The 54,663-nt window shown below is 71.0% G+C and carries 54 protein-coding genes, 1 other RNA gene and 2 pseudogenes (2 of these 57 running past the window's edge); 27 read left to right on the top strand and 30 right to left on the bottom strand.

The genetic code is table 11. The annotated features are described in order from the left end of the window. Positions 1 to 259 carry the final stretch of a ScbR family autoregulator-binding transcription factor gene (locus ACF1B9_RS01085; protein ID WP_391742026.1) on the top strand. It extends 404 nt beyond the left edge of the window, so the window shows 259 of its 663 coding nt (coding positions 405–663); the start codon falls outside the window, past its left edge; it ends in the stop codon at positions 257 to 259. A gap of 15 nt (positions 260 to 274) precedes the next feature. Here ACF1B9_RS01085 and ACF1B9_RS01080 read toward each other — a convergent pair whose 3' ends face one another. Next, a complete protein-coding gene (locus ACF1B9_RS01080) occupies positions 275 to 1,087 on the bottom strand; it encodes a class I SAM-dependent methyltransferase (RefSeq protein WP_391742028.1) in 813 nt (270 codons plus the stop codon). A gap of 99 nt (positions 1,088 to 1,186) precedes the next feature. Further along, positions 1,187 to 2,107 carry a metallophosphoesterase family protein gene (locus tag ACF1B9_RS01075; protein WP_391742029.1) on the bottom strand — a complete coding sequence of 307 codons (921 nt, stop codon included), beginning with the start codon at positions 2,105 to 2,107 and terminating at the stop codon, positions 1,187 to 1,189. A gap of 392 nt (positions 2,108 to 2,499) precedes the next feature. On the opposite strand from ACF1B9_RS01075, the gene ACF1B9_RS01070 reads away from it, so the two are divergent. After that, positions 2,500 to 3,654: a glutathione-independent formaldehyde dehydrogenase gene (locus tag ACF1B9_RS01070; RefSeq protein ID WP_391742030.1), complete on the top strand. Its 1,155-nt coding sequence runs from the start codon at positions 2,500 to 2,502 to the stop codon at positions 3,652 to 3,654. 198 nt (positions 3,655 to 3,852) lie between these two features. On the opposite strand, the gene ACF1B9_RS01065 is transcribed toward ACF1B9_RS01070, so the two are convergent. The 3 genes from ACF1B9_RS01065 to ACF1B9_RS01055 all read right to left on the bottom strand — a co-directional run bounded on the left by ACF1B9_RS01065 (position 3,853) and on the right by ACF1B9_RS01055 (position 5,615). Beyond that, entirely contained in the window at positions 3,853 to 4,341 is a 489-nt protein-coding gene (locus tag ACF1B9_RS01065; protein ID WP_391742032.1) for an ester cyclase, read from the bottom strand. Positions 4,342 to 4,414: 73 nt separating this feature from the next. Beyond that, entirely contained in the window at positions 4,415 to 4,999 is a 585-nt protein-coding gene (locus tag ACF1B9_RS01060) for an ester cyclase (protein ID WP_391742033.1), read from the bottom strand. A 55-nt stretch (positions 5,000 to 5,054) separates the two neighbouring features. Further along, on the bottom strand, positions 5,055 to 5,615 hold the full coding sequence (locus tag ACF1B9_RS01055; protein WP_391742034.1) for an NADPH-dependent FMN reductase: 561 nt from the start codon (positions 5,613 to 5,615) through the stop codon (positions 5,055 to 5,057). A gap of 226 nt (positions 5,616 to 5,841) precedes the next feature. On the opposite strand from ACF1B9_RS01055, the gene ACF1B9_RS01050 reads away from it, so the two are divergent. Next, on the top strand, positions 5,842 to 6,315 hold the full coding sequence (locus ACF1B9_RS01050) for a MarR family winged helix-turn-helix transcriptional regulator (protein ID WP_391742035.1): 474 nt from the start codon (positions 5,842 to 5,844) through the stop codon (positions 6,313 to 6,315). 110 nt (positions 6,316 to 6,425) lie between these two features. Here the strand turns inward: ACF1B9_RS01050 and ACF1B9_RS01045 are convergent, their stop codons facing one another. The 5 genes from ACF1B9_RS01045 to ACF1B9_RS01025 form a co-directional block, all read right to left on the bottom strand. After that, entirely contained in the window at positions 6,426 to 7,289 is an 864-nt protein-coding gene (locus ACF1B9_RS01045) for a class I SAM-dependent methyltransferase (RefSeq protein WP_391795886.1), read from the bottom strand. Next, positions 7,286 to 8,188, bottom strand: a complete 903-nt coding sequence (locus ACF1B9_RS01040) for an aromatic prenyltransferase (RefSeq protein WP_391742037.1) — start codon at positions 8,186 to 8,188, stop codon at positions 7,286 to 7,288. Before ACF1B9_RS01040 ends, ACF1B9_RS01045 begins: the two co-directional genes overlap by 4 nt. 181 nt (positions 8,189 to 8,369) lie before the next feature. After that, positions 8,370 to 8,579 (bottom strand): GMC oxidoreductase, encoded by a 210-nt coding sequence (locus tag ACF1B9_RS01035; protein WP_391742284.1) that lies wholly within the window; start codon positions 8,577 to 8,579, stop codon positions 8,370 to 8,372. Beyond that, an RNA gene (gene rnpB / locus ACF1B9_RS01030) (RNase P RNA component class A) lies at positions 8,577 to 8,978 on the bottom strand. Before rnpB ends, ACF1B9_RS01035 begins: the two co-directional genes overlap by 3 nt. Before the next feature lie 53 nt (positions 8,979 to 9,031). Continuing rightward, positions 9,032 to 9,601 carry a Uma2 family endonuclease gene (locus ACF1B9_RS01025; RefSeq protein WP_391742286.1) on the bottom strand — a complete coding sequence of 190 codons (570 nt, stop codon included), beginning with the start codon at positions 9,599 to 9,601 and terminating at the stop codon, positions 9,032 to 9,034. 178 nt (positions 9,602 to 9,779) lie between these two features. Here ACF1B9_RS01025 and ACF1B9_RS01020 point away from each other — a divergent pair, with 178 nt between their 5' ends. Beyond that, positions 9,780 to 10,523, top strand: coding sequence for a MerR family transcriptional regulator (locus tag ACF1B9_RS01020; RefSeq protein WP_391742038.1), 744 nt, complete (start codon positions 9,780 to 9,782; stop codon positions 10,521 to 10,523). Continuing rightward, a complete protein-coding gene (locus ACF1B9_RS01015) occupies positions 10,520 to 11,383 on the top strand; it encodes a hypothetical protein (RefSeq protein ID WP_391742039.1) in 864 nt (287 codons plus the stop codon). Before ACF1B9_RS01020 ends, ACF1B9_RS01015 begins: the two co-directional genes overlap by 4 nt. Here the strand turns inward: ACF1B9_RS01015 and ACF1B9_RS01010 are convergent. Then, positions 11,328 to 12,770, bottom strand: coding sequence for an RNB domain-containing ribonuclease (locus tag ACF1B9_RS01010; RefSeq protein ID WP_391742040.1), 1,443 nt, complete (start codon positions 12,768 to 12,770; stop codon positions 11,328 to 11,330). The two genes, ACF1B9_RS01015 and ACF1B9_RS01010, sit on opposite strands and share 56 nt — an antisense overlap. Positions 12,771 to 12,905: 135 nt before the next feature. Here ACF1B9_RS01010 and yaaA point away from each other — a divergent pair, with 135 nt between their 5' ends. Both yaaA and eda read left to right on the top strand, forming a co-directional pair. After that, positions 12,906 to 13,706 (top strand): peroxide stress protein YaaA, encoded by an 801-nt coding sequence (gene yaaA / locus ACF1B9_RS01005; RefSeq protein ID WP_391742041.1) that lies wholly within the window; start codon positions 12,906 to 12,908, stop codon positions 13,704 to 13,706. A gap of 73 nt (positions 13,707 to 13,779) precedes the next feature. Next, entirely contained in the window at positions 13,780 to 14,400 is a 621-nt protein-coding gene (eda, locus tag ACF1B9_RS01000; RefSeq protein ID WP_391742043.1) for a bifunctional 4-hydroxy-2-oxoglutarate aldolase/2-dehydro-3-deoxy-phosphogluconate aldolase, read from the top strand. An 82-nt stretch (positions 14,401 to 14,482) separates the two neighbouring features. Here eda and ACF1B9_RS00995 read toward each other — a convergent pair whose 3' ends face one another. The 4 genes from ACF1B9_RS00995 to ACF1B9_RS00980 form a co-directional block, all read right to left on the bottom strand. After that, a complete protein-coding gene (locus tag ACF1B9_RS00995) occupies positions 14,483 to 15,772 on the bottom strand; it encodes a bifunctional RNase H/acid phosphatase (protein ID WP_391742044.1) in 1,290 nt (429 codons plus the stop codon). Next, positions 15,772 to 16,515: a C4-type zinc ribbon domain-containing protein gene (locus ACF1B9_RS00990; RefSeq protein WP_351079745.1), complete on the bottom strand. Its 744-nt coding sequence runs from the start codon at positions 16,513 to 16,515 to the stop codon at positions 15,772 to 15,774. The genes ACF1B9_RS00995 and ACF1B9_RS00990 overlap by 1 nt, the downstream gene beginning before the upstream one ends. Then, positions 16,512 to 17,354 carry a Nif3-like dinuclear metal center hexameric protein gene (locus tag ACF1B9_RS00985; protein WP_391742046.1) on the bottom strand — a complete coding sequence of 281 codons (843 nt, stop codon included), beginning with the start codon at positions 17,352 to 17,354 and terminating at the stop codon, positions 16,512 to 16,514. Before ACF1B9_RS00985 ends, ACF1B9_RS00990 begins: the two co-directional genes overlap by 4 nt. A 200-nt stretch (positions 17,355 to 17,554) precedes the next feature. Continuing rightward, positions 17,555 to 18,589, bottom strand: a complete 1,035-nt coding sequence (locus ACF1B9_RS00980) for an ABC transporter substrate-binding protein (RefSeq protein ID WP_391742047.1) — start codon at positions 18,587 to 18,589, stop codon at positions 17,555 to 17,557. 197 nt (positions 18,590 to 18,786) lie between these two features. Between ACF1B9_RS00980 and ACF1B9_RS00975 the strand changes: the two genes are divergently transcribed. Continuing rightward, positions 18,787 to 20,091 carry a hypothetical protein gene (locus tag ACF1B9_RS00975; protein ID WP_391742049.1) on the top strand — a complete coding sequence of 435 codons (1,305 nt, stop codon included), beginning with the start codon at positions 18,787 to 18,789 and terminating at the stop codon, positions 20,089 to 20,091. A gap of 374 nt (positions 20,092 to 20,465) precedes the next feature. Here the strand turns inward: ACF1B9_RS00975 and ACF1B9_RS00970 are convergent, their stop codons facing one another. The 3 genes from ACF1B9_RS00970 to ACF1B9_RS00960 form a co-directional block, all read right to left on the bottom strand. Beyond that, positions 20,466 to 21,407, bottom strand: a complete 942-nt coding sequence (locus ACF1B9_RS00970) for a 3-oxoacyl-ACP reductase (RefSeq protein ID WP_391742051.1) — start codon at positions 21,405 to 21,407, stop codon at positions 20,466 to 20,468. A 62-nt stretch (positions 21,408 to 21,469) separates the two neighbouring features. Further along, complete coding sequence (locus ACF1B9_RS00965) at positions 21,470 to 22,546, bottom strand: Zn-dependent alcohol dehydrogenase (protein ID WP_391742052.1); 1,077 nt, start codon at positions 22,544 to 22,546, stop codon at positions 21,470 to 21,472. Between the two features lie 43 nt (positions 22,547 to 22,589). Further along, positions 22,590 to 23,462: a MaoC/PaaZ C-terminal domain-containing protein gene (locus tag ACF1B9_RS00960; protein ID WP_391742053.1), complete on the bottom strand. Its 873-nt coding sequence runs from the start codon at positions 23,460 to 23,462 to the stop codon at positions 22,590 to 22,592. A gap of 277 nt (positions 23,463 to 23,739) precedes the next feature. On the opposite strand from ACF1B9_RS00960, the gene ACF1B9_RS00955 reads away from it, so the two are divergent. The 4 genes from ACF1B9_RS00955 to ACF1B9_RS00940 are packed head-to-tail and all read left to right on the top strand — an operon-like array spanning position 23,740 to position 27,291. Then, positions 23,740 to 24,690 carry an ABC transporter ATP-binding protein gene (locus ACF1B9_RS00955; RefSeq protein WP_391742055.1) on the top strand — a complete coding sequence of 317 codons (951 nt, stop codon included), beginning with the start codon at positions 23,740 to 23,742 and terminating at the stop codon, positions 24,688 to 24,690. Continuing rightward, positions 24,690 to 25,409 (top strand): ABC transporter permease, encoded by a 720-nt coding sequence (locus ACF1B9_RS00950; protein WP_391742056.1) that lies wholly within the window; start codon positions 24,690 to 24,692, stop codon positions 25,407 to 25,409. The genes ACF1B9_RS00955 and ACF1B9_RS00950 overlap by 1 nt, the downstream gene beginning before the upstream one ends. 11 nt (positions 25,410 to 25,420) lie before the next feature. Further along, the gene (locus tag ACF1B9_RS00945; RefSeq protein ID WP_391742057.1) at positions 25,421 to 26,653 is read left to right on the top strand and encodes a sensor histidine kinase; all 1,233 of its coding nucleotides are present in this window, start codon (positions 25,421 to 25,423) and stop codon (positions 26,651 to 26,653) included. 5 nt (positions 26,654 to 26,658) lie between these two features. After that, positions 26,659 to 27,291 (top strand): response regulator, encoded by a 633-nt coding sequence (locus ACF1B9_RS00940; RefSeq protein WP_391742288.1) that lies wholly within the window; start codon positions 26,659 to 26,661, stop codon positions 27,289 to 27,291. A 25-nt stretch (positions 27,292 to 27,316) separates the two neighbouring features. Here ACF1B9_RS00940 and ACF1B9_RS00935 read toward each other — a convergent pair. The 3 genes and pseudogenes from ACF1B9_RS00935 to ACF1B9_RS00925 all read right to left on the bottom strand — a co-directional run. Continuing rightward, positions 27,317 to 28,033, bottom strand: a pseudogene (locus ACF1B9_RS00935) (MFS transporter); the annotation flags it as partial. 99 nt (positions 28,034 to 28,132) lie between these two features. Further along, complete coding sequence (locus ACF1B9_RS00930; RefSeq protein WP_391742289.1) at positions 28,133 to 29,329, bottom strand: lipid-transfer protein; 1,197 nt, start codon at positions 29,327 to 29,329, stop codon at positions 28,133 to 28,135. Between the two features lie 72 nt (positions 29,330 to 29,401). Beyond that, a complete protein-coding gene (locus tag ACF1B9_RS00925; protein WP_391742059.1) occupies positions 29,402 to 31,579 on the bottom strand; it encodes an acyl-CoA dehydrogenase in 2,178 nt (725 codons plus the stop codon). Between the two features lie 366 nt (positions 31,580 to 31,945). On the opposite strand from ACF1B9_RS00925, the gene ACF1B9_RS00920 reads away from it, so the two are divergent. Beyond that, positions 31,946 to 33,760 carry an MFS transporter gene (locus ACF1B9_RS00920; protein WP_391742060.1) on the top strand — a complete coding sequence of 605 codons (1,815 nt, stop codon included), beginning with the start codon at positions 31,946 to 31,948 and terminating at the stop codon, positions 33,758 to 33,760. A 65-nt stretch (positions 33,761 to 33,825) separates the two neighbouring features. Here the strand turns inward: ACF1B9_RS00920 and pepE are convergent, their stop codons facing one another. Further along, the gene (gene pepE, locus ACF1B9_RS00915) at positions 33,826 to 34,554 is read right to left on the bottom strand and encodes a dipeptidase PepE (protein ID WP_391742290.1); all 729 of its coding nucleotides are present in this window, start codon (positions 34,552 to 34,554) and stop codon (positions 33,826 to 33,828) included. 98 nt (positions 34,555 to 34,652) lie between these two features. Then, positions 34,653 to 35,483: an IclR family transcriptional regulator gene (locus ACF1B9_RS00910; protein ID WP_351079736.1), complete on the bottom strand. Its 831-nt coding sequence runs from the start codon at positions 35,481 to 35,483 to the stop codon at positions 34,653 to 34,655. A gap of 172 nt (positions 35,484 to 35,655) precedes the next feature. Here ACF1B9_RS00910 and ACF1B9_RS00905 point away from each other — a divergent pair, with 172 nt between their 5' ends. The 9 genes from ACF1B9_RS00905 to ACF1B9_RS00865 all read left to right on the top strand — a co-directional run bounded on the left by ACF1B9_RS00905 (position 35,656) and on the right by ACF1B9_RS00865 (position 44,262). Next, positions 35,656 to 36,609: a DUF1177 domain-containing protein gene (locus ACF1B9_RS00905; protein ID WP_391742062.1), complete on the top strand. Its 954-nt coding sequence runs from the start codon at positions 35,656 to 35,658 to the stop codon at positions 36,607 to 36,609. Beyond that, complete coding sequence (locus ACF1B9_RS00900; RefSeq protein WP_391742063.1) at positions 36,609 to 37,997, top strand: cytosine permease; 1,389 nt, start codon at positions 36,609 to 36,611, stop codon at positions 37,995 to 37,997. Before ACF1B9_RS00905 ends, ACF1B9_RS00900 begins: the two co-directional genes overlap by 1 nt. Beyond that, on the top strand, positions 37,994 to 39,322 hold the full coding sequence (locus ACF1B9_RS00895; protein ID WP_391742064.1) for a M20/M25/M40 family metallo-hydrolase: 1,329 nt from the start codon (positions 37,994 to 37,996) through the stop codon (positions 39,320 to 39,322). The genes ACF1B9_RS00900 and ACF1B9_RS00895 overlap by 4 nt, the downstream gene beginning before the upstream one ends. A gap of 296 nt (positions 39,323 to 39,618) precedes the next feature. Next, positions 39,619 to 39,888 (top strand): type II toxin-antitoxin system Phd/YefM family antitoxin, encoded by a 270-nt coding sequence (locus tag ACF1B9_RS00890; RefSeq protein ID WP_391742065.1) that lies wholly within the window; start codon positions 39,619 to 39,621, stop codon positions 39,886 to 39,888. Beyond that, a complete protein-coding gene (locus ACF1B9_RS00885; RefSeq protein WP_391742066.1) occupies positions 39,878 to 40,336 on the top strand; it encodes a type II toxin-antitoxin system VapC family toxin in 459 nt (152 codons plus the stop codon). Before ACF1B9_RS00890 ends, ACF1B9_RS00885 begins: the two co-directional genes overlap by 11 nt. 201 nt (positions 40,337 to 40,537) lie before the next feature. Further along, complete coding sequence (locus ACF1B9_RS00880; RefSeq protein ID WP_391742291.1) at positions 40,538 to 41,125, top strand: class I SAM-dependent methyltransferase; 588 nt, start codon at positions 40,538 to 40,540, stop codon at positions 41,123 to 41,125. Between the two features lie 40 nt (positions 41,126 to 41,165). After that, positions 41,166 to 42,107: an N-acetylmuramoyl-L-alanine amidase gene (locus ACF1B9_RS00875; protein ID WP_391742067.1), complete on the top strand. Its 942-nt coding sequence runs from the start codon at positions 41,166 to 41,168 to the stop codon at positions 42,105 to 42,107. A gap of 190 nt (positions 42,108 to 42,297) precedes the next feature. Next, positions 42,298 to 43,134, top strand: coding sequence for a hypothetical protein (locus tag ACF1B9_RS00870; RefSeq protein ID WP_391742068.1), 837 nt, complete (start codon positions 42,298 to 42,300; stop codon positions 43,132 to 43,134). A 120-nt stretch (positions 43,135 to 43,254) separates the two neighbouring features. Beyond that, positions 43,255 to 44,262 (top strand): LLM class F420-dependent oxidoreductase, encoded by a 1,008-nt coding sequence (locus ACF1B9_RS00865; protein ID WP_391742069.1) that lies wholly within the window; start codon positions 43,255 to 43,257, stop codon positions 44,260 to 44,262. Between the two features lie 91 nt (positions 44,263 to 44,353). On the opposite strand, the gene ACF1B9_RS00860 is transcribed toward ACF1B9_RS00865, so the two are convergent. The 7 genes and pseudogenes from ACF1B9_RS00860 to ACF1B9_RS00830 all read right to left on the bottom strand — a co-directional run bounded on the left by ACF1B9_RS00860 (position 44,354) and on the right by ACF1B9_RS00830 (position 50,640). Further along, a complete protein-coding gene (locus ACF1B9_RS00860) occupies positions 44,354 to 44,956 on the bottom strand; it encodes a VOC family protein (protein WP_391742070.1) in 603 nt (200 codons plus the stop codon). After that, entirely contained in the window at positions 44,953 to 46,041 is a 1,089-nt protein-coding gene (locus ACF1B9_RS00855; protein WP_391742072.1) for a PHP domain-containing protein, read from the bottom strand. The genes ACF1B9_RS00860 and ACF1B9_RS00855 overlap by 4 nt, the downstream gene beginning before the upstream one ends. A gap of 114 nt (positions 46,042 to 46,155) precedes the next feature. Further along, positions 46,156 to 46,932, bottom strand: coding sequence for a maleylpyruvate isomerase family mycothiol-dependent enzyme (locus tag ACF1B9_RS00850; protein WP_391742074.1), 777 nt, complete (start codon positions 46,930 to 46,932; stop codon positions 46,156 to 46,158). Positions 46,933 to 46,973: 41 nt separating this feature from the next. Further along, positions 46,974 to 47,255, bottom strand: a pseudogene (locus tag ACF1B9_RS00845) (hypothetical protein); the annotation flags it as partial. 165 nt (positions 47,256 to 47,420) lie between these two features. Then, positions 47,421 to 48,494 (bottom strand): prenyltransferase, encoded by a 1,074-nt coding sequence (locus tag ACF1B9_RS00840; protein WP_391742075.1) that lies wholly within the window; start codon positions 48,492 to 48,494, stop codon positions 47,421 to 47,423. Further along, complete coding sequence (locus ACF1B9_RS00835) at positions 48,491 to 49,246, bottom strand: class I SAM-dependent methyltransferase (RefSeq protein WP_391742076.1); 756 nt, start codon at positions 49,244 to 49,246, stop codon at positions 48,491 to 48,493. Before ACF1B9_RS00835 ends, ACF1B9_RS00840 begins: the two co-directional genes overlap by 4 nt. Before the next feature lie 62 nt (positions 49,247 to 49,308). After that, positions 49,309 to 50,640 (bottom strand): glycosyltransferase family 4 protein, encoded by a 1,332-nt coding sequence (locus ACF1B9_RS00830; protein WP_391742077.1) that lies wholly within the window; start codon positions 50,638 to 50,640, stop codon positions 49,309 to 49,311. 230 nt (positions 50,641 to 50,870) lie between these two features. On the opposite strand from ACF1B9_RS00830, the gene ACF1B9_RS00825 reads away from it, so the two are divergent. From ACF1B9_RS00825 to ACF1B9_RS00805, 5 genes are all read left to right on the top strand, one after another. Beyond that, a complete protein-coding gene (locus ACF1B9_RS00825) occupies positions 50,871 to 51,500 on the top strand; it encodes a TetR family transcriptional regulator (protein WP_391742079.1) in 630 nt (209 codons plus the stop codon). A gap of 92 nt (positions 51,501 to 51,592) precedes the next feature. Then, positions 51,593 to 51,943, top strand: coding sequence for a DUF4190 domain-containing protein (locus ACF1B9_RS00820; RefSeq protein ID WP_391742081.1), 351 nt, complete (start codon positions 51,593 to 51,595; stop codon positions 51,941 to 51,943). 208 nt (positions 51,944 to 52,151) lie between these two features. Beyond that, positions 52,152 to 53,399 carry a substrate-binding domain-containing protein gene (locus ACF1B9_RS00815; RefSeq protein WP_391742083.1) on the top strand — a complete coding sequence of 416 codons (1,248 nt, stop codon included), beginning with the start codon at positions 52,152 to 52,154 and terminating at the stop codon, positions 53,397 to 53,399. A gap of 3 nt (positions 53,400 to 53,402) precedes the next feature. Then, the gene (locus ACF1B9_RS00810; protein ID WP_391742084.1) at positions 53,403 to 54,194 is read left to right on the top strand and encodes an ABC transporter ATP-binding protein; all 792 of its coding nucleotides are present in this window, start codon (positions 53,403 to 53,405) and stop codon (positions 54,192 to 54,194) included. Next, on the top strand, positions 54,191 to 54,663 hold the 5' portion of the coding sequence (locus tag ACF1B9_RS00805) for an ABC transporter ATP-binding protein (protein ID WP_391742085.1). It continues 271 nt past the right edge of the window; only the first 473 of its 744 coding nucleotides appear in the window; its start codon is at positions 54,191 to 54,193; its stop codon lies off the right edge, out of view. Before ACF1B9_RS00810 ends, ACF1B9_RS00805 begins: the two co-directional genes overlap by 4 nt.

Below are 54,663 nucleotides of genomic sequence, written 5' to 3'. Positions count from 1 at the left end.
GGGCGAGCTCCTGCCGCACGTCAACCCCCGCGAGACCGCCGAAATGCTGGCCGGCTCCTTCTCGGGCATTCAGGCGATGTCCCAAGCCCTCTGCAAGCGCGAGGACTTGGGCCGACGGATCTCGGTCCTGCTGCACTACGTGCTGCCGAGCATCTCGACCCCGGCGGTGCTGGCCACGCTCGACATGGCCGAGGACCGGGGCGAGCGTTTGATCAGCACCATGGGGTCGGTGCCCAGCCAGGCCGGCGCGCCGGGCTGACGGAGGGGAGCCGGGTCAGCGGGCGCGGGCGAGGAAGATGTCGGTGGCCTGGTGCACGTCGATGCCGCCGCCGTGCGCGTCGAGCAGCCGGCCGATCTCGTCCAGCGCCTGCGCCCGGCTCTCGGCGGGCAGCCCGCGATAGGCGGAGAGCGAGTCCAGATGGCGGAGGTACCGCTCGGTTCCGTACCGCAGATCCCGCCCGAACCGGACCGAACGCAGCTCGGTGAAGCGGCCGTCGCGGCGGCATTCCGCCTCCGGCCAGCGCCGGTCCCAGCTCCCCGGCTCACCGCCCAGGAGGTCACGGGCCAGGAATCGGTGCGGGGAACCCTTCACACCGTGGCGGGCACCGATGTCCGCCAGTGCGGCACGCAGGCCTGCGTCATGGATTCCGTGCGGACCGAAGATCAGCGCCGTCGCCCCGCCGGGCGCGAGAGCGGCGTGCACCAGGTCCCAGCGCCGCTCGCGGTCCAGCCAGTTCCAGGCCGAGGCGGCGAACAGCAACCCGTGGCGCCGACCGCCCGGTTGCCACTGCTCGAAGTCGCCGACCTCGATCCGGACGTTCGGATGTCCGGCGGTGTTGCGGCGCAGCACCTCGGCCATGCGTGCATCGGGTTCGACGCACACCAGTGGAACCCCCCGTGCGGCGAACGGCACCGTGGCCTTGCCGGTGCCCGCGCCGACCTCCACGGCCCCGCGGTCCCCCAGGTCCGCGTACGCGAGCACCTCGGCGGCCATCGACTCCGCGTATCCGGAGCGGCCGGCGTCGTACGCCTCGGCCACCTCGCCGAAGACCATCCTGCGGGTGTGACGGTGTTCTTCTGAGGTCACGGGGCCCCTCCGCTCGTCGATCGGCAGCCGGGTCACCCTACCCAGGAGACGTCCTCGGAAGCTGGAGGACGAGCTCGGGACGGAACGGAACGCGGAGTTCTACGGTTCGCCGGGCCCCCGGGAAGTCATGAAGTCATGGCCCACGGCCGGATCCGGCGCGGTGACGCCCTCGTCGTACGGGAGGATCCGCCGCAGCAGTCCCCTGGGATGGCCCCGTTGGCGCCACTCCCTGGGGTAGCCGATGGAGACCTCCTCGAAGCGCACCCCGTCGTACCAGGTCGTACGGGGGATGTGCAGATGTCCGTAGACCATGGCCGCCACATTGAAGCGCCGGTGCCAGTCGGCGGTGAGCTCGGTGCCGCACCACTGGGCGAACTCGGGATACGTCAGGACGTCCATCGGCCGGCGGACCAGGGGCCAGTGGCCGGCGACGACCAGCGGAATCTCCGGATCGTGTGCGGCCAGGCGCCGCTCCGTCTCCGCCACCCGCGCCCGGCACCAGGCATCACGGCTCGGGTACGGGTCGGGGTGCAGCAGGAACTCGTCGGTGCACACCACCCCCGTCCCCCGCGCATACGCCAGGGACTCCTCCTTGGTCGTCGTGCCCGGCGCCCGGAAGCTGTAGTCGTAGAGCACGAACACGGGCGCGACGGCCACCGGCCCCTCGGGACCGGGCCACAGCGGGTAGGGGTCCTCCGGAGTGGTCACGCCAAGGCCCCGGCACAACTCGACCAGATGCTCGTATCTTTCCTGGCCTCGCAGCTGCACGCGGTCGTGCTTGGTCGTCCACAGCTCATGGTTCCCCGGGGTCCAGATCACCTGCGCATAGCGGCCTGCGAGCAGCCGCAGTGCCCATGCGACGTCCTCGACCTGCTCCGCGACATCACCGGCGACGATGAGCCAGTCCTCGTCCGATTCCGGCCGCAGGGACTCGGTGATGGGACGGTTGTCCGTCACCCCGACGTGGAGGTCGCTCACCGCCAGCAGAGACCCGCGTCTTCCATCGGCACGATCGGTCATGGAGAACCTTTCCCTGGGAACGCCTGAACCAGATGGTGCCCCATGAGGCGGCCCGGCACAGCAACCCCTGTTCGGCTGTCGCGCCTGTGTCGCAGGTGATTCCCGCACGACAACGTGATCACCGCACTTTCCCGGGTTGACATGCAGTACCCCGGTGGGACGCTTGAAGGGGTTGCCCGGCAGGGCCGTACCTCCAGGCTGTGACCGGCGAGTCGACGGAACCAGGTCGGCCGGTGGCGACGCGCGGCTCACGGTGATTCTTCTCGCCGCCTCCGCTTCTTTCGATGAGGGTTTCTCCGAGAATTCATGCCGGTACCGCGCAGGTACAGAAATCACAGGCCATGAATCCCTTAGATCGAGATTCGGAACGCCGAAAAGAAGGAGAGTCACCCATGAAGGCGCTGGTGTACGACGGACCGCATTCGGTGAGCGTGAAGGACGTGCCGGACGCGAGGATCGAGCGGCCGACGGATGTGCTGGTGAAGATCACTTCCACGAACATCTGCGGGTCGGACCTCCACATGTACGAGGGGCGTACGGACATGGAGACGGGGCGTGTCCTGGGCCACGAGAACATGGGTGAGGTCGTCGAGGTCGGCGACGGTGTGGACCGGGTCAGGGTGGGGGACCTGGTCTGTCTTCCGTTCAACATCAGTTGCGGTTTCTGCCGCAACTGCGACAGGGGACTGACGGCGTTCTGTCTGACGACGCCCGTGGATCCCAAGATGGCCGGTGCCGCGTACGGCTTCGCGGGGATGGGCCCGTACAACGGTGGTCAGGCGGAGTTCCTGCGGGTTCCGTACGGCGACTCCAATTGTCTGGTGCTCCCGGAAGAGGCCCGGGAGAAGCAGACCGATTACGTGATGCTGTCCGACATCTTCCCGACCGGCTGGCACTGCACCGAACTCGCCGGTGTGCAGCCGGGTGAGACCGTCGTCATCTACGGTGCCGGCCCCGTCGGCCTGATGGCGGCGCTGTCGGCGAACCTCAAGAGTGCCGCGAAGGTGATGGTGGTGGACCGTCATCCTGACCGGCTGCGTCTGGCCGAGGAGATCGGCGCGATCCCCATCGACGACTCCAAGGCCTCACCGATCGACCAGGTCAACGAGCACACCAACGGGCTGGGCGCGGACCGCGGGTGCGAGTGCGTGGGCTACCAGGCTCACGACGCGCAGGGGCGCGAGCACCCGAATCTGACGCTGAACAACCTGGTGCACTCGGTGAAGTTCACCGGCAGCATCGGGGTCGTGGGTGTCTTCCTGCCCCATGATCCCGGCAGTCCGGACAAGCTGTACAAGGAGGACGGCGAGGTCGCCTTCGACTACGGCCTGTACTGGTTCAAGGGCCAGTCGATGGGCACGGGTCAGGCAAACGTCAAGGCCTACAACCGCCAGCTGTGCGCGTTGATCGAGCAGGGCAAGGCGAAGCCTTCGTGGATCGTCTCCCACGAGCTGCCGCTGGACCAGGCGCCCAGCGGCTACCAGCACTTCGACGCCCGGGACGACGGCTGGACCAAGGTCGTCCTCCACCCCGACGGCACCGGCTGAACGCGGCCCGGTCACCCTTCGGTCTGCCGCCCGAGGGCGACCGCGAAGGGGCTCGTCGTTCCACGACGAAGAATCCGTCCCGACCTGTCACAGGTCGGGACGGCAGACGAGTCGGGCTGTACGCCGGGTATTGGCCCTGCCTCCGGGCCTTTCCTGGCCCGGTGGGACCCCGGCTCGCTGGGCCTGATGGTGGAGCGGCTACGCCGCCAGCTCCTGGAGGAAGGCCGTGAAGTCTGCGTCGGACCAGTGCTCGATGATCTTCTGGTCCTCGACCCGGTCGACCGTGGTCGCGGTGAAGGACGCGTACCGCCCGGTCGGGGGGTGGTCGAGGAACTGTCCGGTGTGGTGTCCGCCCAGGAGCCAGCGGGTCGCCACCTTGTCGCCCTCGGCGAGCTGGTCGAACACCGTGATGGCGAGGTCGTCGAAGGCCGCGACCAGCTTGCTGTCGAACTCCAGCCAGGACTGCCGGTCGAAGCCCGGCACGTGCATCACGGCGTCCGGGTGGATGTAGCGGTCCCAGGTTGTCGGCAGGTCGCGCAGGCGATAGCTCTCGTAGAACTCCCTCACGATGTGCTTCGCCCTGTCGCCGCTCGCGACAGCGAAGGAGGGGCCGGCGGACGCGAGCGCCAGCGCGCCCCCGGAGAGTGTGCCGCCGACGAGCGCGCGTCGGCTGATGAGCTGCTTCATGTGTTGCCTCCTGGTCGGTTCTTCGAGTGTGTGCCGCGCCTGCCGCGCACAGGACCATGCCGATGACGAGCTGTCAGTCGGTCTCGCCGCGGAGTATCTGCAGGAACCTGCCGAAGTTCCCCTCCGACCAGTGCTCGACGGACTGGCCGTGCACCACGCGGTCGATGGAGATGCCGCTGAGGTGGACCTCGCGGCCGGACGGGGGGATTCCCAGGACCGTTCCCGTGTGGATGCCGCCGAGGCTCCAGCGGGTGACCACCTTGGTGCCCTCGGCGATCTGGTCGAACACTTCCAGCCGGTAGCCGGTGAGTGCCGCCTTCAGTTCGAGGTCGCCCGCGATCCAGGCCGAGCGCTCGTCGGGGCCGTCGAACCCGTGAAGGACGAGGTCCTTGGAGACGTAGCGCTCGAATCCGGCGGCCAGGTCCCCGTTGTAGCTGGCGTAGAACCCCGCGGCGACCTGTCGTGGCGAGAGGCGGGATCCGGGCGACTCGGACAGGTCGCCGTGTGATCCCCGGTTCTGCGCCTCGGCCGGTGCGGCGGCGCCGACGAGCGCCGCAGCGGCACCGAGGCCGGTGAGGGCGCCGACCACCCTGCGCCGGCTGGTACCGGGGCCGGCAGTGGGGGCGGATGCGGCTCGGGAGGACTTCTTGGCGGTCATCTGACCTCCTGGTGAGGGAGTGACTCCTGGCGGGCGAGTTGTCGGGAGCGCGCGGTCACCGGGTGCGCAACGGGGCGAGTGCTTCGGCCCAGGCGATGACCTGGTCGAGGGTGGTGGCGAGGGCGTCGCGCTGGGCGTCGATGGGCTTGAAGACGCTGAAATCCTCGAAGTCGTGGAAGAGGGAGAGGGCGACCTGCGAGCGCACGTCGGCCAGCTGGATTTCACCGGCGACGAGCCGCAGGTGCTCCACGGCGCGGGTGCCGCCGACTGAGCCGTAGCTGACGAAGCCGACGGACTTGTTGGCCCACTCGGCGTGGAGGTAGTCGATGACGTTCTTCAGCGCGCCGGGCACCGAATGGTTGTACTCGGGGGTGACGAACACGAAGCCGTCGAAGGACGCGATCTTCTGCGCCCAGGCCAGGGTGTGCGGCTGGGTGTACTGGCCCATCGACGCCGGGTACGGCTCGTCGAGCAGCGGGAGCTTGTAGTCCAGCAGGTCGACGAGTTCGAACTCGGCGTCGGTGCGCCGGGCGGCGTTCTCGTGCACCCAGCGGGCGACGGCCTCGCCGTTCCGTCCCGGGCGGGTGCTTCCGAGAATGATGCCGATCTTGGTCATGGTGGCCTCACCGTTCTCTTCCTGGGCTGCTCGAACCTGAGCAGTCGGGCATCTACTTGCTCCGTCAAGCATTTACTTGACGCAGCAAGTACATACGAAGTCTCTTGACCCGTCAAGGACTCTGTCGATGGCGATGGGGTGTGACGAGGCGAGGTGGAGACGGGGTGGAGGTGAGGCTGGTTCGCACTCCTATCTCCTTGACCTGTCAAGGAGATAGGGTGGGGAAATGCCCTCCGACCAGCAGCCACCGCAGCCCCTCGACGCGAGCGAGGAGGCGTTTGTGCGTGAGCTGAGCCGCGTCATGCTGGCGCTGCCCCGTGCGGTCGACGCCGACATCGTGCGGGAAGCCGGACTCCCGCTCTCCGAGTACACGCCCCTGATGCACCTGTCCGAGGTGCCGGAGAGATCGATGCGGATGAGCGAGCTCGCGGCGGCCTGCAACCTCTCCCTGAGCGGGATGACCCGCGTCGTCACCCGGCTGGAGAAGCAGGGCTGGGCCGAGCGCACCAAGTGCGCCCAGGACGGGCGGGGTTGGAACGCCGTCCTGACCGACGCCGGCCTCGCCCGCCTCGAACAGGCGTGGCCGACGTTCCTGGTCAGCGTGCGGCGGCATCTCATGGACCACTTCAGCGGCCAGGACCTGACTCGACTCACCGCAACGTTCCGGCGCGTCGCGACCCCCGAAGGCGAACCCGACTGACACCCGGCCCATCCCGCAGCCCCTCGATCGAGGCGGAAAACGGGCAACGACCGACCGGCCGCAGCACGGTGCCTGTCCCGGGCCCTGCCGGTAAGCCCGGAGTGCTGTCGTCAGAGTGGGTACGGGAGTTGGCCCCAGCAGGAGATGACCATCCACGCCACGTCGTTGAAGCCGGGTCGGTCCAGGTGCGCGATGCCCTTCTCGATCTCCCTCGCGGTCATCAACCCGGTCTCGATGAGGGCCGGGGCGGTCCGGGCGAAGCACAAGCGCCAGAAATCGTCCTCCTTGTCGCCGTTCCCGCACACCCCGACTCGGACCGACATCTGGATGCCGGTCAGTCCACAGGCGGCCATCGCGGCGGGGACGCGCCTGGCCCATGAACTGTCCGTGCCCTGCGTCTGCTCGAGGAGCCTCTCGCAGCCCCGCAGAAGCGAGGCGAATTCAGGGTAAGGGGAGATTTCGGGCGGCATGTAGGTCGGATCCTCGATCACGACCCAGCCTCCGGGTGCAAGCCATGATGTCATTCGGCCCAGGACCTTGTCCGGGGCGGGCAGATGGGTCAGTACCGCCCGGGCGTGGACAAGGTTCTGGGACCTGGCCGGAAAGTCGTCCCGGGTCACGTCGTGCCGGAGAGTGGTGAGGTTGGCGCGCGTGGGCATCCCTTGGAGAAGCCCGATGTCCAGATCCGTGGCGACCACGTGTCCCTGCGGGCAGCGCGATGCGAGCCATTGGGCGATCGAGCCGCTGCCCGCTCCGACTTCGACGCAGCACCAATCCGCTTCGATCCCCAGTTCCTCAAAAATGCCGATGGCCGTGGGGTCACTCAGTTGCTCGAGCAGACGGAGCCGTTCACGCTCTCCATGTCTCCCGTGGCCGAGTACACCTGCCTCGTACAACGGCCTGTCCTGGCCATCGCGCCGGCTCTCGGGCCGAGACGCCCGGGGGGTTTCCGCGGGCGTGCCGTCCGTGCTCACAGGGTCCTGGTCGGGTCGGTCATGGGGCTGTTCCATTCCCTCATGAGGGGCACCAGACGCCCGCAGTAACTGCGTTCTGCCTTGATGTAGTTGTTACCCTTCCCGAACGACCAGGCCACCGCGTTCATCTCCTCGTCGTCGTACGACGGGGCCGACGCGAAAAAGGCTGTCAGCCTCTCACCGACGCGAGGGAACCGTCCGGCAGGAAGCTTCAGCGCGTAGAAGGCGATGCGCTCCACTTCGCCGGTGTCGATCGACATCGTGACGGAGAAGGTGAAACCGTTCGGTGCCGTGAAGTTGGCCATGTCGTCGAATACCGCCGCTTCCGGAAGACCGCTCTTCACGAGGGACAGGAGGCGTTCGCACTCATCTGGCGTGATGGCCTTGGCCGTACGGAAATACAGGTTGGCTGTGTCATGTTGGTAATCCACCGCGACATGGCGGACGGACTTCAGTCCCAGATCGCGGAAGAGTCCTTCGTGCCGATGGATGGACCGAGGAACACCCGGATTTCCGAGGATCTCCTCCATCGGGCGCAGACCACCCAGGTACACCCACGTCTTGACGAGCCCCCGTGCGGCATCGAAGTCGCACAATTCAGTCGAACTACCCCGGTAGAGGGAACTCCAGGCGGATATCAGATCAGCTGCCCTGTTGTCGGCACTCAGCAGACCGCCCCGGACGGCTGTTCCGACAGTATCCGTCTGCTTCCTCTCGTAGAAGCGGTAGTTCAGCGCCCCACCGGGCTTGTCCGTGGTCCGCCACAGGACGGCCCCCTCCCGAAAGCTTCGGCCGTATATGTCCAGGACCTGACGTGTCGCGGACTCCGAATAGAACGGAGCGGTTCCCACACCTCTGCGGATCTCGTGGATGATCTGCCGGAGCCTGTCCGGGGGCATCAGTCCTGCACCCACCGCACCGATGCCCCCGCTTCGGAAACGGCCACCGCCAGTTCCGCGGTGCCACCCGCGAAAGCCATCCCGGCACAGACGAACGGGTACCGGACGGTGAACTTCTCCGTGAGCCTGGTCGATAACACGCTCCTACCGGTTTCCTCTCGAAACAGTGCTTTCGGGCGCTTCAGGGGCGAGTATGCAGCACGTCCGCGGCGTGTTCGGTTACGACGTACACGGTGGCGACGGTATGCGCCGACGGAACGGACGGGAAGACCGAGGCATCAATGATCCTCAGCCCTTCGATCCCGTGGACCCGAAGCTCGGGGCCGACGAAAAGGAGGCCTCCGACGCAGGTCGGAGGCCCTTTCGAAAGAAAAGCCGCTGTTGGCGGCAGACGAGTCGGGCTGTACGCCGGGTTCTGTCGCCCGGTCGCCTCGCGGCGGCCGGGGAGACGGCCATCCATCTAGGACCGGCATTGCTGCCGGCCTCGTGCGGTCTACCCGCGAACTCGGGCGGGCAGCCCTCGAACATTCGCGCAGGGCCGTCTCGCGACGGCCCCTCTTGACCTTGCTCCGGGTGGGGTTTACCTAGCCGCCTGAGTCACCTCAGGCGCTGGTGGTCTCTTACACCACCGTTTCACCCTTACCGAGGACCGAGGTCCCCGGCGGTCTGTTTTCTGTGGCACTGTCCCGCGGGTCACCCCGGGTGGCCGTTAGCCATCACCCTGCCCTGTGGAGCCCGGACGTTCCTCGGGGAGATCCGAGGATCCCCACGCGGCCGTCCGCCCGGCTCGTCTGCCGTGCCGACCATGCTACCCGCCCGGCCGGGGGCGCCGGACGGGGTGGCTCAGACGAACGCCTCGGTCTCCAGGTCGAAGGCGAAGGGGGCCGGAAGGGTGAGCGACTTGCCGAACGGGATCGTGCAGTGCTGACGGTAGTCGTCCCCTTCCGGCTCGCTGAACAGCGTCACCGAGGACTCCTCGCGGTCGACCAGCAGGTACAGGGGGATGGGTCCGCGGGCGTAGCAGTGTCGCTTGTCCGTGCGGTCGGCCCGGGGCTTGGTCGAGGTGACCTCGACCACGAGGGCCACCCCCTCGCACGGCATCCAGGGGTCCGCTCCCCGGTACAGACGCAGCTCGGTGGGGGCGAAGGTGCCATCGGGGATGACGTGGTTCCTGGGACAGCGGCCACCACTTTTCAGTTTCAGTCCCTTGTTCCCGGAGAAGTCCATGTCGGTCCCGGCGAGCCTGATCACTTGTTTCAGGATCAGGCTGATGTAGTCCTCGTGGTCCCCGTCCGGCGGCGGCGTCACGACAATCTCCCCCTCGATGAGCTCGGCCCGGAAGCCCTCCGGCGTATCCAGCGCCAGGAAGCCCTCCAGCAGGACGTCCGCCTGCGTGAGCGGTTCGTGCGGCATGGCAGTCATGTCACGCCCCTTCCTCGGTCGCTCGCCAGATTGGGACATCGATGGATCCGCCGTCCGTGAGATGGGAGTGCTTCCCTCGATCGTGGCACAGGAGGGAGCGCGGTTGTCGGATGCGGACGGGTGGGGTGGCGGTTGACCTTGCCGCAGCGTCAAGGTTTCTACTGGCTCCATGCGCATCGGAGAGATCGCCGCGCTCGTCGGGGTCACCTCGCGGGCGATCCGGCACTACCACCACATCGGACTGCTTCCCGAGCCCGCACGCCGGCCCAATGGCTATCGCGCCTACGGCGTGCGGGACGCCGTGGTGCTGGCCCGGATCCGGCGTCTCACCGAGCTCGGGCTCGGGCTGGACGAGGTACGGGACGTCCTCGCCGACGACTCCGGGCGTGAACTCGTCGACGTGATCGTCGAGTTGGATGCCGACCTGGCCCGGCAGGAGGACGAGATCCGGGAGCGGCGGCGCCGGCTGGCCCGGCTGCTGGACGGGCCGGTGAGCGCCGAGGAGCCCGTATCGCCCTCGCTGGCCGAGCTGCTGGGCGCGGCCGCGGCCACCGACTCCCCGACGGCCGCCAAGGACCGCGAGCACCTGGTGCTCCTGGACACGGCGGGCATCAGCAGCGAGGTCTACGCCGCGATGAGGCCACTGGCCGAGGATCCGGCCGCGAACGCGCTGTACGAGCGGCTGGACGCACTGGTCGGGGCGCCCGAGGACGATCCCCGGGTCGCCCCGCTCGCCGCCGACCTGGCCGCCGCCGTGCCGGACGAGGTGCTGGCGGCGATCCCCTCCGACGGACCGGTCACAGCGGGGTTCGGCCAGGCCCTGCTCGACGAATACGCGCCGGCGCAGGCCGAGGTGGTGCGCCGGGTGATGGCGGCCCTGGCGGCGCGTGTGGCGGGGAGGGGGACGGGATGAGCGCACGGATCGCGCGGTGGGCCGTGGGCGCCGCGCTGACGGTCGAGCTGGGCCTGGCCGGCTGCCTGCTGGCGGGGGTCCGGGTCCCGGGGGCGGTTCTGCTCGGGGCCGAGGCCCTGGTGATCGGCGTGCTCGGGTTCGAGGCCATGGCCCTGTGGCGGCTCTGGCGCGCGGGGCGGCGGGCCGGTGCGGGACGGCGGGCGGCGATGGGCGCGGCGCTCCGTGCCGTCGTACCCGACAAGGTGCGCCGTCTCGTCGCGCACGAGGTGCGCGGCCTGCACAGTCTCGGGCTGTGGGTGCTGCGGCGGCGGCACGGTGTGCCGGAGGGCGCCCTCGCCGTCCCGTACACCGGGCCCCAGACCGCGATGCTGTACGGTCTGGCCTTCGTCGCCGTGGTCGAGACGGTGATGCTGGCTCTGCTGGTCCCGTGGCCGGTCGTCCACGCGGTGCTCCTCGTGGTCGATGTGTACGGGGTGGTCCTGGTTCTCGCCTTCCACGCCGCGTGTGTGACCCGGCCGCATGTCGTGGACGCCGACGGGGCGCTGCGCATTCGGTACGGAGGGTTGTTCGACCTGCGGGTTCCCGCCGGCGCGGTGGCCGGCGCACGGGTCGAGCGGAGATACCCCGAGGGCGGGCCGGTGCGGACGGAGGCGGACGGGGTGCTCGACCTCGTCGTGGGCGGTCAGACGACGGTGACCGTGGAGCTGGACTCCCCGTTGGAGTTCGTCCGGCCGCTCGGGAGGCGCGGGTGGGCGCGGACGGTGCGGTTCCATGCGGATGACCCGGGCGCCGCCGTGGCCGCGCTCACACGGGGGCGAAGAGGACCTTCGCGGTGCCAGGATCCGCCTGGGCGAGCCTGACCCGCAGCCGCTCCCCCAGCGGAAGCTTCTCCGTGCCGCCCTCGACCCGGGCGACGACGGCCGGGACGTCGATGTGGACGGTGCCCGTGGTGGGCTCCTGGTCCAGCACGTCGACCACGTACGCGTCGAAGACCTCGCCGATCCGGTCCTTGAGCAGCGCGGCCTCGACCACGTCGACGCACTCGCGCTCCACCGTGTTGGCGCGCCTGGTGCCGTCCGCCATCTCCTTCGGCAGGCCGGGCAGGGCGGCGAGGACCCATTCGGGCGGCTCGTGTTCGGCGACCGCGGCGAGGCACAGCTCGGCCGCGTACCGGTCGACCAGGCGGCGCAGCGGGGCGGTGCAGTGGGTGTAGAGGTCGGCGACCGCGGCGTGGACGGCGGGGGTGGGGAGTTCACCGTGTTCGAAGGCGGTGTAGCCGGCGCCGCGCAGCAGTGTGGTGCACTCCTGGAGGAACGCGGCGTGGTGGGCCTTCCTCGGGTCGAGGGAGCGGACGACCTGGGCGTACGGGACGTGGTGCGGCCAGTCGATGCGCAGCGCCTCGGCCGAGCGGCGGAGCCGGGCCACGGCGCCGTCCGGAGCGACCGGCAGGGTCCGCAGGACGCCGGTCCCGCTCTCCGCCATGAGGTGGGCAGCGGCCATGCCGGTCAGCAGGGAGATCTGGGCGTTCCAGCCCTCGGCGGGCAACGGAGCACGGTATTCCAGGCCGTAGGTGCTGTCGCGCGCGACGACCTCCTGCTCGGGCACGTTGAGGGAGATGCCGCCGCGGGCGACCTCCTGCTCCTCGCGGAGCCGTCCGATGTCCCGGAGCAGTGCCACGGGCTCTTCGGCGGTGCCCGTGTCGATCTGCCGCTGGACGCCCGCGTAGTCGAGTTTGGCGCGGCTGCGGACGAGGGCCCGGTGCACCGAGGTGGCGACGACGGCGCCCTCGGCGTCGAGGTCGATCTGCCAGAGCGCGGCGGGGCGGGTCTGTCCGGGGAGAAGGCTGGCGGCGCCCTCGGAGAGCGAGGTGGGGTGGAGGGGGACCTTGCCGTCGGGGAAGTAGAGGGTCGTCACCCTGCGGTGGGCCTCGGCATCGAGTGCGCCACCCGGGCGTACGAAGGCGGCGACATCGGCGATGGCGTAGTGCACGCGGAAGCCGTGACGGCGGCGTTCGAGATGCACGGCCTGGTCGAGGTCGGCCGATCTGGGCGGGTCGATGGTGAAGAGCGGCAGGTCCGTCGCGTCCTTGTGGCTCGACACCGCCGGGGCCACCGCTGCCTGCGCCGCCTCGGCGAGGACGTCGGGCGGGAAGCCGTGGGGCAGTCCGAGTTCGGTGCGCAGCTTGCGCAGGGCCGCCCTCAGCGGAGTGTCGGCCGGCCCGGTCATGTGGAGATGGCGGCGGGGCATGGATCGAGCGTATGGCGGGTCGGGCGGGGCGGCATCCCGGGTGCCGGACAGGCTCCGGTCGGCCTCCGGCGCCCCCGTACGCTGGGGCGCGGGCCTGCGCGGCCCGCCCGCCTGCCCGTAAGAAGGAGAACCGCCGTGCTCGTGCTGTTGCCGCCCTCCGAAGGAAAGGCCGCGTCGGGACGCGGGGCTCCCCTGAAGCCGGAGTCGCTGTCGCTGCCGGGTCTGGCCGCGTCGCGGGCCGCGGTCCTCGAGGAACTGGTCGAGCTGTGCGCGGCGGACGAGGAGAAGGCCCGTGAGGTGCTCGGGCTGAGCGAGGGGCTGCGCGGCGAGATCGCGAAGAACGTCGAACTGCGGACGGCGGGGACGCGTCCGGCCGGGGAGATCTACACGGGGGTGCTGTACGACGCCCTCGATCTGGCTTCGCTGGACGCGGCGGCCAAGCGGCGGGCCGGAAAGTCCTTGCTGGTTTTCTCCGGGCTGTGGGGCGCCGTGCGGGTGGGCGACCGGATTCCTTCGTACCGCTGCTCGATGGGTGTGAAGCTGCCGGGGCTCGGCGCGCTCGGGGCGTACTGGCGCGGCCCGATGGCGCAGGTCCTGCCGGAGGCGGCTGAGGACGGGCTCGTTCTGGACCTGCGGTCGTCCGCGTACACCGCGGCCTGGAAGCCGAAGGGTGAGGTGGCTGAGCGCACGGCGAGTGTGCGCGTTCTGCACTCCCAGATGGCGGGCGGGGTCGAGAAGCGGTCCGTGGTCAGCCACTTCAACAAGGCGACGAAGGGACGGTTGGTCCGCGATCTGCTGGTGGCGGGCGCACGGCCGAAGGGGCCCGCGGAGCTGGTGGAGACCTTGCGGGAACTCGGGTACGTGGTGGAGGCCGAGGCCCCCGCGCGGGCCGGGCGTGCGTGGTCGCTCGATGTCGTGGTCACCGAGATCCACTGATCCGGGAGTCCATGCATTGCAACATGCGCAACGTTCGTTGCGTACGATGCTGCGGGCACGCAAGATGGGGCGCATGACCTCCTCTGTGCTGGACCTTGCCCCCGTCGTCCCCGTTGTCGTCCTGGAGGACGCCGCCGACGCGGTGCCGCTCGCCAGGGCCCTGGTCGCGGGCGGGCTCCCGGCCATCGAGGTGACGCTGCGCACCGCCGCGGCCCTGGACGCGATCAAGGCCATCGCGGCCGAGGTGCCGGACGCGGTGGTCGGCGCCGGCACGGTGATCTCCGTGTCGAACGTCTCCGACACCGTCGCCGCGGGGGCCCGGTTCCTGGTCAGCCCCGGCTGGACGGACGCACTGCTGGACGCGATGAAGGCGTCGGGGGTGCCGTTCCTGCCGGGCGTGTCCACGACCTCCGAGGTGGTCGCGCTGCTGGAGCGCGGGATCACCGAGATGAAATTCTTCCCCGCCGAGGCGGCGGGCGGCACGGCGTATCTGAAGGCGCTCTCCTCGCCGCTGCCGCAGGCCCGGTTCTGCCCGACGGGCGGCATCTCGCCCACCTTGGCACCGTCGTATCTGAAGCTGCCCAACGTCGGCTGCGTGGGCGGCAGTTGGATGATCCCGGCGGAAGCGGTGGCGGCGAAGGACTGGGCCCGGGTGGAACGGCTGGCGAGCGAGGCGGCGGCGCTGCGCGCCTGACGGAGGCGGGCGCGGGCACGACGGCCGGCTCCCGGCGCGGCGGGCACCGGTTGCGGACGCCTACTGCCGCGCCCCCTGCCTCCTACCTCAGATGCGAGGTGTCGTTCAGCAGCCTGAGCGACATGTTCCCGTCCGCGTAGTACGCCACCGCGGACACCGACGCCGCCGAGAGTTCCATCCGGAACATGGCCTCCGGCGGGGCGCCGAGCGCCAGCCGGACCAGGGTCTTGATCGGCGTCACATGGGTGACCAGGAGGACCGTGCGGCCCGCGTAACGGGCGGTGAGGCGGTCGCGGGTGGCGGCGACGCGACGGGTGACCTCGGCGAAGCTCTCGCCACCGCCGGTGGGGGCCGCCTTCGCGGAGCCGAGCCAGGCGTCCAGGTCGGGGCCGTAACGCTCACGCACCTCGGCGAACGTCAGCCCCTCCCAGGCGCCGAAGTCCGTCTCGCGCAGGCCGTCCTCGATCCGGACCTCCAGACCGAGCCGGGACGCCACCGTGGCCGCCGTCTCGCGGCAGCGGCGCAGGGGGGAGCTGACGATCTCCTCGATCGTGCCCCGGTCAGCCAGCGACCGGGCGACGAGTTCGGCCTGGTGGCGGCCGGTCGCCGAGAGTTCGGGGTCGCTGCCGCCGCTGCCGGAGAACCGCTTTTCGGGGGTGAGGGCCGTCTCGCCGTGCCGGAGCAGTACGAAGGTGGCGGGCGCCCCGAGATCGGGCGCCGCACCCCAGCCCAGCCGAGGGGCGGACGGGGACGCGGCTGCCGCGGCCGGTTCCGCCGCCGTTCCGGCTCCCGGCCGGGCGGACAGTGCCGCACGGGCCCTGGCCGCGCCCGCCGCCGCATCACCGGGCGGACCGGAGACGGGCGGCAGGTCGGCGGTCGTCGAGGGCCGGGGAGTGTCGAGGGCGGCCGTCGACGACGACGGCTCCCACTGTTCGCCGCGCCTGCCGGCGTCCATCGCCTCGTTGGCCAGCCGGTCCGCGTGCTTGTTCTGCTCGCGCGGGATCCACTCGTACGTGACGACGGAGGCCGGCAGGATCCTGGCGGCCTCGGCCGCGAGCGGCTTCATGTCGGGGTGCTTGATCTTCCAGCGGCCCGACATCTGCTCCACGACCAGCTTGGAGTCCATCCGGACCCGCACCCGCAGCGCACCGTCCGCCGAGGCGTCCGGCACCAGCGCCTTCGCCGCCTTCAGACCCGCGATGAGGCCCTTGTACTCGGCGACGTTGTTCGTCGCGACGCCGATGTACTCGGCGGCCTCGGCAAGGGTCTCCCCCGTCACCGGGTCGATGACGACCGCTCCGTAACCGGCGGGCCCGGGATTGCCCCGGGAACCGCCGTCGGCCTCGACGACGAGCTGGCGCGGCTGGGTCATTACAGGCCCGACTCCGCCGTACGGACCAGGATGCGGCGGCAGTTCTCGCAGCGCAGGACGGTGTCCGGGGAGGCCGCCTTCACATCGTTGACCTCGGTGATGTTCAGTTCGAGACGGCAGCCCTCGCAGCGGCGCTGGTAGAGGCGGGCGGCACCGACCCCGCCCTGCTGGACGCGGAGCTTGTCGTACAGCTTCAGCAGGTCCGCGGGGACGGAACCGGCGACGAGCTCGCGCTCCTTGGTGACGGTCGCGGTCTCCTCGTCGAGCCCCTTGGTCGCGGCATCGCGGCGGGCGGTCGCGTCGTCGGCCTTGGCCTGGACGGCGGAGACCCGGTCGGACAGTTCGGCGACGCGCTCCTGGGCGGACTCGCGGCGCTCCATCACTTCGAGGACGACGTCCTCCAGGTCGCCCTGCCGCTTGGCCAGTGAGGCGATCTCACGCTGAAGGCTCTCCAGGTCCTTCGGGGAGGTGACCGCACCCGAGTCGAGGCGCTGCTGGTCGCGGGTGGCGCGCTGGCGCACCTGGTCGACGTCCTGCTCCGCCTTCGTCTGCTCGCGGGCGGTGTCGCTCTCCTCGGTCTGCGAGGCGACCAGCAGGTCACGCAGTTGCGCGAGGTCGCGCATGAGCGTCTCGATCTCGGTGTGCTCGGGCAACGACTTGCGCCGGTGCGCAAGCTGCGACAGACGTACGTCGAGGGCCTGGACGTCGAGGAGTCGGATCTGGTCGGCGGGCGCGGCGTTCAGTTGGGGGCTCCAGAAGAGTGGTGGGTGGTGGTGGTCCAGGGGTCGGTGACCTGCTTCGAGACATGGACCCGAAGGCCCCATCCATGGCGGTCGGAAATCGCGTCGAGCTGCGCCGCGGCCTGTTCGCACCAGGGCCATTCGGTGGCCCAGTGCGCGGCGTCGATCAGGCCGAGCGGGGAGTGCTGGATGGCTTCGGAGGCCGGGTGGTGGCGCAGGTCGGCGGTGAGGAAGGCGTCCACGCCCGCCGCGCGCACCGCGTCGAAGAGGCTGTCGCCGGAGCCGCCGCTCACCGCGACGGTGCGCACCGTCGCCGTCGGGTCCCCCGCGAGCCGGATGCCCTGCGCGGTGGCGGGCAGCCGCGCCGCGGCGCGGGCGGCGAAGTCGGCCAGGCTCTCGGGGTGGTCGAGCACACAGATCCGGCCGAGGCCGCGACGGCCCTTGGGGTCGGCCGGGTCCGGTACGAGGGGTCCCTCCACGCGCAGGTCGAGCGCGCCGGCGAGGGCGTCGGAGACACCCGGATCGGCGGTGTCGGCGTTGGTGTGCGCGACGTGCAGCGCGACGTCGTGCTTGATGAGGGTGTGCACGACCCGGCCCTTGAAGGTGTCGGCCGCGACCGTCGTCGTACCCCGCAGATAGAGGGGGTGGTGGGTGACGATCAGCTGGGCGCCCAGCCTGAGCGCCTCGTCGACGATCTCCTGGACGGGGTCGACGGCGAAGAGCACACGGTCGACGTTGGAACCGGGGTCTCCGCAGACGGTGCCGACCGCGTCCCATCCTTCGGCCCGCTCGGGCGGCCAGAGAGCGTCGAGCTCGGCGAGGACTTCAGACAGACGGGGCACAAGGAAAGGCTACCTGCCCTCCGTGCCCCGCCGCCCATGGCCTGGGCGACCCGTGCGAACGGGCCGCGGGGCCCGCCGGGCCGTGTCGTCAGGAGGCCGCGGTCGCCCGGGGGACGGCCGCGCGGCCCCCGGCGCCGCGATCGTGCGCGCCCGGGGTCGTGCGGCCGACGGGCGGCCCGACGACAGAAACGGGGAAATCGTTACTTCACGAGGTCGGCGCGGAGGTCGTCGAGAACGAGATTCGCCGCCGTGACACCGAGGCCGAGGTACCAGGTCTCGTCGGAGACGTCCTTGGCCCGGCCGTCCTTGACCGCCTTGAGGTTCTTCCACAGCGGGTTGGACTGGGTGGTGTCGCGCTTGGTGGCCTTCACGTCCCCGTAGACGCCGGTGAAGATCCAGTCGGCGTCGGCCTCGTCGATCTTCTCCGGGCTGATCTCCGCGGCGAGGTCGTCGATCTGCTGGTTCTTGGGCCGCGGCAGACCGACGTCCTCAAGGATCGTGCCGATGAAGGACGCCTTGGCGTAGAGCCGGATGCGGTCCGGCAGGTAGCGGACCATGGAGATGGTCGGCTTGTCCGGGCCGATGTCCTCGCCGAGCTTCTCGGCCTTCGCCTCGTAGTCGGCGAGTTCGCTCCTCGCCTTGGCGGTCTTGTCCAGCGCCGCCGCGTTGAGGAGGTAGTTCTCCTTCCAGGTGAAGCCCGGACGGATGGAGAACACGGTCGGCGCGATCTTGGAGAGGGCGTCGTACTTGTCCGCGGCGCGCAGCTGGCTGCCGAGGATCAGGTCGGGCTTCAGGCCGGCGATCGCCTCCAGGTTGAGGTTGTTGATCGTGCCGACGTTCTTGGGGTTGCCCGCGTCCTTCTTCAGGTACGAGGGAATGGCCGCGTCCCCCTCGGAAGGGGCGTAGCCGACCGGCTTGACGCCCAGCGAGACCACGTTGTCGAACTCGCCGACGTCCAGCACGACGACGCGCTTGGGGGCGGACTTGATCTCGGTCCTGCCCATGGCATGGGTGAGGGTCCGGGGGAACTGGCCCGCCTTGGCGTCCGTCCCGTACTCCGCCGTCTTCTTCGCGGCGTCAGCGAAGTCCTTGCCGCCCGTCGCGACGGCCGCCTTCTTGTCACCGCCGCCCTCGGACTCGGCCGAGCCCCCGTCGCCGCTCCCGCAGGCCGAGAGGGAAAGGGCGGCGGCCACCGCAAGGCCGACTGCGGCAGTACCGCGGCGACGAAGGGACATCACTTGCTCCAGTCGAGGATCACACAACTCTTGCTTAGGAATGCCTAACCTTAGTCACCCGCTTTACTGCCAGCACAGGCACCCCCTCCCCCTCAGGCGAATCCGTCCATCACCACCCTTATGTGTGAAGAGACAGGTCTCGCGTTGTTCGGCAGGAAGTACGAAAACTAGCTTCGGTTGCCGGAGGTGACCAGTCCATGACTGCCTGTGCCATGGAGAACAGGACCGAGGGGCCGGCCGGGGCTGCCGGAGACACGGTCCCGGCGGACGACGAGCCGGTCGCGACCGACGGGACGGAGATGTCGCCGGAGCAGGCCGCCGCACCCGGTGCGTGGGGCGGATCCGCCACGCCCTGCGGGGCAGTCCTCGCCCCGGCCTCGTTCACGATCGCCGCCGACGGTTCCTACGCGGCCCGGCTCGCCCTGCGCGATGTCGCCACGGAGCCGTCCGACGAGGCCGCCCGGGCGTGGTTCGTGGAGCGCTGGACCCTCGACGGGCACGAGCCGTACGCCGTACCGCTCCCCCTGGACCAGCCGGAGGAACCGGACTCCGAGGTGCTGCCGCTGGCCGACGGACGGGTGCTGATCCGGCGCCGGGTCGCGGACCGGCATGCCCTCTCGCTGCTCTATCCGACCGGCCCCGGCACCGGTGAACTGCCCCTCGGCGCCGTCGGATGCGCGGATCTGACCCTGTTGCCGCCGTCACCGGACGGCCGATGCGCGTACGCCCTGTCGGTCGGTGCGCACTCCACCACCGTCTGGCTGGTGGCGGGCGGCGCCTTCGGCCCCGAGCGGGTCGCGGAAGTGCCGGGGCTCTGCTCCGGCGGGATCTGGCTGGACCGGGCGGGGCGGATGCTGGCCCTGGACCGGGAGATGCCGGGCGGCGGTCCGGTCAAGGCGGTCGCCGTGAACCTGGAACGGGGCGGCGAGACGACACCGCTGCTGCAGATCGCACCGGACAGCAACGACCGGCTGCTGCTGGCCGACGCGGACAGCGGGCTGCTGCTGATCCGCTCAAACGCGCCGGGGCACGACCGGCTCGGGTGGGGGGTGCTGGGCAGCTGTCTGCCGGTGCGTTTCCCGGAGTGTCTGAGCCCGGCGGATGTCACGGTGACGCCGTTCGCCGTCCAGCCGGGGCAGACCCTGATGCCGGAGAGCTGCGCGGTGGCCCTGCGGATCGACGGGGCGGCGGACAGCTGGCTCGGGGTGTGGCGTCCCACGGGGCGCCGGCTGCATCAACTCGCCGCCCCCCACGGGTGGCAGGCCGGTCGCGGCGTGTGGACCCGGGACGGCGTGCTCAGACTTCCGTACGCCAACGAGAACGTGGCGTGCGGGGTGGCGCTGCTGGAGGCGCCGGAGGAAGGGGAACACGGCGCGGAACCGGCGAAGGAGACGGGCGCGGAAAGCGGTATGCAACCGTCCGCCGCCACTTCGACTCTTCCCGTGTGCAGGCCGGTTCCACTTGCGCAGGCACCTCTCATGGGACGCACGGCGCCTGGTTAAAATCCTGGGCCTGGGCCGCGCAGCCGTCGTCGACGGTCGCCGATGGCGACCGTGCCGTGTCGCGGTGGCGTGATCGGCCCTGGTGACACACACGTAAGCGATCACAACGGGGTGACTTCCCACATGTCTGAAGCCCGAACCGACACGACCCAGACGCGTCCGCCGGTGGCGGACGCGGAACGGGCCGAAGCCGGCGGCTCCGGAAAGCACCGAGGGGGTGTGTCGACGGAGGACACGTCGGCACAGCCGCACGGCCGCCATCGGCGCCCCTGTGAGGGGGACGGCCGGGCGGCCTGACCGCGCGGAACATCAACGAGGGACGGGTGGGCCCCGGCAGCCGGACGGCTGCCGGGGCCCACCCGTGTCCGTGCCGGTCAGCCCCGCTTCAGACCGAGCACCTCCGCCGCGGCGAAGGTCTCGTTCGGCGGCCGGTCCTCGTAGTACGGGGAGATCAGCTCGTCCAGCTCGTCGAAGGAGAACGTCTCCTTCGACGAGTCGAACTTGGCCGCCACCCTGGGGCGTTCGACGATCGCGACCATCCCGCCGTGCACGACGAGCAGCTGCCCGTTGACCTTGGCGGCCGCCGGGGAGGCCAGATAGCCGACCAGCGGTGAGACGTGCTCGGGGGCGAGCGCGTCGAGTCGGCCGTCCGTCGGTTCCTGGAAGCCCGCGAAGACGTCCTCGGTCATCCGGGTACGGGCCCGCGGGCAGATGACGTTGGCGGTGACGCCGTACTTCGCCAGGGCCAGGGCCGTGGAGGTGGTGAGGCCGACGATGCCGCCCTTGGCCGCCGCGTAGTTCGGCTGGCCCGCCGATCCGGCCAGGAACGCCTCCGAGGAGGTGTTGACGATCCGGCCGTGGACCGGGCCGCCGGACGCCTTGGAGCGGGCGCGCCAGTGGGACGCGGCGAAGTGCGTGGTGTTGAAGTGGCCCTTGAGGTGGACCCGGACGACGGAGTCCCATTCGTCCTCGGTCATGGAGAAGATCATCCGGTCGCGCAGGATCCCGGCGTTGTTGACCAGGATGTCGAGCTTTCCGTACGTGTCGACGGCCAGCTCCACCAGGGCGCGGGCCTGGTCGTGGTCGGAGACGTCGCCGAGGTGCGCGACCGCCCGGCCGCCCGCCGCCCGGATCTCCTCGGCGACCTCGTCGGCCGGGGTCGCGGACGCCTCGCCCGAGCCGTCGCGGCCCGGCTGTCCGTAGTCGTTGACGACGACGGACGCGCCGAGCCCCGCCAGTTCCAGTGCCTCGGCGCGTCCGAGGCCGCGGCCCGCGCCCGTGACGATCGCGGACATGCCGTCCAGGGGAAGTGACATCGGAATCTCGGAGTCCTCTCAGGTGGGAACAAGGAGGGAGCAGGGCGGGAGCAGGACGGGGATCAGAGTTCGACGCAGGTACGCAGCGACTCGCCGGTCCTCATCTGGTCGAGGGCGTCGTTGATGCCGTCGAGCCGCACCCGGTGGGTGATCATCGATTCCAGGTCGATCCGGCCGGCCCGCCAGAGCGCGATGGCCCGTTCGTACGACCGGAGCACGTCCCCTCCCCCGTACATGGAGGGCAGGATCCGCTTCTCGTCGAAGAACAGCTCGAACATGTTGGCCTGGAAGTTGTCGTCCATCGCGCCCGCGCCGACGATGCAGAGGGTGCCGCCGCGCCGGGTGTTCTCGTACGCCGTGCGGGCGGTGGCGGACTTGCCCACGACCTCGAAGACGTAGTCGAAGCCCTCGCCCGCGGTGATCCGCTGCTTGGCGTCGGTGAGTTCGTCCGGGGACACGGCCTCGGTCGCGCCGAACCGCAGCGCCGCCTCGCGCCGGGAGGCCACCGGGTCCACGGCCACGATCTGGGCGGCGCCGCGCACCCTGGCGCCCTGGATCGTGGAGATGCCCACTCCTCCGCAGCCGATGACGGCGACCGACGAACCCGTCTCCACCTGTGCGGTGTTGATGGCCGCTCCCAGCCCCGTGGTCACCCCGCAGCCGATCAGTGCGGCGATCTCGAACGGCACGTCGTCGGGGATCGGCACCGCGCAGCCCGCGCCGACGACGACCTCCTCGGTGAAGGTGCCGGTGCCCGCGAAGCCGAAGACGTCTCCCCCGGGGCGCTTGAAGTTGGGGGTGCCGGCATTCATGAAGCCGGCCAGGCAGAGGTGGGTCTGGCCGCGTCTGCAGGACGGACACGTCCCGCAGGCGGGCAGCCAGCAGACCAGCACCCGGTCCCCCGCGCTCAGCCCGGTGACGCCGTCGCCGACGTCGACGACCTCGCCCGCGCCCTCGTGGCCCGGGATGAAGGGGGCGGGCTGCGGCAGCACCCCGTTCATCGCGGAGACGTCGGAGTGGCACAGTCCGGTGGCCCGGATGCGGAGCCTCACCTTGCCGGGGCCGAAGCCCACCGCCTCGACGTCGTCGAGGACCTCCAGTTTGTCCTGACCGATCTCGTGCAGTACGGCTGCGCGCATGGTGCGGCTCCCCTCATGGGTCCGTGGACCTCTTGGAGTTGGTTCAGGAGTGTTCGACGACGGTGTCGCCGAGGACCGGGGCGTCGTCCCGCTCGACGGCCCGCACCTCGACCCGGACGCGGTCCTCGCCCGTCCACATCCGGATGCGGAGGGTCTCGCCGGGGAAGACGACCCCGACGAAACGGGTGCGGTAGGAGCGGATACGGGTCACGTCACCGCCGAGCACCGTGTCGGTGACGGCCTTCAGCGTCATTCCGTAGGTGCACAGCCCGTGCAGGATCGGCCGGTCGAAGCCGGCCGGCCGGGCGAACTCGGGGTCGGCGTGCAGCGGGTTCCAGTCCCCGGAGAGCCGGTACAGCAGCGCCTGGTCGGGCCGGATCGGCCGCTCCACCACATGGTCGGGCGCGACCTCGGGACGGGCGACCCGTTCGGACGGCCCGCGATCACCGCCGAAGCCGCCCTCGCCCCGGACGAAGATCTGGGCGTCGTTCGTCCACAACGGGCCCTCGTCGTCGGCGGCTTCGGTACGCAGCACCAGTACGGCCGCCTTGCCCTTGTCGTACACCGCGGCGACCTTCGAGGTCTGTACGGCGGTGCCCTTCACGGGGATCGGCCGGTGCACGCGTACGGACTGCCCGCCGTGCAGGACGGCGGCCAGGTCGACGTCGACACCGGGCGAGGAGAGGCCGCCGACGACGCCCGCGCCCGCCCCCGCGACGGTGGCGAAGGAGGGCAGCACCTGGAGCCGTGACTCCAGGGTGTAGCGCAGTTCGCCGGGGTCGGTGGCCGGGTCGGCCCGGTCGGGGTCGGATCCGGCGCCGATCCCCAGGTGGTAGAGCTGCACGTCCTTGTGGTCCCAGCTGATCCGGGTGGACCGCGGTTCGGCGGCGACAGCCTTTTCGGCATCAATGGGCATGGCGAAGCTGCTCCTTGATGGTGGGAAGACCTCGGCGCGGCCGTCCGCACCGTCGGCCGCACCGAGGTCGTGCGGGACCGGCCTCCACGCCCCGTTCTAGAACGCGTTCTAGCCGATGACTCCATGTATAACGCAGCGTCCAGCAGTTGTGAAGACCGCTGCTGACGTGGCGTCAGATCCGATGCCGGACCCGTCGCCCACCCATGACAAATGTCATCGCGAAGTCCGTACGCACACCCCTGCCGGGCCTCGGGTCCCTTTCCGTAGCGTCGTGGCCATGAAGCAGACAACGGGGAATCCGGCCGCGGTGGACCTCACCGGGGCGGTCAAGACCTTCGGCCGGGCGGGCCGGACCGTACGGGCCGTGGACGGGATCGACCTGTCCATCGGCCGCGGCGAGACCGTCGCCCTGCTCGGCCGCAACGGCGCGGGCAAGTCCACCACCATCGCCCTCCTGCTGGGGCTGGACGAGCCGGAGTCCGGCAGGGTGCGGGTGCTGGGCCGGACCGCCGAGCAGGCGGTCCGGGCCGGTCTGGTCGGCGCCATGCTCCAGGACGGGCGGCCCATCCAGAGGGTCACCGTCCGCGAACTGATCACCTTCGTCGCCTCGACCTACCCGCGGCCGATGCCGGTGGCCGAGGCGCTCTGTCTGGCGGGCGTCACCGAGTACGCGGACCGGCGCGTCGACAAGCTCTCCGGTGGCCAGACCCAGCGCGTCCGTTTCGCCGTCGCGCTGGCCGGCAACCCGGAGCTGATCGTCCTGGACGAGCCGACCGCCGCCCTGGACGTGGAGGCGCGCCGGACGTTCTGGGAGTCGATGCGGGCCTACGCCCGGCGCGGCAACACCGTCCTGTTCTCCACCCACTATCTGGAGGAGGCCGACGAGAACGCCGACCGGATCGTCGTCATCGACCGGGGCCGGATCGTCGCGGACGGGAGCGGCGACACGATCAGGGGCTCGGCCGGCAGCAGCCTCGTCTCCTTCGACCTGGCGGGCCGGCCGACCGAGGGCCTGGACCTGCTGCCCGGCGTCGTCACCGTCGAGGTGACCGGGGACCGGGCGCTGCTGCACACGGACGACTCGGACGCCACCGTCGTGGAGCTGGCCCGCCTCGGCCTGATCCGTGGCCTCCAGGTCTCCCGGGCCACGCTGGAGGACGCCTTCCTCGCCCTCACCGCACCGGCCGCCGGGGCAGCCCCGACCGATACCGAGAAGGAGAGCGCGTGATGTTCCGCTACATCGTGCTGGAGGTCCGCCGGACCCTGCGTGACGGCTTCTTCCTGATCTTCGGGACCGGGATGCCGGTGATGATGTACCTGCTCTTCACCAACATCGGCGGTGGCGCTGCCGACGGCTGGAAGACGGCCTCGATGGTCGGCATGGCCGCGTACGGAGCACTGGGTTCCGCCATGTCGATCGGTACGGGGGTCGCCTCCGACAGGACGCTCGGCTGGCTGCAGCAGCTGCGGGTCACTCCGCTCGCCCCTTCGCACGCGGTCGTGGGCCGGGCGATCAGCGGTTCGGTGACCGTACTGCCGACGATCCTGACGGTGCTGCTGGCCGGCGGACTGGTCAACGGGGTACGGCTGTCCGCCTGGCAGTGGACCGCCCTGACGCTGCTGCTGTGGATCGGGGCGCTCCCGTTCACCCTGCTCGGCCTCGGGAACGGCTACCGGCTCACTCCGCAGGGCACCGGGGTGGTCAACATGGCCTGCCTGATGGGCTTCGCGATCGTCGGCGGGCTGTGGTTCCCGCTGGAACTGCTTCCCGGGTGGCTGCGTTCGATCGGCCGGTTCACGCCCGCCAACCGGTTCGCCGACCTGGGCTGGGCGACCACCGACGGACACGCGCCCGGCAGCGGCACGATCGCCGTGCTCTGCGCGTGGCTCCTGCTGTTCGGTACGTACGCCGTGACGTCGTACCGTCGGTCCGCGAGGACCGTGTGACAGGAGTGGACATGGCCAGGAACCGGACGGATCGGTGGACGGGTACGCGTCGGGAACGGCGCGCTCAGCGGTGTGAGAACCCGCGTCCGGGCCCGCCCGGCCCGTACGCCCTGCTGCCCTGGCTGCTGATGGGCATGGGCGCCTTCTCCAACCTCTTCCAGGGTGAGGCGCCCAACCCCTGGCTCGGCGGTGTCGGGCTGTTCGTCTTCAACTCGCTCTACATCTCCGTGGTGTTCCGCGGCTTCGACAAGGAGAAGCGCGAGAGCCCGGTGTCGTACTGGCTGCTCGCGGCGATGGCCGTCGTCACGTTCGGGCTCGCGATCGGTTACGGCGGAAGCTGGCTGCTGTTCTTCCCGCTGCTCTCGCTGGCCTGCGGCACCATACTGCGCAACCGGCGGCTGGCCGCCGGTCTGCTCTCGCTCTCCGTGGTGGCCACGGCCATCGCCGTGTGGCGCGGGGACGGCGGCTCCGCCCCGTGGACCATCGGGTACGGCACCTTCATCTCGGGCGCCGTGACCGCCGCGATCCTCACCCTCGCGGAGACCGTGATGGAACTGCGCGCGACCCGGCAGGAACTGGCCCGCAGCGCCGTCGAGAAGGAGCGGCTGCGGTTCTCCCGCGATCTGCACGATCTGCTGGGCCACACGCTCTCCGTGATCGTGGTCAAGTCGGAGGCCGCGCGCCGACTGGCACCGCGCGACATGGATGCGGCACTGCTCCAGGTCGCGGACATCGAGTCCGTCGGCCGCCAGGCCCTCACCGAGATCCGTGAGGCCGTCACCGGCTACCGCGAGGGGAGCCTCGCCACCGAACTGGACCGGGCCCGCTCGGCGCTGACCGCCGCCGGGATCGAACCGGTGCTCCGCCGCTCCGGACCGCCGCTCGGCCCGCAGGCGGAAGCGCTGCTGGGCTGGGCGGTGCGCGAGGCCGTCACCAATGTCGTACGCCACTCCCGCGCCACCACCTGCACGTTCGTGGTCGACGGCACGCCCGGACGAGTCCGGCTGACGGTCACGGACGACGGCTACGGACCGGACCCCGACGCACCGGCCACACCCGGCATCGGCGGCACCGGCCTGACCGGCCTGACCGAGCGCCTCGCCGCGGCGGGCGGCTCCCTGAAGGCGGGCCCGGGGCCGGAGCGCGGCTTCGTGCTCACCGCCGAACTGCCGGTGGACGGGCCGGACCCGACGGACGGGAAACCGGCCGCCGGGTACGCCCCGAGCCATACGCTGGGCCCGTGAACGAGATGCCGCAGGACCACCGTCCGACCACGGCCGTACGCGTCCTCCTCGCCGAGGACCAGGGGATGATGCGGGGCGCGCTCGCGCTGCTGCTCGGGCTGGAACCGGACATCGAGGTGGTGGCCCAGGTGGCGGCGGGGGACGAGATCGTGGACGCGGCGCTGCTGTCCCGCCCCGATGTGGCGCTCCTGGACATCGAACTCCCGGGTCGCAGCGGTCTGGACGCCGCCGCCGATCTGCGCGAGGAGGTGCCGGACTGCCGGGTGCTGATCCTCACCACGTTCGGCCGCCCCGGCTATCTGCGCCGCGCGATGGAGGCCGGGGCGGCGGGATTCCTGGTCAAGGACGGACCGGTCGAGGAGCTCGCCGACGCGATCCGCCGGGTACTGAGGGGCGAGACGGTCATCGACCCGGCGCTGGCCGCCGCCGCGCTCAGCGCCGGTCCCAGCCCGCTGACCGCGCGGGAGCGGGACGCGCTGAACGCCTCGGTGGACGGGGCGACGGTCGCCGACATCGCGGCGAAGCTGCATCTGTCCGAGTCGACGGTACGGAACTATCTGTCGTCGGCGATCGGCAAGACGGGTACGCGCAACCGGATGGAGGCGGTGCGCGCGGCGCGGCAGCAGGGGTGGCTGTAGGCAAAACGGGACGGCTCCGTCCGGGTCAGTGCGCAGCGGACCGGTGGCGCGGCAGCCAGAGCGCCATCAGCAGCAGCCCGCCCAGCAGCACCGTGCCCGCCGTCCGGAACGCCAGGGCGAATCCGGCGGTGAGGGCCTCGGGGTCGGTTCCGCTGCCGGTGCGTGCCGCCGCGACCGTGGAGAGCGCGGCGAGACCGAGCGCGCCGCCCATCGTGCGGGAGGTGTTGACGAGGCCGGAGACCAGACCGGACTCACCGGGGGCCGCGCCCGTGATGGCCAGCGAGGCGAGCGGGGTGGACGCCAGGCCGGCGCCGGTCGTCATCAGGACGCCGGGCAGACAGACCGAGGTGAGGTAGGAGCCGTCGGCCCCCATCGTGGACTGCCAGCCGAAGCCCGCGGCGGCGACGGTCGTACCGATGAGCGCCAGGTTCTTCGCACCGACCCGGGCCATGACGCGGGGCGCGCACTTCGAGCCCAGCACGATGGCCAACGACGTGGGCATCAGAGCGAGTCCGGCCTCCAGCGGGGTGTAGCCCAGCACGGTCTGGGCGTACACCGTCATGAAGTACCACATGGAGAACGTCGCGGAACCGACCACGAACATCGCCGCGTTCGCCGAGGTCACCGCCCGCGCACCGAGCACCCTGAGCGGCATCAGCGGCTCCGCGGTCCAAGCCTCCACCGCCACGAAGGCGATGAGCACGGCCACCCCGCCGAGCAGCGGCACCAGGGTCGCCGCGGCGGGCCCTCGGTCATCCTCGCAGCCGTTCAGGGGCCCGTACATCGGTATTCGGACCGGCCCCGGCCCGGTCCGGCGACGCAGCGGGACGCGCGCCGGTCGTCAGCGCCGCAGCAGCGTCACCACCGCCGCCCCGCCGAGCCCGATGTTGTGCGCCAGGCCGACCCGCGCGTCCTTCACCTGCCTGCCCTGCGCCTCCCCCCTGAGCTGCCAGGTGAGTTCGGCGGCCTGGGCGATTCCGGTGGCGCCGAGCGGGTGTCCCTTGGAGATCAGCCCGCCGGACGGGTTGACCACCCACCGGCCGCCGTACGTGGTGGCGCCGGACTCGACGAGCTTCCCGGACTCGCCCTCGCCGCACAGGCCGAGCGCCTCGTACGTGAGGAGTTCGTTGATGGAGAAGCAGTCGTGCAGCTCGATGACGTCGAGGTCGGCGGCCGAGAGCCCCGAGGCCTCGTACACCTGCCGGGCGGCGGCGCGCGACATCGGCTGTCCCACGGCGTCGATGCAGGTGCCGGAGGCGAAGGAGTCGTCGGTGTCGGTGGTCATGGCCTGGGCGACGATCTCGACCGCCCGGTCGCCCAGGCCGTGGCTCTCGACGAACCGTTCCGACACGACGACCGCGGCGGCCGCCCCGTCGGAGGTGGGTGAGCACTGGAGCTTGGTCAGCGGCCGGTGAATGGTCTTCGCGGCGAGGATCTCCTCGACCGTGTAAGCGTCCTGGAACTGGGCGTACGGGTTGTTCACCGAGTGCCGGTGGTTCTTCGCACCGACCGCGGCGAGCTGGGCCTCGGTCGTCCCGTACCGCTCCATGTGCTCACGGGCCGCGTTGCCGAATATCTGGGCGGTGGGCGGGCTCGTCTCGAAGCCGTGGGCGGCGGCCATGACCCCGTAGTGCCGGGCCACCGGTGATGTCCTGAAGTCCGAAGCGCCGCCGTCGGCGCCGCCGCCACCGAGCGCGCCGCGCGCCATCTTCTCGAAGCCGAGCGCGAGGACGCAGTCGCTGCCGCCGCCCTCGACGAACTGCCGGGCCGTCATCAGCGCGGTGGAGCCGGTGGCGCAGTTGTTGTTGACGTTGTAGACGGGCACACCGGTCAGCCCGAGTCCGTACACGGCGCGCTGACCGGCGGTGGAGGCCTGGAAGCAGTAGCCGACGACGGCCTGCTGGACCTGATCGTAGGTGAGCGAGGCATCGGCGAGCGCCGCCGTCCCGGCTTCCTTCGCCATGTCCCAGTACTGCCAGTCGCGGGTCTCGGGCTTCTCGAACTTCGTCATGCCGACACCGACGATGTACGCCTTCATGAGCCTCATCGGCTTCATCGGCTTCATCGGCTTCGTCGGCATGGACTGCATGGGCTTCATGGGCAAGTCCCTTCAATCGCGCGGGAGGCCGAGGATGCGCTCGGCGACGACATTGAGCTGAACCTGGGTGGTGCCGCCCGCGATGGTCAGACAGCGGGACATCAGGAAGCCGTGCACGGCCCGCTCCCCCGCGCCTTCGCCGACCGCGCCGGCCGGGCCGAGGAGTTCGAGGGCCAGTTCGGCGACCTTCTGCTGATGGGTGGTCTGGACGAGTTTGCGGACGGAGGCCCCCGCGCCCGGTTCCAGGCCGGACACCTGCCGCAGGGTGGTCCGCAGTCCGATGCAGGCGAGTGCGTGGGCCTCGGCCGCGAGTGCTCCGATACGGGCCCGGTACGTGCCGTCGAGTTCGCCGGAGCGGGCGATCAACGCCTCCAGGCCGGTGTCGAAGGTCATCTGGTCGGCCATGTGGACGCGTTCGTTGCCGAGGGTGTTGCGGGCGACCCGCCAGCCGTCGTCGATCTCGCCGACGACGGCGTCGGCGGGCAGCAGGACGTCGTCGAAGTACACCTCGTTGAAGAGACAGTCGCCGGTGATCTCCTTCAGCGGGCGGATGTCGATGCCCTCGGTGTTCTTCATGTCGACGAGGAAGTAGCTGAGCCCCCGGTGTTTGGGGGCGTCCGGGTCGGTCCTGGCCAGCAGGATTCCGTGGTCGGCCGACCGGGCGGCGCTCGTCCACACCTTCTGTCCGTTGATCCGCCAGCCCTCCTCGGTCCGCTCCGCCCTCGTGCGGAGCGAGGCGAGATCGGAGCCCGCGCCGGGTTCGGAGAACAGCTGGCACCAGAGGAGTTCGCCGCGCAGGGTGGGCAGCACATAGCGCTCCTGCTGCTGCGGTGTCCCGTGGGCGAGGAGCGAGGGCACCACCCAGGTGGCGATCCCGAGATCGCTCAGCTTCACCCCTTGAGCCCTCAACTCCTGCTGCACGGCGAGCTGCTGGACGGGTCCGGCGCCCAGACCGTAGGGGGCGGGGAGGTACGGAGCGGCGTGGCCGGTGGGCGCGAGGGCGCGGCGGGCGGTCTTCGGGTCGAGGCCCCGGGCGGTGGCTACGGCCTCGCGCGCCTCGGCGCGGTGGGCGGCGGCCTCGGCGGGGAGTTCGAGGACGAGCTCGCGGCGCGCCCCGCCCTCGGCCAGCCGGGCGGCCCGCAGCCGGTGGGCATCGCCGGCCCCCAGCAGTTGCCGGGCCACCAGGGCCCGGCGCAGATACAGATGGGCGTCGTGTTCCCAGGTGAAGCCGATGCCGCCGAGGATCTGGACGCAGTCCTTGGCGCAGCCGTAGGCGGCGTCGAGGGCGTCCGACGCGGCGAGGGCGGCGACCATGGACCGCACGTCCGGGTCCTCCTCGTCGGCGGCGCGGGCCGCGTCCCACACCAGCGCGCGGGCCCGCTCGACCCGTACGAGCATGTCGGCGCAGAGGTGCTTGATGCCCTGGAACTGCCCGATGGGGCGGCCGAACTGTTCGCGGACCTTGGCGTACTCGGCCGCGGTGTGCAGCGCCCTGGCCGCGGTTCCGCACGCTTCGGCGGAGAAGAGGACGGCGGCGAGATCACGGACGTGCGCGGTGTCGGTCCGTACGACGCGTTGCGCGGGGACGAGTACGCCCTCGGCGCGGATCTCGGCCGTGGGACGGGTCGGGTCGGCGCTTCGGTGCGGGCGGGCGGTCAGCCCTCGGGTGGCGGCGTCGACGGCGAACCACAGGGTGCCGGTGGCCGTTTCGGCGGAGAGCAGGAGGAGGTCGGCGTCGGCGCCGGAGAGGACCGGCGGGGCCGTGCCGTCGAGGAGATGGCCGTCCCCGTGCTCCACTGCGGTCAGGGTGCCGGGGCCGAGCGCGACGGCGCCGATGCGCGTACCGGCCGCGAGGTCGCGCACTTGCTCGTCCGCACCCGCCGCGTGCAGCACGGCGGAGGCGAGGGTGCTCGCGAGGTACGGGCCGGGGAGCGCGGCCCGGCCCGCCTCCTCCAGGACCACGGCCAGATCGAGGAGTTGACCGCCTCCGCCGCCGCACGCCTCGGGCAGATGGATGGAGAGGAGGCCCTGTTCGGCGAGCCCGTCCCAGTATCCCGGGCGCGCGCCGGGGGTGCCGGGGGCGTCGGCGTCGAGGAGCTTGCGGATCTCCTCCGGCGGTACGGCGCGCGCCAGCCACCCCCGTACGGCCTGCGCCAACTCCCTCTGTTCTTCGGTGATTCCGATGCCCATGCGGATCCTCGCCGGTCGCAGCCACTGGAACGGCGCAAGAGTAGAACACGTTTCATTCTGACGGAAGGTCAGCGCAGCGTCGGATGACGGTCGGTGGGATGGCCTCAGGGAGGGTCGGAGGGATGTCCGGGGAACGGCCGGGAACGAGCGATGGAGCGGTTCGGGGCGCCCGGATCGGCGCACGCTCCGGGCCGAGTGCGCGGCCGTGCCTCGTTCGCGCCGTCGTGCCCCGTTCGCTCCTCGTTCACCGGAATACCCCGGCGACAAGGAAGGTTTCACCCTGCACATACTTGGCGGTCGGCGCTGCCCGCGCCGGATCCGCACCCCGCTCCACACCCTCGATCACGCCGCCCGGAGGCCGCACGTATGCCACAGCCGACGAACGAACAGCACAGCGGGGAACTCCCCGATCCGCGGCCGCGCAGGGCGGGCGGCGGGGTCGTCCCCGTACTCGCCTTCGCGGGTATCACCGTCGCGGTGATGCAGACCCTGCTCGTCCCCGTCATCAAGGATCTGCCCGCCCTGCTGCACACCGATCCGTCCAACGCCACCTGGGTGATGACCGCGACCCTGCTCGCGGGGGCCGTCGCGACCCCGATCATGGGGCGGCTCGGCGACCTCTACGGCAAGCGGAAGATGCTGCTCGCCAGTCTCGCCGTGATGGTGATCGGTTCACTGATATGCGCCTTCACCGACGATCTCGTGATCATGATCGTGGGGCGCGCGCTCCAGGGCTTCGCCATGGGCGCCATCCCGCTGGGCATCGGCATCATGCGCGACGAACTGCCGCGCGAGAAGCTCGGCTCGGCGATGGCACTGATGAGCTCCTCGATCGGGGTGGGCGGTGGACTCGCGCTGCCCGCCGCCGCGCTGGTGGCCCAGCACGCCGACTGGCACACCCTGTTCTTCGGCGCGGCCGGCCTCGGCGTGCTCTCGATGGCGCTCACCGTCCTCGTCGTACCGGAGACCACGCTGCGCGCTCCCGGCCGGTTCGACCTGGTCGGCGCGCTCGGGCTCTCCCTCGGCCTGGTCTGTCTGCTGCTGCCCGTCACCAAGGGCAGTGACTGGGGCTGGACCTCGGGCAGCACGCTCGGACTGATCGCCGCCGCCGTGGTGATCCTCGTCCTGTGGGGCCTCTTCGAGCTGCGCAGCCCGGCCCCGCTGGTCGATCTGCGGACCACGGCCCGGCGCGAGGTGCTGCTCACCAACCTCGCCTCGATCATGGTCGGGGTCGCGTTCTACGCCGTCTCGCTCGTCCTGCCGCAGCTGCTCCAGCTGCCGGAGTCGACGGGGTACGGGCTCGGCCGGTCGATGGTGGTCGCGGGGCTGTGCGTGGCGCCGCTGGGTCTGACGATGATGTTCGTCGCCCCGCTGTACGCCCGGCTGTCCGCCCGCCGGGGCCCCAAGGTCTCGCTGATGCTCGGCATGCTGATCATCGCGATCGGTTACGGGGCGGGGCTCGGGCTGATGAGCGCCGCCTGGCAGACGGTCGTGATCGCGGTGGTGCTCGGGGCCGGTATCGGACTCGCGTACTCCTCGCTGCCCGCCCTGATCATCGGAGCCGTGGATCCGTCCGAGACGGGAGCGGCCAACGGTCTGAACACCTTGATGCGGTCGATCGGCACGTCGGTGTCCAGCGCGGTGATCGGGATGGTGCTGGCCAACACCTCGGTGCGGACGGGCGGGGTGTCGCTGCCCTCCATGGAGGGGTTCCGCATCTCGTTCCTGATCGCGACGGGCGCGGTGGTGGTCGGGCTGGTGCTGGCCGGCTTCCTGCCGTCGCGGCGCGAGGCGATGCGCCCGGCGCTGCTGGCGAGCAGCGAGGACGACGCGCCGGTCACCGCGCGCTCCGTCTCCCGCCCGGTGACCGGCTCGGGCGGCTTCCGCGGCCGGGTGCTGGACGCGGACGGTGCGCCGGTGGCCCGCGCCAATGTCACGCTGATCGACCACCGGGGCCGGCAGGCGGGTCTCACCGTGGCGGACGAGGACGGCCACTACATGCTGGCCGCCCCGTCCGGCGGCAGCTATGTGCTGGCCGGATCGGCCGCCGGGTACGCGCCGCGCGCCCGCCCGGCGGTCTACCCGGGCAACGGACTGCCGGTCGACGCCGACCTGGTGCTGACGGCCGGGGCCTCTCGCCTGGATCACGCCGGGCTCGCGGGCCCCGGCACCGCACCCTGATCCGCCCTGATCCGCCCTGACCCGCCCTGACCCGGCCTGACCCGCCCCGACCTGAACGAAGGGCCTCAGCGCACCGGGGCGTCGAACCGCGGTGTCGTCGTGAGCAGATGAGAGACGTCCGACCCCGCTGGAAGCTCCTGCGGCCGCGCGCCGCGGGTGAACAGCCGGGCGGGGTGGGCGCCCTGTACCCGGGCCTGGCGCCCGTTGACCCGCAGCCAGGACCCCTCACGCAGGCCGAGCACCGGTACGTCGTTCTCCTCCAGGAACTCGGTGAGCCGCTCCTCGCGGGTCTCGCCCTTGTGGGTGCTCTCCGGGTCCGGGTCCAGGTAGTGCGGGTTGATCTGGAAGGGGACGAGGCCGAGGGTCTCGAAGGACGGCGGCTGCACGATGGGCATGTCGTTGGTCGTACGGAGGGTGGGCGCCGCCATGTTCGTCCCCGCGCTGGCTCCCATGTACGGCAACCCGCCGCGCACCGCTTCGGTCACGGCGTCCCGCAGACCGGTCCGGTACAGGGCGCTCAGCAGCCGGAAGGAGTTGCCTCCGCCTATGAACACGGCGTCGGACGCGGCGAGTTCGGCGACCGGATCGGCGTTCTCGTGGACCCCTCGGACACTGATGCCGGACGGCGCGAGGGCGTCGCGGACGCGTGTGGTGTACGCGGTGTAGTCGGCGAGCGCGTAGGGGACGAAGGCCAGCCGGGCACCGGAGGGCAGGAACGCGGTGACGGTGTCAAGGGCGTGTTCCAGATAACCGCGCCCGTACTGGGTGGAGTTGGAGAGCAGCAGCAGATTCACGGGGTTCCTCTTGGTTCTGTTCTGGTTCTTGGTTCTGTTCTGGTTCTTGGTTCTGTTCTGGTTCTTGGTTCTGTTCTGGTTCTTGGTTCTGTTCTGGTTCATCGGTCGGTACGAGGGCGGCGGGCGCGGGGCTTCGGCCGCTGCGGGGGCTGGGTCAGCCGCCGTTCCAGCAGCTGGGCCGCGTGGCGCAGGGCGTCGAGCCGGTCCTCGGGCGCCCCGCGGAAGAGCTCCTCGGCGCCGCCGAGGCTGAGGCTCCCGTACGGCTCGCGCCCGAGAAACACAGGTACGGCGACAGTCGCGATGCCGGTGTCGTACTCGCCGACCGTCCAGGCGTACCCCTGGGCGCGGACCTTGAGGAACTCCTCCTCCAGCCGGTCCGGGTCGGTCACCGTCCGGTCGGTGAAGCGGGCCATCGGGCGGCCCCGGAAGAGCCGGTGGCGCTGGTCGTCGGGCAGATACGCGTAGTACGACTTGCTGGTCGCCCCGGCGTGCGCCGGGTAGAGCTCGCCGACCAGCGGGTAGTAGCGCAGTGGCCCGGCCTCGCCCTCCTCCGCGGCGACGCACCGCATGTGGAAGCTGTCCGGCAGACAGAACAGGACGGTGTCGCCGGTGACCCGGCGCAGCTCCTCCAGGACCGGTCCGGCCAGCAGCTCCAGTGAGCCGGAACGCTCCCAGAGCCTGCCCAGCCGCAGCACGGCGGGGCCGATGCGGTAGCGGCGGGTGGCGGGGTCGGAGACCAGGAAGCCGCGCCCGGCGAGGGTGGCGAGCAGCCGCTGGGCCACCGAGGTGTCCCAGCCGAACTCCTCGGCGACCTCGGTGACGCCCCAGTCGGGCCGGGTCCGTTCGAAGGCGAGCAGCACCAGGAGCGCCCGGTCGACGGTTTGCAGCGCCCCGGCGGGGGTGCGCCGGTCCAGATCGAAGTCCGCCATCGTCATCTCACCATTCAGACCTGAATTGCAAATAACGGGAAACAGTTGCGTTCAACGCTATCCGATCCCGAATGTTGCCTCAGCACCCCGCCCCGCGCTTCCCCGTCGAGCGCCGGCCCGGGTGCCCGGACTGCGCCGCCCCGGGTGTCCGGCTGAGTGAGAAAGGCCCCCCATGTTGAAGTACGTGCTGGACATCGTCGAGCTGTTGGACGATCCCCAGGTCAATGGCAAGACGGTCGCCGAGTACCTCGACTCCGTGAGCGGGGCCGAGGGATCGTCCGCCCAGGTCACCACGGTCACCGGCGAGCGGGGCTCGACGGACTTCGTGATGGTCCGCATCCCCGGCTCCCGAGGGCGTACGTCCGGGGGCAGCGCCCGCACGCTGGGCGTGGTGGGCCGGCTCGGCGGCATCGGCGCCCGGCCCGAGGTGACCGGCATGGTCTCCGACGCCGACGGCGCGGTCTCCGCGATCGCCACCGCCGCCAAGCTGCTCGACATGCGCCGCCGCGGCGACGTGCTGCCCGGCGACGTGATCGTCGCCACCCACATCTGCCCGGACGCGCCGACCGAGCCGCACGACCCGGTGCCGTTCATGGGCTCACCCGTGGACATCGCCACCATGAACCGCCACGAGGTGACCGGCGAGATGGAGGCCGTGCTCTCCATCGACACCACCAAGGGCAACCGCATCATCAACCACAAGGGCCTCGCCCTGTCGCCCACCGTCAAGGAGGGCTGGGTGCTGCGGGTCGGCGAGCAGCTCGGCGAGCTGCTCGCCGTGGTGACCGGTGAGCCGTTGGTCACGTACCCCGTGACCACGCAGGACATCACCCCGTACGGTAACGGGGCACACCACATCAATTCGATCCTGCAGCCCGCCACCGCGACGGCCGCTCCGGTCGTCGGCCTGGCCATCACCTCGGCCGCCGCGGTACCGGGCTGCGGTACGGGCGCGAGCCACGAGACGGACATCGCGTCCGCCGCCCGCTACGCCGTGGAGGTCGCCAAGGCCTACGGCAGCGGCCACCTGGACTTCCACGACGCGGTGGAGTTCGACAACCTCGTCAACCGCTACGGGTCGCTGGCTCACCTCCAGACCCTTGGCCGTACACCCCAGGAGTCCTGATGGCAGCCGCCCCGCACGCCGAGGCCGTGGCCCAGGGGGCCAAGAGCATCGGCAGCGACGACTACGCGCTCTCCCGCGTCCCCCGTGACAAGCGGTTCGGCTTCTGGTCCATGCTGCTCCAGTGGCTGGCCCAGTCCGGCTCGATCTCGCAGTTCACCCTCGGCGCCACCATCGGTGTCGGGATGACCTTCGGCAACGCCTTCCTCGCCTTCACGCTCGGCGCGGTGATCCTGGAGATCGTGATCTTCGCGATCGGTCTGGCCGGTATGCGCGAGGGGCTGGCGACCCCGATGCTGACCCGCTGGGTCGGCTTCGGCCGCAACGGCTCGGCGCTGGTCAGCTTCGTCATCGCGGTCAGTCTGGTCGGCTGGTTCGGCGTCCAGAACACGATCTTCGGCAACAGTGTCTCGGCGCTGGTCGGCGGCCCGTCCTGGATGTGGTGCGTACTGGCGGGCATCGCCATCACCGCTCTGGTGATCTTCGGCTTCCGCTACATGGCCGTCTTCGCCAAGATCGTGACGCCGCTCTTCTTCGCGATGGTCGCGTGGTCGATCGTCTCGACGCTGAAGGACCACTCCATCAGCGAGCTCATCCACTCGCCGGCCCCCGGCCGGACGATCCCGCTCGCCGTCGCCGCCACCGCCATCGCGGGCGGCTTCATGACCGGCGCGATCGTGGCCCCGGAGATGACCCGGTACAACACGAAGGGCTCGCACGTCTTCCTGCAGAGCGCCTCGTCGATGATCCTCTCCGAGTACATCGTCGGCATGACCGGTGTGCTCCTGGGCCACCTGGTCAAGAGCAACGAGGTCTCGCACATCGTGCTCTCCACCTCGGGTGCCTTCGGTGTGATCGTGGTCCTGATGTCCACCGCCAAGATCAACGACTGGAACCTGTACGGCTCCTCGCTCGGCGTCGTCAACTTCTTCCAGGTCGTCTTCGGCAAGCGGATCCACCGGGGCGCGGTCACGATCGTCCTCGGCATCGCCGGCACGGTCCTGTCCGCGGTCGGGATCATGACCCACTTCACCGAGTTCCTCTCCATCCTCGGCGTCGCGATCCCGCCGATCGGCGGCATCATCGTGGCCGAGTACTGGGTCGTGAAGCGGATGCGCAAGCCGCTGGACGACACCCGGGAGTCCGAGACCCTGCCGACGTCCTCGCCGACCTGGGTGCCGATGTCCATCGCCATCTGGATCGCGGCGTTCTGCGTCGGCAAGTTCTACGAGGGCGGCATCCCGGCCCTGAACTCGCTGGCCACCGCCTTCGTCCTGTACAGCGTCCTCGGCCTGCTGGGCTGGGTGAGGCCGTACGGCACCTCCACCCTGGACGACGAGGACGCCGAAGCCCCCGCCGCCCGCGCGACAACCACTGTGGGAGCAGCATGACCACCCCCGACCCCACCGCCTCGTTCGTCCCGGCCTCCGAGGAGGCACAGGAAGAGGTCATCGGACTCTGCGCCGAACTGATCAGGTTCGACACCTCCAACCCCACCAGCGACGAGCGCGCGAGCGCCGAGTGGGTGGTGAGCCGCCTCGCCGAGGTGGGCATCGACTCCGAACTGGTCGAGTCCGCCCCGGGCCGCGCCAATGTCATCGCCCGTATCGCGGGCAGCGACCCCACGCGCGGCGCCCTCCTGGTCCACGGCCATCTGGACGTGGTCCCCGCCGACGCCTCCGAGTGGCAGGTCCCGCCGTTCTCCGGCGAGATCCGCGACGGCTACCTCTGGGGCCGCGGCGCGATCGACATGAAGGACACGGTGGCCGTCATGCTGGCCACCGCCCGCCACTTCGCCCGTACCGGCACCAAGCCGTCCCGTGACCTGGTCCTCGCCTTCCTCGCCGACGAGGAGGCGGGCGGCAAGTTCGGCGCCCACTGGCTGGTCGAGCACCGCCCCGAGCTCTTCTCCGGCGTGACCGAGGCGATCGGCGAGGGCGGCGGCTTCTCCTTCGCCATCGACGACACCCGTCGCCTCTACCCGATCGAGAACGCCCAGCGCGGCATGGCCTGGATGGAGCTCACCGCCACCGGCCGGGCCGGCCACGGCTCGTCCCCCAACGACGAGAACGCGGTCACCGACCTCGCGGAGTCGTTGGCCCGCATCGGCCGCGAGACCTTCCCGATCCGCCTGATCGCACCGGTCCGCGCCCTGCTCGAAGAGGCCGCCCGCCTCTACGGCGTCGAGTTCGACGAGAACGACATCGAGGGCAGCCTGGAGCGGCTGGGCCCGGTCTGCGACTTCATGCAGGTGGTGCTCCGCAACTCCGCGAACCCCACCATGTTCAACGCGGGCTACCAGACCAACGTCATCCCCGGAAAGGCGACCGCCCGGGTGGACGGCCGCTTCCTGCCCGGCCACGAGCAGGAGCTGGTCGACACGATCGACAAGCTCCTCCTCCCGTCGGTCAGCCGCGCGTGGGTCAACCACGACATCGCGATGGAGACGACGTTCGACGGCCCGCTGGTCGACGCCATGTGCGCGGCCGTACGCGCCGAGGACCCGGACGGCCACCCGGTCCCGTACTGCAACCCCGGCGGCACCGACGCCAAGGCCTTCACCCACCTCGGCATCCGCTGCTTCGGCTTCAAGGGCCTCAAGCTCCCGCACGACCTGGACTACGGCCGCCTCTTCCACGGTGTGGACGAGCGCGTCCCGCTGGAGGGCCTGCGCTTCGGCGTCCGCGTCATGACCCGACTCTGGCAGAGCTGCTGACCTCCATGTCGCAGCCCCGCCGGGGCGCCCCGACCCGGGCTCACCCCTCGTACGCCCCCGCCGAACGCGACTTCCGCTCGGCGGGGGCGTACGGCATCGCGGGTTCACGGCCCGGCGTGGCGGGTTCACCGATTGTGCGGGTTCACGATCAGGACTTCGGGCTCACGAGAGGGTCTCTCGACCGCTCGTCGGCGGACTCGGCCGAGCGAGGCGCCCCTGACGTATTCGCGGAGACGCACACACCATGGTGTGACATCTAGTAGCACCCAATAGCACCCGACGTTACTGTGGATGTCATGGCAGCACAGCAGGAGATCACTCAACGCGACCTGCGCAACAGGTCCAAAGAGATCATGGACGCCGTGCAGGACGGGCATGCTTTCACCGTCACGCGGGACGGCCATCGCATCGGCGAGCTGATCCCACTGCGCCGACGCAGACGGTTCGTCCCGCGCGGCGAGTTCACCGCCATGTCCCGCACCGCTCCCGACATTTCGCTGGAAGCCTTCCGGGCGGATCAGGAGGCCACCGCCGAGCAGAGGCCGGACGATCCCTATGCGCGCTGAGTACGACCAGGGTCTGCTCGACACCAACATCATGATTCTTCGCAGGTGGGTGAATCCCGAGGAACTCCCGGCCGAGGTGGCGATCAGCGCCATCACCCTGGCCGAGCTGTCCGCCGGCCCGCACGAGGTGAGGCGGAACGAAGAACAGGACGACTACGACGAATACGCCGAGCGGGCCCGACGGCTCGACGTCCTCCAGCGTGCCGAGAACGAGTTCGACCCGATCCCCTTCGACGCGGAGGCAGCACGGATCTATGGCAGGGTCTGCGCTGCCGTGATCGGTGCCGGCCGCAAACCGCGGCGCCGGGTGGCCGACTTGATGATCGCGTCCATCGCCCTCGCCGAGGAGCTTCCGCTCTTCACCACGAATCCCGACGATTTCAAGGGGCTGGACGACCTGCTCACTGTTGTCCCTGTCACGCGACCGCGGGTCCTCCACGATCGATAGGCCGTCGGGGTGCGACCCGACCCGGGCTCACCCCTCGTACGCCCCCGCCGACGCCCTCGGCGGGGGCGTACGGCACGATGGGGCGCCGTCGAAACGCGTGCCCCGCAGAACCGTCCCCACCAGGAGGAACCCGTGCCCGCCGAGTCCGTCGCCGAGCCGTCGCCCGAGATTCTCGCCGCCTTCCAGGCCGCCAAGGGCTTCATGCCGGTGGTCGAGGGACTCGCGCTGTACGCGGCCGCCGCCGAGGCCGCCGCGCTGGGGCTGCCGGTCCTTGAGGTCGGCACGTACTGCGGACGCTCCACCATCCTGCTCGCCGACATCGCCCGCGCGGCCGGTGTGACGGCCCTCACCGTCGATCACCACCGCGGCAGCGAGGAGCAGCAGCCGGGCTGGGAGTACCACGACCCGACCGTCGTGGATCCGGAGGTCGGCCGGATGGACACGCTGCCGACGTTCCGCCGGACCCTGCACGCGGCGGGTCTCGAAGACCACGTCGTGGCCCTGGTCGGACGGTCTTTGCAGGTCGCCGCCGTCTGGAGCGGGAAGCTCGGCTTCGTCTTCATCGACGGCGGGCACACCGACGAGCACGCGGGCGGTGACTACGAGGGCTGGGCGCCGCATGTCGCCGAGGGCGGGCTGCTGGTGATCCACGACGTGTTCCCGGACCCGGCGCACGGCGGCCAGGCCCCGTACCGGATCTATCTGCGGGCACTGGCCTCCGGCGCGTTCACCGAGGTCTCGGCAACGGATTCGCTGCGTGTGCTGCGGCGCACGGGACCGGGTATCTGAGGCGCCGGGTATCTGAGGCGCGCCCCGATAGCATCGCGTGATGCCGTACGACGAGAGCGTTCCCCCCACCCCGCGCCGCCGCCCCCTGCTCGCCGCCGCAGCGCTCGCCACCGTGTGCCTGACCGCTGCGGGCTGCGGCGCGGGCGACGACAGCGGCGGAGCGCGGGCCGAGCCCCGGCAGGGCGGCGGCACCTCCGCGGCGCCGCAGCCGGCCTCGCCGTCGAGGACCGCTCCGGCTCCGGGGAGGACGTCCGCCTCCCCCGCCCCTTCGGCGAAGCCCTCCAGGTCCACGGGCGGCCGGGCCTCCGGGCCGCTGTCGGGCAGGACCGTCGTCATCGACCCCGGGCACAACCCGAACAACCGCCTGCACACCCGCGAGATCAACCGCCAGGTCGACATCGGCACCGCGCACAAGGAGTGCGACACCACCGGCACCTCGACCAACTCCGGCTATCCGGAAGCCGAGTTCACCCTGGATGTGTCGCACCGGCTGCGCACGCTCCTGGAGGCGCAGGGCGCGCACGTCGTGCTGACGTACGACAACGACCGTCCGTACGGCCCGTGTGTCGACGAGCGGGCCCGAATCGGCAACGAGGCCAAGGCCGATGCGGTGGTCTCGGTGCACGCGGACGGGTCCGCGGCCGGCAACCGCGGCTTCCATGTGATCCTCCCCGGGCCGGTGCGGGGCGGGAAGGCGGACACCACGAAGATCGTCGAGCCGTCCCGCGACCTCGGTACCCGGATCGCAGGTCTCTTCGTCCGCGATACCGGAAGTGCGCCTTCCAATTACATCGGCGGCAATAGCGGGTTGGACATCCGCAAGGATCTGGGCGGACTTAATTTGTCGACCGTGCCCAAAGTGTTCATCGAATGCGGCAATATGCGTGATCCGAAGGACGCCGCTCTGCTCACCAGCGCGAACTGGCGTCAGAAGGCTGCGCAGGGCATTGCCGATGGCATCAGCAGCTACCTCAAGGGGTAACAAGAGGTGGTTCTGAGGCGAAATTGGGGGGAAGTGCGTCCAGGGTCCGGGCAGGGGCACGACCCTGCCGGGCAGACGATAGATTCATCCGTACGATTGGGGAGCCACCCCCGAGCCTTGCGCCCCCGCCGCACCCCGGCGGGCCGCAGCGACGACCACCCCGACGAGACGACCGACTAAGGATCTTTACGTGAATATGCGCTCCCTCACTCGAGGCGACGGCGTGGTGATCGGAGCAGCGGTGGTGCTGTTCATCGCCTCTTTCCTCCACCTCTACGGTTACGAATGCCCCTCGGGCCTCAACTGCTCCGGCTACTCGGCCCCGAACGCGTGGGACGCGCTCGCGGCCCTCATGAGCATCTACCTGGGCGGCATCATCGCCGCGGCGCTGGTCGTGGTGGGCCGCACCATGCCGCCCCGCAAGGTCCTCGGTTTCGAGCTCGGCCAACTCGGCGCCGCCTTCAGCGTCTTCGCCCTGTGGACCGCGTTCTGGTCGACCATCGACGCCAGCAACGCGGGCGCCGGTCTGATCCTCGGCCTGCTGGGCACGGCCGTGCTCGCGGTCGGCGCGGTCGGGACTCCGCTGATTCCCGCACTCAAGGCTCCGCTGATGGGCGCCCCGCGCCCGCAGGCCGTGCAGTCGCCGTACGGCGGCCAGCCGCAGCCCGGCCAGGGTTACGGCTACCCCGGCGCCCAGCAGCAGCCGTACGGTGCGCAGCCGGGTCAGCAGCAGCCGTACGGCGCGCAGCCGCAGGCCGGTCAGCCCCAGGCGGGTCAGCCGGAGCCGCAGCAGGCCCAGCAGGCTCCGGCGGCCGGCGCGCCGTCCGGTGACTTCACACCGTTCTGGTTCGCGGTGCCGGTGGCCCGCCCGCTGTACGGGGAGGACGGTTCGCCGTCGCCGATCGCCGAGCTGGCTCCGGGCACCTGGTACCTCGCGGTGGAGCAGCGCGGTGCGAGCCTCATCGCCCAGACGCAGGACGGCCGTCGTGGTGTGCTCCAGGACACCACGGGCATCCAGCGCGGCTGAGCCCACCCGCCCGCACACGATCAGCGGCCCCTCGCCCCTTCCGGGCGGGGGGCCGCTGTCGTACTCTCCGTCCGTGGTCGATTATCTGACACAGCGTCAGAATCCTTGGGAGGCGGCGGAATGCGGCTCGGACTCGCGCTCGGCTACTGGGGCCGCGGCCCCGACCCGGCCCAACTGGGGCTCGTCCGTCAGGCCGAGGAGCTGGGGTACGGGTCGGTGTGGACGGCGGAGGCCTGGGGCTCCGACGCGTTCACCCCGCTGACCTGGATCGCCGCACACACCTCCCGTATCCGGCTGGGCACCGGCATCGCGCAGATGGCGGCGCGCACCCCGACCGCGACCGCGATGCACGCCCTCACCCTCGACCATCTCTCCGGCGGCCGGATGATGCTCGGCCTCGGCCTGTCCGGGCCGCAGGTGGTGGAGGGCTGGTACGGGCGGCCGTTCCCGAGGAGCCCACTGACCGCCACCCGCGAGTACGTCGACGTCATCCGCCAGGTACTCGGCCGTGAGGCCCCCGTCCAACTGGACGGACGCTTCCACTCCCACCCGTACAACGGTCCCGACGCCACCGGCCTGGGCAAGCCGTTGAAGTCGATCACCCATCCGTTGCGGCCCCGGCTCCCGGTACTGCTCGGGGCGGAGGGACCGAAGAACATCGCACAGACGACGAGGATCGCCGACGGCTGGCTGCCGCTGTACTGGTCGCCGCTGCGCACCGATGTGTACGAGGCGTCGCTCACGGACCTGCCCGCCGGGTTCATGATCGCGCCGATGACCCGTGCGCGGGTCTGTGACGACGTCGCCGAGGGGTTGCTGCCGGTGAAGGCGATGCTCGGCTTCTACATCGGGGGGATGGGGCACGCGGCCCGGAACTTCCACGCCGATCTGATGGCACGCATGGGGTTCGAGGAGGAGGCACGGCGGATCCAGCGGCTCTTCCTCGAAGGGCGCAAGGAGGAGGCGGTGCTGGCCGTGCCGGACGCGTTCGCCGATGAGATCTCGCTCGTCGGACCCCGGCAACGGATAGCGGAGCGGCTGGAGTTGTGGCGCAAGGGGCCGGTGACCGATCTGCTGGTGACGGCGCCGGACCCGCATACGCTGCGGGTGCTCGCGGAGCTCAACTGAGCGCTGTCCGCAATCCCGGGTGGATCGGCGCGCGGCGTCGGGTGCGGTGCGCCGCAAGGCGCAGGGGCATCCGCAGACCGGACGTATTCGCTCATCCGGTCCGGTCCGCACGAAGGACCCCGGGCCCCGGCCGGGCCGGGTCCGTCGGCCAGGTCCCGGTGCTGACCGGGGCGGGGCGCACCCGTCGGCGTGATGCGGTGCGTTCCCAGGGCTGGGGGTCGGGGTACGTGAGGAGTTCCAGCGTGCTGCCCCAGGGAGTGCGCAGATAAGCGAAGCGGTTGCGTTCCCCCGCCTCGGGACCCGGCAGCGGCTGCGCCTCGGCGAGCAGTGAGGCGCCCGCGGCCACGCAGTCCCTCACGGCCGCGTCCAGGTCGTCGGCGTAGAGCGCCACGTGCTGCCAGCCGAAGTCGCAGGGCAGCACCGGGGGTTCCCGGCGAGGGCCCTCGAACTCGAAGAGCTCGATGGCCGGACCGTCGCCGGGGAGGGCCAGCATCCGGATCGCCAGCTGCTGGGTGCCCGCCGGGACGCCGAGGCGCCGCTCCACGTCCAGACCGCCGAGCGGCTCGTCCTGGCGGCGCAGGGTGTCGTAGAGCACCTCGGCGCCGAACGCCCTGGCGAGGAAGAGAGTCGCGGTCTCCAGATCGGGGACCGTGACCCCGATGTGGTCGATGCCGCGCACGCTTGTGGCCGTCATGGGTTCACCGTTCCTGTCCCGGGGCCGCGCCGATGCGTCCCGTCCGCCCCGGAGCGGGCCCGCTCCGGGGTCGTGCCCGCGCGCGACCAGGCCAGCAGTTCGTCGGCCGGCCAGGTGGAGACGACGTGCTCCGCCGGGACGCGGCACTCCTCGGCGCGGGCGCAGCCGTGGATCTGCCAGTCCAGCTGACCGGGCGCGTGCGCGTCGGTGTCGATGGCGAACAGAGTGCCCGCGGCAACGGCTCGGCGCAGCAGCCGGCGGGGCGGGTCGAGCCGTTCGGGCCGGCTGTTGATCTCCACCGCCGTGCCCGCCTGCGCACATGCGGCGAAGACCGCGTCCGCGTCGAACCGCGACTCGGGGCGCCCCCGGCCGGTGATCAACCGTCCGGTGCAGTGCCCGAGGATGTTCGCCCGCGGATGGCGGACGGCCGCGAGCAGGCGTCCGGTCATCGGTGCCGCGTCCATCCGCAGTGCGGAGTGCACGGAGACCACGACGACGTCCAGCCGCGCCAGCAGTCCGTCCTCCTGGTCGAGGGAGCCGTCGGGGAGGATGTCGCACTCGATGCCGGTGAGCAGCCGGAACGGCGCCCACCGCTCGTTGAGCCCGGCGATCACCTCCAGCTGCCGGAGCAGCCGCTCCGGGGAGAGCCCGTTCGCCACGGTCAGCCGGGGCGAGTGGTCGGTGAGGACCGCCCACTCGTGGCCCAGCTCCGCCGCCGTGCGGCCCATCTCCTCGATCGAGCTGCCGCCGTCCGACCAGTCGGAGTGCAGATGGCAGTCGCCCCGCAGGAGAGCGAGGAGGCTCGCGCCGCCCTCGGTGAGCGGGACGGCGGCGGCCTCCTTCTCCAGCCGTTCCAGGTAGCCGGGCACTTCCCCGGCCACAGCCTCCCTGATCACCTGTGCGGTCTTCGGCCCGATGCCCTCGACCGACTCCAGCGAGCCGTCCGCGACCCGCTGCCCGATCTCGTCGTCCGCCATCGGTTCCACCGCGTCGGCGGCCCTGCGGAACGCCTGCACGCGATAGGTGTCGGCCCTGCCGCGTTCCAGCAGGAAGGCGATCCGTTTCAGGGCGCGGACGGGCTCCATCGGCACCTCCACGGGGGCCGCCGGACACACGGGCTGTCGCTTCCAGCTTGGCCCAGCACCGCCCCGCCCGCACAGCGGGCGGGGGCACGGTGCTCCACGGCGGCCGGTGGCGGCTCAGCCGAATGCGGAGTGCTCCAGCCAGAAGTCCAGCAGCTTCGCGTCCCCCAGCACCTCGACCCGGTCGCTGTCCGCCGGGAGGCGCCGGTTGAAGACCAGCAGGACGTCGGTGAGCGGGCCCCGCAGCGCCACGGTCGCCTTCTCGTGGGCCCGCCGCCAGGTGAAGCCGTCCTCGCCGAGCTCGATCAGCCACTCGGCACCGGGCACGTCCGTGGCATGCAGATGGATCGAGCCCCTGGCGCCGGCGAGCTCGGCCGCCTTCTCGTGGCCCGCGGCCCGCACGAAGGCGACAATCTCCAGCCATTCCTCGATCGTGTCGGCCGCCAGCTCGGGTGCCACCTCGTAGCCGGTCCCCGCGGTGAGCGCGGCGTCTGCCTGGTGGACGATCGTCTCGTGCGCCATGCGACGCGCCCAGAAGCCCGTGCTGCGCTCCCAGCCCCAGGACCACGCCTGCACGTCCGGGCCGGCCGCGCGCAGGAGCTCGACGAGCTCCGCCGCCCCGTCCGCCAGCCAGGCATCGAGCACGGCGGGGTCGTCGCCCTCGGGCCTGAACTTCGGCAGCGTTTCGGGCGCGACCGCTTCGGTGGCCCGGGTGCGTACGATCTCGCTCACCCAGCGGTGGGCGCCGCCGACATGGACGGCGAGGTCGCGCAGGGTCCAGTCGGGGCAGGTCGGTACGGTCGCGCCGAGATCGGCGCCGTTGATCGCCGCCCTCAACGCGTCGGTGCGGCGGGTGATTTCGTCACAGTAGAGGTCGTGCGAGAGTGCGCTCATGACAGGCACCCTAATTCGATCAAGAGCCGGGGCCGCATCGATTATCCGCCGAGTTGCGATGTGGTGGGCACCTTGTCCTTCACCTCGGCGCCCGCGCTCCTGCCCGGGTCTTGACCCTTGGCGTCGACCACGGCCGCCGTCAGCCGGTTGTACGCGAAGCCACCCGCGAGCCCGGCCTTGACCAGGGCGAACGTCCTCCTGTCGGCGCCCTTCTCGAACGTCCACGCGCGGTACGGCTTCACGATCCACTGGTACGTCGCCCCGGCCGCGAGCCCCGCGTCGGCGCCGAATCGCGTTGTGGCCAGTTTCTGCGCCTGCGCCGACTCGCCACGCTCCGTAAGACTCACGCGGCTGCGGGCGGTGTGCCGCTCGGGGCCGCCGTCCGGGTTTCATCCGTCGAGCACGGCACCCGGATCCGTCTCTCCCCCGAGCCGACCTACCCGCGGACGCACACCGGGGCAACGACCCCGTGAACGTCGTGGCCGGGTCTATCCGCAGCAGTCCGGTTCCAGCCCGCGCGGCAGCCGTTCGCCGCCGAAGACCGCGGTGGTCGCCTCGTCGCCGCCGAGCGCGGCCACCGCGAGCAGCAGCGAACCGGCGGTCCAGGTGGTGAGCTCCTCCGGCCAGAAGGCGCGGTTGCCCTCGAAGACGTACCCCGTCCAGTACATGCCGCCGTCGGCGCGCAGGTGCTGGATGGACTGGAGGATCTCCAGCGCCCGGTCGGACTCGCCCATCACCCAGAGCGCCAGGGCGAGTTCACAGCTCTCCCCGCCGGTCACCCACGGGTTGGGCAGCACACAGCGCACCCCGAGGCCGGGCACCACGAAGCGGTCCCACCCCTCCTCCATCCGCTCCTTGGCGGCCGCTGCGGTGAGCGCACCGCCCAGGACCGGGTAGTACCAGTCCATCGAGTAGCGGCTCTTGTCCAGGAAGCGTTCCGGGTGGCTGCGGATAGCGTGGGCCAGCGCACCGGTCGCCAACTCCCAGTCCGGCTGCGGCTCCTCGCGCCGTTCGGCGAGGGCGAGTGCACAGCGCAGCGCCTGGTGGATGGAGGAACAGCCGGTCAGCAGCGCGTCGTCGACGGGGGTTCCGTCGGCTTCGCGCTTCCAGCCGATCTGGCCGCCGGGAAGCTGGAGCCGCAGCACGAATTCGACGGCGGCGTAGACGGTCGGCCACATCCGGTCGACGAACGCGTCGTCGCCGGTGGCGAGGTAGTGGTGCCAGACGCCGACGGCCACGTACGCGCAGAAGTTGGTCTCCAGGCCCCGGTCGGTCGGCCGTTCCGGGTCGCCGTCGTGGTACGCGGCGTACCAGGAGCCGTCCTCGTTCTGGTGCCGGGCCAGCCAGTCGTACGCGCGTTCCGCGGCGGCGTGCTCGCCCGCCGCGTCGAGGGCCATGGCGGCCTCGGTGTGGTCCCACGGGTCGAGGTGGTGGCCGCGGAACCAGGGCAGCGCACCGTTCTCGCACTGCGCGGCGAGGAGGGCGGCGACGGTCTCGGTGGCCTGCTCGGCGGTGAGGACTCCGGGCAGCACGAGGTGTTCTGTCTGCTCGGGAACGGTCACGCCTCGGCCTTGGAGAGATCCTCGGCGGCGGCCAGGGGCAGGTGCGGCTTGGTCGCGTACGCCACGAAGCTCTTGCCGACGACCGGGTTGAGCAGCTGCTCGGCGACCCGGGTGACGGCCGGCTTCTTCATGATGTCCCAGACCAGCAGCTTGTGATACGCGCGGACCGGCAGCGACTTGTCGTTGTCCACGCCGAACGCGCACTTGAGCCACCAGTACGGCGAGTGCAGGGCGTGGGCATGGTGGGTGCCGTACGGCTTGAGGCCGGCGCCGCGGATCTTGCCGAGCAGTTCGTCGGCCTTGTAGATGCGGATGTGGCCGCCCTCGACCTCGTGGTACGCGTCGGAGAGCGTCCAGCAGACCTTCTCGGGGCCGTAGCGCGGCACGGTGATCGCGATCCGGCCGCCGGGCCTGAGCACCCGGACCATCTCCGCGAGCACGCCCTTGTCGTCGGGGATGTGCTCCATCACCTCGGAGATGATCACGACGTCGAAGGACTCGTCGGGGAACGGCAGATTGAGCGCGTCGCCCTCCATCGCGGTGGCGGTGGCGCCCTCGGGTGCCTCCCCGGCCTCCTTCATCGCGGCGAACCACTTCGCGACCTCGCGGATCTCCTCGCCGTTTTGGTCGAGGGCCACGACCTGGGCGCCACGCCGGTAGCACTCGAAGGCGTGGCGTCCGGCGCCGCAGCCCAGGTCGAGCACTCGGTCACCTGCGGCGAGCGGGAAGCGGGTGAAGTCCACGGTCAGCACGAATGCCTGCTTTCGCGGTCGAGGGGGTCAGAGGGCGGGGACAGCGTGGGCGGACTGCGGGGTCACCGTCGGCCGCCGGGGCGCGTGGTGCCCGCGCGGGCGGCGATCGCCTCGCGGTACAGGGCGGCGGTGCCGATGGCGGCCTGCTTCCAGGTGAACCGGGACAGCACCCGGGCGCGGCCCGCGGCGCCGAGCCGGGCGCGCAGTTCCGGATCGCCGAGCAGCCGGGTGAGCGCGTCGGCCAGTGCCCCGGCGTCGGCGGGCGGGACGGCGAGGCAGGTCTCGCCGTCCGGGCCCGCGACCTCGGGGATCGCGCCGCCGGTGGTGGCGACCAGCGGCGTGCCGGTGGCCATGGCCTCGGCAGCGGGCAGCGAGAACCCCTCGTAGAGCGAGGGGACGCAGGCGATCTGCGCGCTGCGCACCAGGTCGACGAGTTCGGCGTCGCTGATGCCCTTGACGAATTCGACGGCGTCCTGGAGTCGGTGCCGCTCGATGGCCTGCGCGACCGGTCCGTCCTCGGCCCGCTTGCCGACGACCACGAGGTGCGCCCGCGGGTTCTCGGTGCGGAGCTTGGCGAGCGCCTCGACGAGGTGGACGAGGCCCTTCAGCGGGACGTCGGCGCTGGAGGTGGTGACGATCCTGCCGGGGACCTCGGCGACGGACGGATCGGGCGACCACAACTCGGTGTCCGCACCGATGTGCACCACATGGATGCGATCCTCGCGCACCCCGAGGTGGTCGACGATCTCCTGCTTGGAGGAGCCGGAGACGGTGAGCACCGACGGCAGCCGGCGCGCGACCCGCTTCTGCATGCGGGTGAAGGCGTACCAGCGGCGCACGGAGGCGCGTCGGCGACGGGTCGCGGCGGCGTCCAGGTCCAACTGCCGGTCGACCGTGATGGGGTGGTGGATCGTGGTGACGAGCGGGGCACCGAGGTCCGCCAACAGCCCGTAGCCGAGGGTCTGGTTGTCGTGGATGACGTCGAACTCGCCGCGCCGGGCCGCGAGATGGCGTCGGGCGCGGAGACTGAAGGTGAGCGGCTCCGGGAAGCCGCCGGTCCACATGGTGGCGACCTCGGCGGCGTCGATCCAGTCCCGGTACTCGCCGCGTTTCGGGGTGCGGAAGGGGTCGGGCTGGCGGTAGAGGTCCAGGCTCGGCAGCTCGGTGAGCGGGACGCCCTCGTCGAGCACCGGATAGGGCTGGGCGCCGATCACTTCGACGCTGTGGCCGAGGCGGGCGAGCTCCCGGCCGAGGTGGCGCACATAGACGCCCTGGCCGCCGCAGAAAGGATTTCCCTTGTAGGTGAGGAGTGCGATGCGCAGCGGGCGTTCGCCGGGGCTGCCCGACACGTCGCTGCCCGTGCGGGGGCCCGACTCTATGGCCTCAGCGGTCACACTCGGCCCCCTTCTCACTGCGTGTTCGCCGGAGCGTAACCGCTCACGCTAATCTAGAACAAGTTTCAGACTGGATCGTTCAATGAGCTACGAATCTACCGGCAGGTAGCGTCGGCGCAACGGCCGGACCGGGTGATTCGCGCCACGGCCCGGCACCCTGGCATGCTGTGCGCCGCCGGGAGACCGAGCGCCTCCCTCCGGTTGCGGACAGAAGCCATGGATGGGGACACATGACAGCGGAAGCCAGGCCGGCATCGCCGCCGCTGACGGAACGCCAGGAGGCCCGTCGCCGCCGCATCCTGCACGCCAGCGCCCAGCTCGCCAGCAGGGGCGGGTTCGAGGCGGTGCAGATGCGTGAGGTCGCGGAGGCCGCCGAGGTCGCCCTGGGCACGCTGTACCGCTACTTCCCCTCGAAGATCCATCTGCTGGTCGCCACCATGCAGGACCAGCTCCAGCACATGCACACGACGCTGCACAAACGCCCCCCGGCCGGGGACGACGCGGCGCAGCGGGTCGCCGACACCCTGATGCGGGCGTTCCGCGCACTGCAGCGCGAACCGCATCTGGCGGACGCGATGGTACGGGCGCTGACCTTCGCGGACCGCAGCGTCAGCCCGGAGGTGGACACCGTCTCGCGGATCACGACGTCGATCATCCTGGACGCGATGGGTCTGGAGCATCCGACGCCGGAGCAGTTGTCCGCGGTCCGAGTCATCGAGCACACCTGGCACTCCGCACTGATCACCTGGCTGTCGGGGCGGGCCTCGATCGCCCAGGTGAAGATAGACATCGAGACGGTGTGCCGGCTGATCGACGTGACGGCTCCCCCGGACGCACCCCGGCGTTCGGACGCGCCCTGACAGGTTCATCACACATCCCTCACCGTTCTGTCCGAGAGCACCACAAACCTCTCCTTAACATGGTCATGACCAGCACCGATGGAGAGGAAGACATGACTGACCAGGCAGGCAGCACGGGCGTCCCAGCGGGGGCACAGGCCCCGGGAGGGCCGGGTTACGGCGTCCAGCCCCCGCCCGGCTACGGCTACCCCGGTGGTGCCTCACTGCCCAGCGGCAAGGCGACGGCCTCGATGGTGCTCGGCATCCTCGGGCTGGTGCTGATCCCGATCATCCTGCCGATCATCGCGCTGTGCCTCGGCGTCTCGGCCCGGCGCATGGCCGACCGGGGCGAGGGCGGCGGCCGCGGCATGGCGACCGCCGGAATGGTGATGGGCATCATCGGCATCGCGTTCGCCGCACTCGGCTTCACCGCCGCCATGATCCAGGCGATCGCCGCCGTGTGACGGGCCACCGCCCGCGACACTGACGCCTCGCGGGACGCGCCGCGCCCCGGGACCGGATCCCGTCCCGGGGCGCGGCCCACGGCCCCGGCCCATGTGCGGCCCCCACATGCGCACCGCGTCAGGTGGGGTGTCCTGCACCATGTCGACGGTGGCAGGGTGTTCATACGGTTCGGCGACATCACATGAACACGCCGAGGAGCCGGTCATCATGCGTCGCAGAGCCACGGGCACCGTCCGTCGTCACAGATCCCTCTCCGCCGCCGTCGCACTGGCCTCGGCCGGCCTTCTGCTGGCCGGGTGCACCGCCGCCGGGAAGGCGGGCGAGGCCGATTCCGCGTCCGGGAAGGACGCGAAGAACCAGACCGTCAAGGTGGGCCTGGTCTACTCCCGTACGGGGCTGCTCGCGGACTACGGGAAGCAGTACCGCGACGGGTTCATGGCGGGTCTGGACCACGCGACGAAGGGCACCGGCAAGGTTGCCGGGCACCGAATCGAGGTCACCGAGCAGGACGACGCGGGCGACCCGGGCAAGGCGGTCGCCGCGGCCAAGAACCTCATCGGCAAGGGCTACAAGGTGCTGGCCGGCACCACCGATTCCGGGGTGGCCCTCCAGATGGCGCCGCTCGCCGCCCAGAACAAGGTGCTGTACATCAGCGGCCCGGCCGCCACCGACGCCGTCACCGGGATCAACGACTACACCTTCCGCTCGGGCCGACAGTCCTACCAGGACATCCTGACCGCCGGGGCGATGCTCGGCGAGGCCAAGGACAAGAAGGTCACGGTGCTGGCCCAGGACTCCACCTTCGGCCAGGCCAACGTCGCCGCCGTGAAGGCCGTCCTCGGGGCCGAGGGCGCGAAGGTGGGCTCCGTACTGGCTCCGCCCAGTGCCACGGACCTGACCCCCTTCGCCCGGCAGGTCAAGGCGGGCAGACCCGATCTGGTCTTCGTCGCCTGGGCCGGGTCCACCGCGCCGGCGCTGTGGACCGCGCTGGACCAGCAGGGCGTGCTGAGCGCGAGCAAGGTCGTCACCGGCCTCGCCGGAACGGCCTCGTACCCGGTCTTCGGGAACGCCGGTTCCAAGGTGTCCTTCCTGGCGCACTACTTCCCCGGTGCGGGCGGCGGCAACGCCGTGGAGAAGTCCATGCTCGACTCGGTCACCGAGGCGGGCGGCACCCCGGACCTGTTCACCCCCGACGGCTTCACCGCGGCGCAGATGGTCGTGCGCGCCGTGGAGGAGGGCGGCGCCACCGACTCCGCCGCCATGGTCAAGGCCCTGGAGGGCTGGACCTTCGACGGGGTGAAGGGCAAGGAGGAGATCCGTGCGCAGGACCACGCACTGGTGCAGCCGATGTTCGTCGCGAAGCTCCGGGGGAAGGGGGCCGGTGCCCGGCCGGAGCTGGTGGGCACCGAGCCGATGGACAAGGTGGCGCCGCCCGTGAAGCCCTCGGCGGGCTGACCGATGGCCGCACCGGACACCACCGCAGAGCAAGCGGCCGGGGCGCGGAGCACCGCCCCGGTGCTCCGGCTGACCGGCCTCGGCTGGGGCGTCGGCGGGGCGACGATCGTCGAGGACGTCACCCTCAGCGTCCACGAGGGCGAGTTCCTCGCCTTCATCGGCCCCAACGGGGCGGGCAAGACCTCACTGTTCAACCTGATCAGCGGGCTGACCATGGCCACGTCGGGCACGATCGAGCTGGACGGTACGGACATGACGGGCCGCCCCGCGCACGCGCGGGCGAGGCGCGGCATCGGCCGCACGTTCCAGACGTCCAGCCTCTGGCCGGGGATGACCGTGGCCGACCACGTCCGGCTCGCCGCGCAGGCCGCCGGGGGCGGTTCGTACCGGCTGTGGCGGCGCGCCCGCCCGTACACGGCCGAGGTGGCCGGTGTACTGGAGCGCACCGGCCTCGGCCACCGGGCCGCGGCCCCGGCGTCCGAGCTGTCGCACGGCGAGAAGCGGAAGCTGGAGCTGGCGGTGCTGCTGGTGGGCGAGCCGCGGCTGATGCTGCTGGACGAGCCGATGGCCGGGGTCAGCGCCGAGGAGGTCCCCGCGCTGACCGAACTCATCCGCACCCTGCACCGGGACGAGGGCCGCACCGTCCTGATGGTCGAGCACCACATGGACGTGCTGCTGGGTCTGGCCGACCGGCTCGCCGTGATGCACCACGGACGGCTGCTGGCGCTGGACACCCCCGACACCGTGACCGCCGACCCGACCGTGCAACAGGCCTACCTCGGGGAGGGGTTGTGACGACAGGGACCCTGCTCGCCGTACGGGACCTGCGGGTCCTGATCGGCGGCCGGCACATCCTGCACGGCGTGGACCTGGACGTCGCCCGGCACGGGGTGACCGCGCTCCTCGGCCGCAACGGCGCCGGCAAGACGACGACCGTGCGCGGTGTCCTCGGCCTCGTCCCGCGCACCGGCAGCGTGCTGCTGGACGGCGAGGAGACCGTGCCGATGCCCACCCACACCGTGGTGCGGCTGGGCATCGGCTACGCCCCCGAGGACCGGGGTGTCTTCGCCGGGCTGACCGTGGCGGAGAACCTGCGCCTGGCCGAGCGGCGCGGCGCGGGCGAGCCCGCCTACCCGCTCGTCCATGAGCTCTTTCCCGAACTGAAGGCACGGGAGCGGCAGTTGGCCGGGACGCTGTCCGGTGGGCAGCAGCAGATGGTGGCCATCGGGCGCACACTGCTGAACGGAAACCGGCTGATCATCGC

Origin of the sequence: Streptomyces sp. NPDC014727 (genome assembly GCF_043083485.1) — a bacterium.
Lineage (GTDB): Bacteria > Actinomycetota > Actinomycetes > Streptomycetales > Streptomycetaceae > Streptomyces.
The sequence above is the reverse complement of the archived record's forward strand: the minus strand, read 5'-3'. Positions and strand labels throughout refer to the sequence as shown.

Excerpts from the sequence above, each read along its gene's own strand:
- ACF1B9_RS01075 (WP_391742029.1), bottom strand. The coding sequence starts at position 2,107 with ATGACCGATCGTGCCGATGGAAGACGCGGGTCTCTGCTGGCGGTGAGC.
- ACF1B9_RS01070 (WP_391742030.1), top strand. The coding sequence starts at position 2,500 with ATGAAGGCGCTGGTGTACGACGGACCGCATTCGGTGAGCGTGAAGGAC.
- ACF1B9_RS01065 (WP_391742032.1), bottom strand. The coding sequence starts at position 4,341 with ATGAAGCAGCTCATCAGCCGACGCGCGCTCGTCGGCGGCACACTCTCC.
- ACF1B9_RS01060 (WP_391742033.1), bottom strand. The coding sequence starts at position 4,999 with ATGACCGCCAAGAAGTCCTCCCGAGCCGCATCCGCCCCCACTGCCGGC.
- ACF1B9_RS01055 (WP_391742034.1), bottom strand. The coding sequence starts at position 5,615 with ATGACCAAGATCGGCATCATTCTCGGAAGCACCCGCCCGGGACGGAAC.
- ACF1B9_RS01050 (WP_391742035.1), top strand. The coding sequence starts at position 5,842 with ATGCCCTCCGACCAGCAGCCACCGCAGCCCCTCGACGCGAGCGAGGAG.
- ACF1B9_RS01040 (WP_391742037.1), bottom strand. The coding sequence starts at position 8,188 with ATGCCCCCGGACAGGCTCCGGCAGATCATCCACGAGATCCGCAGAGGT.
- ACF1B9_RS01025 (WP_391742286.1), bottom strand. The coding sequence starts at position 9,601 with ATGCCGCACGAACCGCTCACGCAGGCGGACGTCCTGCTGGAGGGCTTC.
- ACF1B9_RS01020 (WP_391742038.1), top strand. The coding sequence starts at position 9,780 with ATGCGCATCGGAGAGATCGCCGCGCTCGTCGGGGTCACCTCGCGGGCG.
- ACF1B9_RS01015 (WP_391742039.1), top strand. The coding sequence starts at position 10,520 with ATGAGCGCACGGATCGCGCGGTGGGCCGTGGGCGCCGCGCTGACGGTC.
- ACF1B9_RS01010 (WP_391742040.1), bottom strand. The coding sequence starts at position 12,770 with ATGCCCCGCCGCCATCTCCACATGACCGGGCCGGCCGACACTCCGCTG.
- eda (WP_391742043.1), top strand. The coding sequence starts at position 13,780 with ATGACCTCCTCTGTGCTGGACCTTGCCCCCGTCGTCCCCGTTGTCGTC.
- ACF1B9_RS00995 (WP_391742044.1), bottom strand. The coding sequence starts at position 15,772 with ATGACCCAGCCGCGCCAGCTCGTCGTCGAGGCCGACGGCGGTTCCCGG.
- ACF1B9_RS00980 (WP_391742047.1), bottom strand. The coding sequence starts at position 18,589 with ATGTCCCTTCGTCGCCGCGGTACTGCCGCAGTCGGCCTTGCGGTGGCC.
- ACF1B9_RS00975 (WP_391742049.1), top strand. The coding sequence starts at position 18,787 with ATGACTGCCTGTGCCATGGAGAACAGGACCGAGGGGCCGGCCGGGGCT.
- ACF1B9_RS00970 (WP_391742051.1), bottom strand. The coding sequence starts at position 21,407 with ATGTCACTTCCCCTGGACGGCATGTCCGCGATCGTCACGGGCGCGGGC.
- ACF1B9_RS00965 (WP_391742052.1), bottom strand. The coding sequence starts at position 22,546 with ATGCGCGCAGCCGTACTGCACGAGATCGGTCAGGACAAACTGGAGGTC.
- ACF1B9_RS00960 (WP_391742053.1), bottom strand. The coding sequence starts at position 23,462 with ATGCCCATTGATGCCGAAAAGGCTGTCGCCGCCGAACCGCGGTCCACC.
- ACF1B9_RS00955 (WP_391742055.1), top strand. The coding sequence starts at position 23,740 with ATGAAGCAGACAACGGGGAATCCGGCCGCGGTGGACCTCACCGGGGCG.
- ACF1B9_RS00950 (WP_391742056.1), top strand. The coding sequence starts at position 24,690 with ATGTTCCGCTACATCGTGCTGGAGGTCCGCCGGACCCTGCGTGACGGC.
- ACF1B9_RS00945 (WP_391742057.1), top strand. The coding sequence starts at position 25,421 with ATGGCCAGGAACCGGACGGATCGGTGGACGGGTACGCGTCGGGAACGG.
- ACF1B9_RS00940 (WP_391742288.1), top strand. The coding sequence starts at position 26,659 with ATGCCGCAGGACCACCGTCCGACCACGGCCGTACGCGTCCTCCTCGCC.
- ACF1B9_RS00930 (WP_391742289.1), bottom strand. The coding sequence starts at position 29,329 with ATGAAGGCGTACATCGTCGGTGTCGGCATGACGAAGTTCGAGAAGCCC.
- ACF1B9_RS00925 (WP_391742059.1), bottom strand. The coding sequence starts at position 31,579 with ATGGGCATCGGAATCACCGAAGAACAGAGGGAGTTGGCGCAGGCCGTA.
- ACF1B9_RS00920 (WP_391742060.1), top strand. The coding sequence starts at position 31,946 with ATGCCACAGCCGACGAACGAACAGCACAGCGGGGAACTCCCCGATCCG.
- ACF1B9_RS00910 (WP_351079736.1), bottom strand. The coding sequence starts at position 35,483 with ATGGCGGACTTCGATCTGGACCGGCGCACCCCCGCCGGGGCGCTGCAA.
- ACF1B9_RS00905 (WP_391742062.1), top strand. The coding sequence starts at position 35,656 with ATGTTGAAGTACGTGCTGGACATCGTCGAGCTGTTGGACGATCCCCAG.
- ACF1B9_RS00900 (WP_391742063.1), top strand. The coding sequence starts at position 36,609 with ATGGCAGCCGCCCCGCACGCCGAGGCCGTGGCCCAGGGGGCCAAGAGC.
- ACF1B9_RS00895 (WP_391742064.1), top strand. The coding sequence starts at position 37,994 with ATGACCACCCCCGACCCCACCGCCTCGTTCGTCCCGGCCTCCGAGGAG.
- ACF1B9_RS00890 (WP_391742065.1), top strand. The coding sequence starts at position 39,619 with ATGGCAGCACAGCAGGAGATCACTCAACGCGACCTGCGCAACAGGTCC.
- ACF1B9_RS00885 (WP_391742066.1), top strand. The coding sequence starts at position 39,878 with ATGCGCGCTGAGTACGACCAGGGTCTGCTCGACACCAACATCATGATT.
- ACF1B9_RS00880 (WP_391742291.1), top strand. The coding sequence starts at position 40,538 with ATGCCGGTGGTCGAGGGACTCGCGCTGTACGCGGCCGCCGCCGAGGCC.
- ACF1B9_RS00875 (WP_391742067.1), top strand. The coding sequence starts at position 41,166 with ATGCCGTACGACGAGAGCGTTCCCCCCACCCCGCGCCGCCGCCCCCTG.
- ACF1B9_RS00865 (WP_391742069.1), top strand. The coding sequence starts at position 43,255 with ATGCGGCTCGGACTCGCGCTCGGCTACTGGGGCCGCGGCCCCGACCCG.
- ACF1B9_RS00860 (WP_391742070.1), bottom strand. The coding sequence starts at position 44,956 with ATGACGGCCACAAGCGTGCGCGGCATCGACCACATCGGGGTCACGGTC.
- ACF1B9_RS00855 (WP_391742072.1), bottom strand. The coding sequence starts at position 46,041 with ATGGAGCCCGTCCGCGCCCTGAAACGGATCGCCTTCCTGCTGGAACGC.
- ACF1B9_RS00850 (WP_391742074.1), bottom strand. The coding sequence starts at position 46,932 with ATGAGCGCACTCTCGCACGACCTCTACTGTGACGAAATCACCCGCCGC.
- ACF1B9_RS00825 (WP_391742079.1), top strand. The coding sequence starts at position 50,871 with ATGACAGCGGAAGCCAGGCCGGCATCGCCGCCGCTGACGGAACGCCAG.
- ACF1B9_RS00820 (WP_391742081.1), top strand. The coding sequence starts at position 51,593 with ATGACTGACCAGGCAGGCAGCACGGGCGTCCCAGCGGGGGCACAGGCC.
- ACF1B9_RS00815 (WP_391742083.1), top strand. The coding sequence starts at position 52,152 with ATGCGTCGCAGAGCCACGGGCACCGTCCGTCGTCACAGATCCCTCTCC.
- ACF1B9_RS00810 (WP_391742084.1), top strand. The coding sequence starts at position 53,403 with ATGGCCGCACCGGACACCACCGCAGAGCAAGCGGCCGGGGCGCGGAGC.